This window comes from Actinoplanes sp. G11-F43 (assembly GCF_050589265.1).
Classification (GTDB): Bacteria; Actinomycetota; Actinomycetes; order Mycobacteriales; family Micromonosporaceae; genus Actinoplanes.
On sequence record NZ_JBNZCE010000023.1, the window covers coordinates 57,672 to 114,475 of the forward strand.

54 protein-coding genes (2 of these 54 cut by a window edge) are annotated in these 56,804 nt (G+C 71.2%); 26 read left to right on the forward strand and 28 right to left on the reverse strand.

The window, feature by feature from the left end; translation table 11 throughout:
- The 3 genes in view from ACQ0O7_RS25920 to ACQ0O7_RS25930 are tightly spaced (at most 50 nt apart) and all read left to right on the forward strand, a layout consistent with a single transcriptional unit that may run on beyond the window.
- Positions 1–732 carry the 3' portion of an alpha/beta hydrolase gene (locus ACQ0O7_RS25920; RefSeq protein ID WP_430785181.1) on the forward strand. Its footprint begins 846 nt before the window's first position, so 732 of the gene's 1,578 nt are visible here — the last part of the coding sequence; its start codon lies beyond the left edge, outside the window; the stop codon is at positions 730–732.
- On the forward strand, positions 729–1,472 hold the full coding sequence (locus ACQ0O7_RS25925; RefSeq protein ID WP_430785183.1) for a MerR family transcriptional regulator: 744 nt from the start codon (positions 729–731) through the stop codon (positions 1,470–1,472). Before ACQ0O7_RS25920 ends, ACQ0O7_RS25925 begins: the two co-directional genes overlap by 4 nt.
- 50 nt (positions 1,473–1,522) lie before the next feature.
- Positions 1,523–2,656 carry a cellulose binding domain-containing protein gene (locus ACQ0O7_RS25930; RefSeq protein WP_430785185.1) on the forward strand — a complete coding sequence of 378 codons (1,134 nt, stop codon included), beginning with the start codon at positions 1,523–1,525 and terminating at the stop codon, positions 2,654–2,656.
- Positions 2,657–2,715: 59 nt separating this feature from the next.
- Here the strand turns inward: ACQ0O7_RS25930 and ACQ0O7_RS25935 are convergent, their stop codons facing one another.
- Genes ACQ0O7_RS25935 through ACQ0O7_RS25945 form a run of 3 tightly spaced genes read right to left on the reverse strand, consistent with a single transcriptional unit; the run spans position 2,716 to position 5,263 of the window.
- Positions 2,716–3,816 (reverse strand): Gfo/Idh/MocA family protein, encoded by a 1,101-nt coding sequence (locus ACQ0O7_RS25935; protein WP_430785187.1) that lies wholly within the window; start codon positions 3,814–3,816, stop codon positions 2,716–2,718.
- A complete protein-coding gene (locus ACQ0O7_RS25940) occupies positions 3,786–4,490 on the reverse strand; it encodes a ThuA domain-containing protein (protein ID WP_430785189.1) in 705 nt (234 codons plus the stop codon). The genes ACQ0O7_RS25935 and ACQ0O7_RS25940 overlap by 31 nt, the downstream gene beginning before the upstream one ends.
- A gap of 2 nt (positions 4,491–4,492) precedes the next feature.
- Complete coding sequence (locus ACQ0O7_RS25945; RefSeq protein ID WP_430785191.1) at positions 4,493–5,263, reverse strand: fumarylacetoacetate hydrolase family protein; 771 nt, start codon at positions 5,261–5,263, stop codon at positions 4,493–4,495.
- Between the two features lie 92 nt (positions 5,264–5,355).
- Here ACQ0O7_RS25945 and ACQ0O7_RS25950 point away from each other — a divergent pair, with 92 nt between their 5' ends.
- From ACQ0O7_RS25950 to ACQ0O7_RS25960, 3 genes are all read left to right on the forward strand, one after another.
- A complete protein-coding gene (locus tag ACQ0O7_RS25950; RefSeq protein ID WP_430785193.1) occupies positions 5,356–6,126 on the forward strand; it encodes an IclR family transcriptional regulator in 771 nt (256 codons plus the stop codon).
- Between the two features lie 98 nt (positions 6,127–6,224).
- A complete protein-coding gene (locus tag ACQ0O7_RS25955; protein WP_430785195.1) occupies positions 6,225–7,637 on the forward strand; it encodes an extracellular solute-binding protein in 1,413 nt (470 codons plus the stop codon).
- Positions 7,634–9,475: an ABC transporter permease subunit gene (locus ACQ0O7_RS25960; protein WP_430785197.1), complete on the forward strand. Its 1,842-nt coding sequence runs from the start codon at positions 7,634–7,636 to the stop codon at positions 9,473–9,475. The genes ACQ0O7_RS25955 and ACQ0O7_RS25960 overlap by 4 nt, the downstream gene beginning before the upstream one ends.
- A 2-nt stretch (positions 9,476–9,477) precedes the next feature.
- Here ACQ0O7_RS25960 and ACQ0O7_RS25965 read toward each other — a convergent pair whose 3' ends face one another.
- On the reverse strand, positions 9,478–10,332 hold the full coding sequence (locus tag ACQ0O7_RS25965) for an SMP-30/gluconolactonase/LRE family protein (RefSeq protein ID WP_430785199.1): 855 nt from the start codon (positions 10,330–10,332) through the stop codon (positions 9,478–9,480).
- A 34-nt stretch (positions 10,333–10,366) separates the two neighbouring features.
- Between ACQ0O7_RS25965 and ACQ0O7_RS25970 the strand changes: the two genes are divergently transcribed.
- Entirely contained in the window at positions 10,367–12,076 is a 1,710-nt protein-coding gene (locus ACQ0O7_RS25970; RefSeq protein WP_430785201.1) for a dihydroxy-acid dehydratase, read from the forward strand.
- Positions 12,077–12,089: 13 nt separating this feature from the next.
- Here the strand turns inward: ACQ0O7_RS25970 and ACQ0O7_RS25975 are convergent, their stop codons facing one another.
- The 10 genes from ACQ0O7_RS25975 to ACQ0O7_RS26020 all read right to left on the reverse strand — a co-directional run bounded on the left by ACQ0O7_RS25975 (position 12,090) and on the right by ACQ0O7_RS26020 (position 22,375).
- Positions 12,090–13,046, reverse strand: a complete 957-nt coding sequence (locus tag ACQ0O7_RS25975) for an anti-sigma factor RsbA family regulatory protein (RefSeq protein WP_430785203.1) — start codon at positions 13,044–13,046, stop codon at positions 12,090–12,092.
- Positions 13,043–13,855, reverse strand: coding sequence for an MEDS domain-containing protein (locus ACQ0O7_RS25980; protein WP_430785205.1), 813 nt, complete (start codon positions 13,853–13,855; stop codon positions 13,043–13,045). Before ACQ0O7_RS25980 ends, ACQ0O7_RS25975 begins: the two co-directional genes overlap by 4 nt.
- A gap of 78 nt (positions 13,856–13,933) precedes the next feature.
- The gene (locus ACQ0O7_RS25985) at positions 13,934–15,436 is read right to left on the reverse strand and encodes a molybdopterin-dependent oxidoreductase (RefSeq protein WP_430785207.1); all 1,503 of its coding nucleotides are present in this window, start codon (positions 15,434–15,436) and stop codon (positions 13,934–13,936) included.
- Positions 15,436–16,083: a fasciclin domain-containing protein gene (locus ACQ0O7_RS25990; protein WP_430785209.1), complete on the reverse strand. Its 648-nt coding sequence runs from the start codon at positions 16,081–16,083 to the stop codon at positions 15,436–15,438. The genes ACQ0O7_RS25985 and ACQ0O7_RS25990 overlap by 1 nt, the downstream gene beginning before the upstream one ends.
- A gap of 66 nt (positions 16,084–16,149) precedes the next feature.
- Positions 16,150–16,878 carry an anti-sigma factor gene (locus ACQ0O7_RS25995; RefSeq protein ID WP_430785211.1) on the reverse strand — a complete coding sequence of 243 codons (729 nt, stop codon included), beginning with the start codon at positions 16,876–16,878 and terminating at the stop codon, positions 16,150–16,152.
- Positions 16,875–17,495, reverse strand: a complete 621-nt coding sequence (gene sigK / locus ACQ0O7_RS26000; protein ID WP_430785213.1) for an ECF RNA polymerase sigma factor SigK — start codon at positions 17,493–17,495, stop codon at positions 16,875–16,877. Before sigK ends, ACQ0O7_RS25995 begins: the two co-directional genes overlap by 4 nt.
- A gap of 149 nt (positions 17,496–17,644) precedes the next feature.
- The gene (locus tag ACQ0O7_RS26005; protein ID WP_430785215.1) at positions 17,645–18,802 is read right to left on the reverse strand and encodes a PAS domain-containing protein; all 1,158 of its coding nucleotides are present in this window, start codon (positions 18,800–18,802) and stop codon (positions 17,645–17,647) included.
- 84 nt (positions 18,803–18,886) lie between these two features.
- Positions 18,887–19,216, reverse strand: coding sequence for a YciI family protein (locus ACQ0O7_RS26010; RefSeq protein WP_430785217.1), 330 nt, complete (start codon positions 19,214–19,216; stop codon positions 18,887–18,889).
- Positions 19,217–19,429: 213 nt separating this feature from the next.
- On the reverse strand, positions 19,430–21,595 hold the full coding sequence (locus tag ACQ0O7_RS26015) for a discoidin domain-containing protein (protein ID WP_430785219.1): 2,166 nt from the start codon (positions 21,593–21,595) through the stop codon (positions 19,430–19,432).
- 174 nt (positions 21,596–21,769) lie between these two features.
- Entirely contained in the window at positions 21,770–22,375 is a 606-nt protein-coding gene (locus ACQ0O7_RS26020; RefSeq protein ID WP_430785221.1) for a TetR/AcrR family transcriptional regulator, read from the reverse strand.
- A 55-nt stretch (positions 22,376–22,430) separates the two neighbouring features.
- On the opposite strand from ACQ0O7_RS26020, the gene ACQ0O7_RS26025 reads away from it, so the two are divergent.
- On the forward strand, positions 22,431–23,210 hold the full coding sequence (locus ACQ0O7_RS26025) for an SDR family oxidoreductase (RefSeq protein WP_430785223.1): 780 nt from the start codon (positions 22,431–22,433) through the stop codon (positions 23,208–23,210).
- A gap of 306 nt (positions 23,211–23,516) precedes the next feature.
- Here ACQ0O7_RS26025 and ACQ0O7_RS26030 read toward each other — a convergent pair whose 3' ends face one another.
- Positions 23,517–23,723 carry a hypothetical protein gene (locus tag ACQ0O7_RS26030; RefSeq protein ID WP_430785225.1) on the reverse strand — a complete coding sequence of 69 codons (207 nt, stop codon included), beginning with the start codon at positions 23,721–23,723 and terminating at the stop codon, positions 23,517–23,519.
- Between the two features lie 288 nt (positions 23,724–24,011).
- Positions 24,012–24,233 carry a hypothetical protein gene (locus ACQ0O7_RS26035; protein ID WP_430785227.1) on the reverse strand — a complete coding sequence of 74 codons (222 nt, stop codon included), beginning with the start codon at positions 24,231–24,233 and terminating at the stop codon, positions 24,012–24,014.
- A 26-nt stretch (positions 24,234–24,259) separates the two neighbouring features.
- Between ACQ0O7_RS26035 and ACQ0O7_RS26040 the strand changes: the two genes are divergently transcribed.
- A complete protein-coding gene (locus ACQ0O7_RS26040; RefSeq protein WP_430785229.1) occupies positions 24,260–24,790 on the forward strand; it encodes a hypothetical protein in 531 nt (176 codons plus the stop codon).
- A 347-nt stretch (positions 24,791–25,137) separates the two neighbouring features.
- Complete coding sequence (locus tag ACQ0O7_RS26045) at positions 25,138–26,277, forward strand: sugar ABC transporter substrate-binding protein (protein ID WP_430785231.1); 1,140 nt, start codon at positions 25,138–25,140, stop codon at positions 26,275–26,277.
- 34 nt (positions 26,278–26,311) lie between these two features.
- Here the strand turns inward: ACQ0O7_RS26045 and ACQ0O7_RS26050 are convergent, their stop codons facing one another.
- Positions 26,312–26,629, reverse strand: a complete 318-nt coding sequence (locus ACQ0O7_RS26050; protein WP_430785233.1) for a MazG nucleotide pyrophosphohydrolase domain-containing protein — start codon at positions 26,627–26,629, stop codon at positions 26,312–26,314.
- A gap of 156 nt (positions 26,630–26,785) precedes the next feature.
- Positions 26,786–27,880, reverse strand: a complete 1,095-nt coding sequence (locus ACQ0O7_RS26055; RefSeq protein ID WP_430785235.1) for a hypothetical protein — start codon at positions 27,878–27,880, stop codon at positions 26,786–26,788.
- A gap of 87 nt (positions 27,881–27,967) precedes the next feature.
- Between ACQ0O7_RS26055 and ACQ0O7_RS26060 the strand changes: the two genes are divergently transcribed.
- Positions 27,968–28,306, forward strand: coding sequence for a YnfA family protein (locus ACQ0O7_RS26060; RefSeq protein ID WP_430785237.1), 339 nt, complete (start codon positions 27,968–27,970; stop codon positions 28,304–28,306).
- A 9-nt stretch (positions 28,307–28,315) separates the two neighbouring features.
- Here ACQ0O7_RS26060 and ACQ0O7_RS26065 read toward each other — a convergent pair whose 3' ends face one another.
- A complete protein-coding gene (locus ACQ0O7_RS26065; RefSeq protein WP_430785239.1) occupies positions 28,316–29,254 on the reverse strand; it encodes an MFS transporter in 939 nt (312 codons plus the stop codon).
- Entirely contained in the window at positions 29,227–30,360 is a 1,134-nt protein-coding gene (locus ACQ0O7_RS26070; protein ID WP_430785241.1) for an SMI1/KNR4 family protein, read from the reverse strand. Before ACQ0O7_RS26070 ends, ACQ0O7_RS26065 begins: the two co-directional genes overlap by 28 nt.
- Positions 30,361–30,704: 344 nt before the next feature.
- Between ACQ0O7_RS26070 and ACQ0O7_RS26075 the strand changes: the two genes are divergently transcribed.
- Genes ACQ0O7_RS26075 through ACQ0O7_RS26090 form a run of 4 tightly spaced genes read left to right on the forward strand, consistent with a single transcriptional unit; the run spans position 30,705 to position 34,201 of the window.
- Positions 30,705–31,310, forward strand: a complete 606-nt coding sequence (locus tag ACQ0O7_RS26075; RefSeq protein ID WP_430785243.1) for an ABC transporter permease — start codon at positions 30,705–30,707, stop codon at positions 31,308–31,310.
- The gene (locus ACQ0O7_RS26080; protein ID WP_430785245.1) at positions 31,307–32,473 is read left to right on the forward strand and encodes an ABC transporter ATP-binding protein; all 1,167 of its coding nucleotides are present in this window, start codon (positions 31,307–31,309) and stop codon (positions 32,471–32,473) included. The genes ACQ0O7_RS26075 and ACQ0O7_RS26080 overlap by 4 nt, the downstream gene beginning before the upstream one ends.
- On the forward strand, positions 32,473–33,243 hold the full coding sequence (locus ACQ0O7_RS26085; protein ID WP_430785247.1) for an ABC transporter permease: 771 nt from the start codon (positions 32,473–32,475) through the stop codon (positions 33,241–33,243). The genes ACQ0O7_RS26080 and ACQ0O7_RS26085 overlap by 1 nt, the downstream gene beginning before the upstream one ends.
- 19 nt (positions 33,244–33,262) lie before the next feature.
- Positions 33,263–34,201: a glycine betaine ABC transporter substrate-binding protein gene (locus ACQ0O7_RS26090; RefSeq protein ID WP_430785249.1), complete on the forward strand. Its 939-nt coding sequence runs from the start codon at positions 33,263–33,265 to the stop codon at positions 34,199–34,201.
- A 57-nt stretch (positions 34,202–34,258) separates the two neighbouring features.
- Here the strand turns inward: ACQ0O7_RS26090 and ACQ0O7_RS26095 are convergent, their stop codons facing one another.
- Positions 34,259–34,699 carry a hypothetical protein gene (locus tag ACQ0O7_RS26095; protein WP_430785251.1) on the reverse strand — a complete coding sequence of 147 codons (441 nt, stop codon included), beginning with the start codon at positions 34,697–34,699 and terminating at the stop codon, positions 34,259–34,261.
- Positions 34,696–35,271, reverse strand: coding sequence for an RNA polymerase sigma factor (locus ACQ0O7_RS26100; RefSeq protein ID WP_430785253.1), 576 nt, complete (start codon positions 35,269–35,271; stop codon positions 34,696–34,698). Before ACQ0O7_RS26100 ends, ACQ0O7_RS26095 begins: the two co-directional genes overlap by 4 nt.
- A gap of 137 nt (positions 35,272–35,408) precedes the next feature.
- Between ACQ0O7_RS26100 and ACQ0O7_RS26105 the strand changes: the two genes are divergently transcribed.
- From ACQ0O7_RS26105 to ACQ0O7_RS26130, 6 genes are read left to right on the forward strand one after another with little or no spacing between them, the layout of a single operon-like run.
- Complete coding sequence (locus tag ACQ0O7_RS26105; protein ID WP_430785255.1) at positions 35,409–35,891, forward strand: Asp23/Gls24 family envelope stress response protein; 483 nt, start codon at positions 35,409–35,411, stop codon at positions 35,889–35,891.
- The gene (locus ACQ0O7_RS26110) at positions 35,888–36,199 is read left to right on the forward strand and encodes a hypothetical protein (protein WP_430785257.1); all 312 of its coding nucleotides are present in this window, start codon (positions 35,888–35,890) and stop codon (positions 36,197–36,199) included. The genes ACQ0O7_RS26105 and ACQ0O7_RS26110 overlap by 4 nt, the downstream gene beginning before the upstream one ends.
- Positions 36,200–36,227: 28 nt before the next feature.
- Complete coding sequence (locus ACQ0O7_RS26115; protein ID WP_430785259.1) at positions 36,228–36,407, forward strand: hypothetical protein; 180 nt, start codon at positions 36,228–36,230, stop codon at positions 36,405–36,407.
- Positions 36,400–36,765, forward strand: a complete 366-nt coding sequence (locus tag ACQ0O7_RS26120; RefSeq protein ID WP_430785261.1) for an Asp23/Gls24 family envelope stress response protein — start codon at positions 36,400–36,402, stop codon at positions 36,763–36,765. Before ACQ0O7_RS26115 ends, ACQ0O7_RS26120 begins: the two co-directional genes overlap by 8 nt.
- On the forward strand, positions 36,762–37,352 hold the full coding sequence (locus ACQ0O7_RS26125) for a DUF6286 domain-containing protein (protein ID WP_430785263.1): 591 nt from the start codon (positions 36,762–36,764) through the stop codon (positions 37,350–37,352). Before ACQ0O7_RS26120 ends, ACQ0O7_RS26125 begins: the two co-directional genes overlap by 4 nt.
- The gene (locus tag ACQ0O7_RS26130; RefSeq protein ID WP_430785265.1) at positions 37,352–37,933 is read left to right on the forward strand and encodes a hypothetical protein; all 582 of its coding nucleotides are present in this window, start codon (positions 37,352–37,354) and stop codon (positions 37,931–37,933) included. Before ACQ0O7_RS26125 ends, ACQ0O7_RS26130 begins: the two co-directional genes overlap by 1 nt.
- Before the next feature lie 17 nt (positions 37,934–37,950).
- Here the strand turns inward: ACQ0O7_RS26130 and ACQ0O7_RS26135 are convergent, their stop codons facing one another.
- The 5 genes from ACQ0O7_RS26135 to ACQ0O7_RS26155 all read right to left on the reverse strand — a co-directional run bounded on the left by ACQ0O7_RS26135 (position 37,951) and on the right by ACQ0O7_RS26155 (position 42,124).
- The gene (locus tag ACQ0O7_RS26135) at positions 37,951–38,865 is read right to left on the reverse strand and encodes a hypothetical protein (RefSeq protein ID WP_430785267.1); all 915 of its coding nucleotides are present in this window, start codon (positions 38,863–38,865) and stop codon (positions 37,951–37,953) included.
- Positions 38,862–40,271 carry a hypothetical protein gene (locus ACQ0O7_RS26140; protein WP_430785269.1) on the reverse strand — a complete coding sequence of 470 codons (1,410 nt, stop codon included), beginning with the start codon at positions 40,269–40,271 and terminating at the stop codon, positions 38,862–38,864. The genes ACQ0O7_RS26135 and ACQ0O7_RS26140 overlap by 4 nt, the downstream gene beginning before the upstream one ends.
- Complete coding sequence (locus ACQ0O7_RS26145; protein ID WP_430785271.1) at positions 40,258–40,560, reverse strand: DUF6403 family protein; 303 nt, start codon at positions 40,558–40,560, stop codon at positions 40,258–40,260. Before ACQ0O7_RS26145 ends, ACQ0O7_RS26140 begins: the two co-directional genes overlap by 14 nt.
- A gap of 79 nt (positions 40,561–40,639) precedes the next feature.
- Complete coding sequence (locus tag ACQ0O7_RS26150; RefSeq protein WP_430785273.1) at positions 40,640–41,443, reverse strand: patatin-like phospholipase family protein; 804 nt, start codon at positions 41,441–41,443, stop codon at positions 40,640–40,642.
- Between the two features lie 15 nt (positions 41,444–41,458).
- On the reverse strand, positions 41,459–42,124 hold the full coding sequence (locus tag ACQ0O7_RS26155; protein WP_430785275.1) for a phosphatase PAP2 family protein: 666 nt from the start codon (positions 42,122–42,124) through the stop codon (positions 41,459–41,461).
- Positions 42,125–42,233: 109 nt separating this feature from the next.
- Between ACQ0O7_RS26155 and ACQ0O7_RS26160 the strand changes: the two genes are divergently transcribed.
- Together ACQ0O7_RS26160 and ACQ0O7_RS26165 are read left to right on the forward strand one after the other, a co-directional pair.
- Complete coding sequence (locus tag ACQ0O7_RS26160; protein ID WP_430785277.1) at positions 42,234–42,623, forward strand: hypothetical protein; 390 nt, start codon at positions 42,234–42,236, stop codon at positions 42,621–42,623.
- Positions 42,624–42,685: 62 nt separating this feature from the next.
- Positions 42,686–43,468: an alpha/beta fold hydrolase gene (locus ACQ0O7_RS26165; protein ID WP_430785279.1), complete on the forward strand. Its 783-nt coding sequence runs from the start codon at positions 42,686–42,688 to the stop codon at positions 43,466–43,468.
- 13 nt (positions 43,469–43,481) lie between these two features.
- On the opposite strand, the gene ACQ0O7_RS26170 is transcribed toward ACQ0O7_RS26165, so the two are convergent.
- On the reverse strand, positions 43,482–44,846 hold the full coding sequence (locus tag ACQ0O7_RS26170) for a condensation domain-containing protein (protein ID WP_430785281.1): 1,365 nt from the start codon (positions 44,844–44,846) through the stop codon (positions 43,482–43,484).
- A 175-nt stretch (positions 44,847–45,021) separates the two neighbouring features.
- Between ACQ0O7_RS26170 and ACQ0O7_RS26175 the strand changes: the two genes are divergently transcribed.
- The 3 genes in view from ACQ0O7_RS26175 to ACQ0O7_RS26185 are tightly spaced (at most 30 nt apart) and all read left to right on the forward strand, a layout consistent with a single transcriptional unit that may run on beyond the window.
- Entirely contained in the window at positions 45,022–46,752 is a 1,731-nt protein-coding gene (locus ACQ0O7_RS26175; protein ID WP_430785283.1) for a non-ribosomal peptide synthetase, read from the forward strand.
- Positions 46,753–46,782: 30 nt separating this feature from the next.
- Positions 46,783–53,634, forward strand: coding sequence for a condensation domain-containing protein (locus ACQ0O7_RS26180; RefSeq protein ID WP_430785285.1), 6,852 nt, complete (start codon positions 46,783–46,785; stop codon positions 53,632–53,634).
- On the forward strand, positions 53,631–56,804 hold the 5' portion of the coding sequence (locus ACQ0O7_RS26185; protein WP_430785287.1) for an SDR family NAD(P)-dependent oxidoreductase. 144 nt of this gene lie beyond the right edge of the window; 3,174 of the gene's 3,318 nt are visible here — the first part of the coding sequence; its start codon is at positions 53,631–53,633; its stop codon lies off the right edge, out of view. The genes ACQ0O7_RS26180 and ACQ0O7_RS26185 overlap by 4 nt, the downstream gene beginning before the upstream one ends.

Genomic DNA, 56,804 nt, shown 5'->3' on the forward strand with positions numbered 1-56,804 from the left:
TTCGCGGCCGGCGATCCGGCCGGCAACTTCGAGACCATCACCCGCAAGCTGAGGGCCGAGCCGGTCACGGTCCGGGACCGGACGATCGGGTATGCCGACTTCATCCGCGACGTGCACCTCGCCATGACCCTGCCGACCGCCGGCGACCTGGTCACCACCTACGCGGCCGAGGTGTGGGCGGCGATCCACGGCGACCCCACCGTCCAGCCCTGGCGGCCGGCGGCGTCCTCGGCCGAGGGGTACGACAACAGTGTCGAGTCGGTGATGGGGGTGATGTGCGCCGACGGCCGGTTCCCGGCACGTGCCGCGCGGTGGCCGGCCGCGGTGGCCGCCCGGGAGCGGCGTGCCCCGCACTTCGGTGCCGCCGCGGTGGTCTGGAAGGACAGCACGTGCGCGAGCGGCACCTGGACGGTTCGGGACGAGGACCGGTACACCGGGCCGTTCGATCGGCGTACCGTAACGCCCGTGCTGGTGGTGGGCAGTTACTGGGATCCGTCGACGAACTATGCCGGGGCGGTGTCGGTGAGCCGTCTGCTGCCCAACGCCCGGCTGGTCTCCAGCGACAACTGGGGGCATGGGGCGTACGCGCTGGGCGCCTGCGCCACCGCCACGATCGACGCCTATCTGGTGACCGGAGACGCACCGGCCCGGGACACCGTCTGCGCCGACGGGCTCCAGCCGTTCACCGGAGAGCGGCGCGCGTTCGCGCCTCGGCCGGCCGGGTTCCGGTGAGCGGCGGGTCCTGGAGCACCCGGGAACTCGCCGAACTCGCCGGCACCACCGTCAACACCGTCCGGCACTACCACCGGCTCGGGCTGCTCGACGAGTCGGAGCGGCGCCACAACGGCTACAAGCGGTACGGCGTACCCCATCTGGTCTGTCTGCTGCGGATCCGGCGGCTGGTGGAACTCGGGGTGCCGCTGTCCGAGGTCGGCGTGGCGCGGTCGGCCGGTGACGTACCGCCGGAGGTGCTGCGGCAGGTCGACGCGCAGCTCGCGGCCGAGATCGAGCGGTTGCAGCGGGCCCGTGACGACATCGCCGAGGTGTTGCGCGAGGGCGCCCCGGCCGACTCACCGGCCGGGTTCGCGTCGGTGGCGCCCCGGCTGTCGGCCGCCGACACCTCGCTGATCCACGTCTACACCCGGATCTACGACCAGGACGCGATGAAGGATCTGCGGCGGATGGCGGAGGAGGATCAGGACCATCCGGTCAACGCGGAGCTGGACGCCCTGCCGCCGGACGCCGACGAGGCCACCCGGCAGGGCATCGCGGAACGGCTGGCGCCGCTGATCGCCCAGAACCTCGCCGACTATCCGTGGCTGACCGACCCGGGCGCGCGCCTGACCGGAAATGAACATGCCGGCGCGCAGACGTTCATCAACGCGGTGGTCTCGCTCTACAACCCGGCACAGATCGACGTGCTCACCCGGGCGAGCAAGATGGCTTTTAAAATCAGGAAGGTTTACTTATAGACTGATGTCTATCTACTGATCGCCCGTCCCCGCGTGGAGAGGCAACAAGTATGAAGGACATCAGGCGCCTGAGCGCCGCCCTCGGCACCGCCGTCGCACTGGCCGTCACCGGCACCCCGGCCCTCGCCGCCGCCCCACCGCAGCCGGTCCCGCAACGGTTCGAATTCCCCGCCGAGGCCCGACGTCAGATCCCGATGGTCCAGGCGGCCGGCGCCATCCGGCGCGTCGTCGAGCAGGGCGCCGATTCCGGGTACGCCGGACTCGAACTCCAGGACCAGGGCGTCGTCCTCTGGTGGAAGGGCGCGGTGCCCGCCCCGATCCGGCGGGCCGTCGACACCGCGCGCCGGCAGGCCCCGGTCCGGATCGCCGCCGCCGACCACACCCTGAACGAGCTGCGGGCCGCCGGCGCACAGCTGCGCACCACCCTGACCAGCGGAGAACCGCGTATCAAGTACGCCGTCGACGGCAGCCGTGTCGTCGTCGACGTGGCCGGCGGCGCCGGGTTCACCACCGCCCGGATCCCCGGCGTCGGCGTGCCGGTCGAAGTGGTCGACCAGGGCGAGAAGGTCCTCACCAGCCGCCGCGACGACTGGCCGCAGTGGAAGGGCGGCGCCGACCAGATCAACGGCAACTCCCGCTGCACCACCGGCTTCGCGGTCCGCAACGCCGACGCCGAGTTCATCCTCACCGCCGGACACTGCGGCAGCAACGGCAACACCATCCGCGACGGCGTGGGCGAGTTCGTCGGCACCTTCACCGGCGACCGCGACGACCACGACATCGCCCTGATCCACACCCCGAGCGGATCCGACAACCTGATGTACGTGGGCGGCCTGGACAGCAACGTCGTCACCACAGTCGAGGGCTGGGACTGGGTGTTCCCCGGCGAATACCTGTGCCAGTCCGGCGGCTCCTCGGCCCGCGACACCGGCGGCCCGGTCTGCGGCCTGCGCGTCGAGAAGTTCAACACCGACTCCGGCGACGCCGTCGAGGCCCGCCAGGTCGACGGCCGCCCGGCAGTCCGCGGCGGCGACAGCGGCGGTCCCGTCTACGGCCCGTCGGCCAGCGGAAACGTCATCGCCAAGGGCATCAACAACTACACCTACGTCGGCAACAACACGATCCTGGGCTTCCAGGACTTCGGCACCGCCACCCGCGACTACGGCATCTGGATCACCGACTAGCTACCGGTGTGGTGATCTGCGGCCCGATTCGAGCCGCAGATCACCNCACCACACTCGCTTCAGCCAGGTCGAACTCGCCAGGTGCCGGCCGGGATCAGGGGCAGCGGTGTGGGACGTTCGACAGTGGTGGTCAGGGGGACACGGCGGCCCTCGGCGGCGGAGTGGAGCAAGGCCGTCATGGCGTCCAGCACGTGCAGGGCCATGGCGCCGGAAGCCCGCGGTGCCGGGGCGGTGAGCATGTCGAGCAGGCCGACGCCCCGGGCCGCGCCGGCATAGCCGGCTGACGGTGGCAACGGCTGCCAGCCGGCGCCGGCCAGGGGGAACAGGCGGACGTCACCGCCGAAAGCGTTGGGGTCGGGGACCGACAGGGTGCCGGTCTCGCCGTGGACCTCGATCGGGGCGGCCGTGGTGCGGACCGCGTCGAAGCTGGTGGTGATGGTGGACAGGGCGCCGTCCACATGGTGCAGCACACCTGTCACATGGGTGTCCACCTCGACCGGGATCCACTCGCCGGAGCGTGGCCCGGAGCCGATCCGGCGCCTGACGCGCTGCCGGGACGCGGCCCCGGTGACGGCGGCGATCGGGCCGAGCAGGTGGACCAGGGCGGTCAGGTAGTACGGGCCCATGTCCAGCAGCGGTCCACCACCGGGCCGGTAGTAGAAGTCGGGCTGATGATGCCAGCGCTCGTGGCCGGGTGTCGCCATCACCGCGACCGCCGACAGTGGGCGGCCGATCAGCCCGCCGTCGACGGCGGCGCGGGCGGTCTGCACGCCGGTGCCGAGCACCGTGTCAGGGGCGCAACCGACCGCCACCCCACGATCGGCGGCCTGGTCGAGGACGGCACGAGCGGACGGCATGTCGGCGGTGAGCGGCTTCTCGCCGTACACCGGATGGCCGTTCCTGATCGCCTCCACGGCGATCTCGGCGTGCGCGGCCGGGACGGTGAGGTTCAGGACCGTCGCGATCGAGTCGTCGCGCATCAGGTCACCGACGGGCAGTGCGCGACAGCCGGGAAGGCCGGCCGCGACCAATTCCGCCCGCGCGGTGTCCAGGTCGGCGATCGCCGCGACGGTCACCGCCGGATGGTCCCGCAGCGTCGCCAGATAGGCGCCGGAGATCCAGCCCGCGCCTACGATGCCGATGCGGTGCGGCTCGCCCACAGCATGCCCCTTTCGATCACGGTACGTACGGACGGGTTCGCGAGCACGTCGAGGCTGTGCCCGGGGGTGGTGACGACGATCCGGCCGGCGCCCCACTGCCGGGTCCAGACGGCGGGGGAGATGACCGGCCGGTGCCACGGATGCCACTGCCGGACCGGGTGGGTGGTGGTGGCGAGCACGTCGATCAGGTCGTCGTGCAGCACCCAGTACTGCTCGGTGACGAGTTCGAAATCGGTCAGCCCGGCGGTGATCGGGTGCTCCCGGCCGTACTCGGTGAGGTTGATGGTGTGGGTCAGGAAGTTGTCGGTCTCGTCGCCGGCCCGGCAGGACGGCTCCTTGCCGGGGTGGGTGGCGAACTGGCCGCCGACCAGCTGCAGGTAGTCCGATGAGGCGCGGAACGAGTCGGCGATGCCGCCGTGCCAGCCGGTGAATCCGGTGCCGGCGGCCACCGCGTCGCGCAGCCCGGTGAGCTCGGCGGTTTCGATCGACGACATGGTCACGCATTGCACGATCAGATCTGTTTCGGCCATGACCTTCGGATCGCTGTAGATGGCCGTGGACTCGGCGACGCGGACGGTGAAGCCTTCGCGGGCCAGGAACGGCAGGAACAGATCGGTGGCCTCGACCGGGCGGTGCCCGTCCCAGCCGCCGCGGACGATCAGAGCGTTACCCATCCTCAGACTGTGCCCACGGCGACGGCCTGGTTGGTCAGCGTCCCGAGTTCTGGACACCGGATCTCGATCGTGTCGCCGCGCCGGATCGTGAACCCGGCGTCCGGGACCATGCCGGTGCCGGTCAGCAGCACCACACCGGAGGGGAAGCTGAGCGCGCGGAACAGCCAGCCGGCCAGGTCGGTGAAGCTGCGGGTCATCGCCGCGGTGGAGGTGGTCGCGGCGTACACCGGATCGCCGTCGCGCAGCACCCGCAGTCCGATTTCGAACGGGCCGGGACCGGCCGTCCAGCTCGGTACGATGGCCGGCCCGATCGCGCACGACCGGTCGTAGATCTTGGCCTGGGGCAGGTAGAGCGGGTTCTCGCCCTCGATCGACCGGCTGCTCATGTCGTTGCCGAGGGTGTAGCCGAACACCTCGCCGGCCGCGTTGAGCACCAGGCCCAACTCGGCTTCGGGCACGTCCCAGCCGGAGTCGGCGCGGATCCCGACCGGGTCCCGGTCGCCGACGACCCGCCACGGGCTGGACTTGAAGAAGATCTCCGGCCGGTCGCCGGTGTAGACGTCGTCGTAGAGGGCGCCGTGCCCGGACTCCTCGCGCCGCCCGTCCCGGCTGCGCGGGTAGGTGACCCCGGCCGCCCAGACCTCCTGCCGGTCGAGAGGCGGCAGAGACGAACCCGGCGCGGCGGTACCGGGGTGGCGGCCTCGATCACGGCCCGAGCCTCCGGGAGCGGCAGGGCGAGCAGGTCGGCGAGAGTGCCGCCGACCTCGGCCCACGACCCGTCCTGGCAGACTGTCCAGCGTGACCCGGCGCCGGCCCGCAGGTGGTGAAGGGATGTCGGCATGTGACCTCCGAAAGGACTATCGACGTGGCCCGTGTGGTACCGGCTGTGATCCGCGCGCTGGACATCCTCGAACTGTTCCTGGACCGGCCGGAGCTGTCCGCCCGTGAGGTGACCGAGCGGCTCGACCTGCCCCGGACCACCGTGCACGAGTTGCTGGTCACGCTGGTGGAGCGGGCGTACCTGATCGTGGTTCCCGGCCAGCCGGTGCGGTATCGGCTGGGCATGCCGCTGTTCCAGCTGGGTTCGGCGTTCGCCGGCCGGCTCGATCTGGTCCGGGAGGCGCAGCCGGTGGCGCGTGAGGTGGCGTCGGCCTGCGACGAGGCGGTGCATGTGGCGGTGCTGGACGGCGCCGACGTGGTCTATCTGGTCAAGGTGGACAGCACGCACCCGGTCCGGATGGTGTCGGCGGTGGGGCGCCGGCTGCCCGCGAACTGCACGGCGGTCGGCAAGGTCCTGCTGGCCGGGCTGGACCGGGTGGGGCTGGACGCCGTACTGGCGAAGGGTCCGCTGCCGGGTATGACGCCGGCCAGCGTGACCGACCCGGACCGGCTGCGCGAGCTGCTGGAGCGGGTCCGCGCGGACGGTGTCGCCGAGGACGTCGGCGAGTCGGACACCGCGATGCGCTGTGTGGCCGCCGCGGTCCGGGACCATTCCGGCGCGGTCGTCGCGGCGATGAGCGTGTCGGCTCCGATCATCCGCTGGACCCCGCAGTCGCCGGGGGAATGGACCGCGCTGGTGCGCGAGGGCGCTGCCGCGCTCTCGGAACGAATGGGCTTCCGCGCCACAACGCGATAGAGACATTGACACCCCTCTCCGCTCTGCCCTAGCGTCGCGTCCACCTGGTTCGGTATATCGAACCACGTTCGAAATCTCGAACAAAGGGGTGAGCCGATATGGAGAGACGCAACTTCCTGGGAATGGGCGCCGGGATCCTCGGCGCGGCCGGACTGGCCGCCTGCGGCGGAGGCTCCGACACACCGCCCACGGCCGCGGCGGAGGTGCCGAAGGAACTCCTCGACGCCGCCACCGCCCTGAAGGGCTCCACCATGGGCCTGCTGTCACAGAAGCTCTACTCGACGGCGGCCAACGACGCACTCGACGCCTCGATCCGCAAATTCGCCCAGGCCACCGGCACCACCGTGGAGAACAGCCTGGTGCAGGCGGACGCCGGCGACGTGGTCGCGAAGATCCACGCCGAGGTGGAGGGCGGGGTGGCCCGGGACATGGCGTTCATGACCGACTCACGGTTCGTCGCCCAGTTCCACGCCCTCGGCGACCTGGAGGACGTGACCGAGGTGGTCACCGCACTGACCGCCGCGTACGGCGAACCCTGCGCCGAGGCCAAGAACTTCTGCGTCTTCGACGGTAGATGGTTCGCCATCCCGTACCACTTCATCGGCATCGGCTCGTTCCTGCGCAAGGACTGGATGCTGGAGTCGGGCATCACCCCGAAGGACGTCTACAGCTGGGAGGAGCTGCGCGACGTCTGCCTGGCGATCTCCGACCCGGGCAGACGCCGTTACGGCTGGGGCATGATGATCAACCGATCCGGCGACGGCAACGGCATGATCGAAGCGCTGATCAACGCGTACGGCGGGGCGATCGCCTCCAACGACGGCCGCAAGGTCACCTTCGACAGCCCGGAGACCGTGCAGGCCGTCACCTTCCTCGGCGACCTCTACACCAACCCCAGGTACCAACCGATGCTGCCGCCCGGTGTGGACAGCTGGACCGACACCAGCAACAACGAGAACTGGCTGGCCGGCGTGCTCGGCTACACCCGCAACAGCTTCAGCGTCTACGCCGACTCCAAGACCAAGAAGAATCCGGTGTACGCCAACACCCACGTCTTCTCCGACTGCGTCGGCCCGGCCACCGACAAGTCCCTGCTGCTCGGCCAGTCCCAGGGCTTCGTGGTGTTCAAGGGCGCCAGGAACGGCCAACTGGCCCGCCTGCTCGCCCAGTACCTGATCACCGCGCCCGCCCTGGTCGGCGTGGCCAAGGAGGCCCCCGGCCTGGCCATGCCCGCCTGGGAGAAGGTGTGGGACGCCGACCCGTTCTTCGCCGGCGGCGACCCGGCCTTCCCGATGCTGCGCACCATGTCCCAGCAGCCGCTGCCCCTGCGGACCAGGAACGGCCTGTCCTTCCCGCAGAAGGCCAGCGCCGGACAGCAGGCGGTCGTCGCCGCCTACGTGATGACCGACATGATGCAGCAGGTCGTGCAGGGTGCGGCACCCGCGCAGGCGGTCAAGGACGCGCACGCCAAGATGGTGCAGATCTTCACCCAGCAGGGGCTGCCCCAGTGAGACATCCGCGGCTGGGCCGGGACTGGCGGCTCGCGGCGCTGTTCCTGGCGCCCACCGCCCTGCTCGTCGGCGCCCTCGTGCTGGTGCCGATCGTCCAGTCGATGATCACCAGCACCACCGAGCGGCACGGCGCGGAGAGCGTCTTCGTCGGACTGGACAACTACCTCGCCCTGCCCGGGGACCAGCAGTTCCGGACCGGCGTGGTCAACTCGTTCGTCTTCACCGCGTACGCGGAGATCTTCAAGGTCGTCCTGGGTCTGGCCGCGGCCCTGCTCCTGCACCGGATCCGGCGCGGGCGCGCCCTGCTGACCGGCCTGCTGCTGGTGCCGTGGGTGGTGCCGACGGTGGTCACCGCGTTCAGCTGGCGCGCCCTGCTCGACCCGATCTTCGGCAGCGTCAACACCCTGCTGACCAGCTCCGGCATCGGCCCGCTGCTGGCGAGCCTGCACCTGGTGGACAGCTGGCCGGCCGGCTGGCTGTCCGATCCGGGCCTGGCCATGCCGTCGGTGATCCTGGTCAACGTGTGGAAGGGGGTGCCGTTCTTCACCGTCTGCTTCCTCGCCGGGCTCAAGGCCATCCCCACCGAGCTGTACGAGGCCGCCACCATCGACGGCGCCTCCACCTTCCAGCTGTTCCGGCACATCACCCTGCCCGGACTCCGGCACGTGATCACCGTGACGGTCACCCTGTCGTCGATCTGGACGTTCAACAACTTCGACCTGATCTGGCTGCTCACCCAGGGCGGCCCGGGCGACGTGACCGCGCCGTACGTGCTGGTCGCCTACTCCAAGGCCATCCTGCAACTGCAGTACGGCGCCGGCGCCGCGGTCACCCTGGTCATGCTGCCGATCATCGCCGGGCTGGTGTTCTTCCTGGTCCGGCTGCTGCGCCGGGAGGAGATCACGGTCAAGGGCCTGCCCCAGGCGGCCACCGTCGTGATCACCGGCCTGCTGCTGTGGGCGTCACCGGAGTTCTTCTGGAAGGCCGCGGTGGTGCTCGCGGTGATCCTGCTGCTGGCCGTCACGATCGGCCGGGTGACCTATCTGGCCCTGGCCGGCCTGCTCGCCTTCGTGCTCGGCCCGATGTACTGGATCGCGGTCACCGCGTTCAAATCCGACACCCAGGTGGTGATGCGCGACAACGACCTGTGGCCCACCCCGTGGACGCTGGAACAGTTCGGCGCCCTCTTCACCGACCAGCCGTTCGGCAGCTGGTACCTCAACACCGTCATGGTGTCGGCCGCGTCCACCACCGTCGCCCTGGTCTGCGCGGCCCTCGGCGGTTACGCCCTGGCCCGGCTGCGGTTCCGCGGCGCGCAGGGCTTCACCGTGACGATCCTGCTCACCTACGTGATGCCCGGGGCGCTGCTGTTCATCCCGCTCTACCAGCTGCTCATCCAGACCCGGCTCACCGACTCGCTGTGGTCGCTGGTGCTCACCTACCCGACGTTCACACTGCCGTTCGCGACCTGGCTGCTGACCGGCTACTTCGCGTCGATCCCGGTCGACCTGGAGGAGGCGGCGCTGGTCGACGGCGGCACCCGCTTCCAGGCGTTCCGCAAGGTGGTGCTGCCGCTGGCCAAACCGGGCCTGCTCGCGGTCGCCCTGTTCACCCTGACCAACGCCTGGAACGAGTTCCTGTTCGCCTTCGTGTTCATCACCAAGGACGAGTACAAGACCCTCCCGGTCGGCATGCAGTCGATGATCGCCGGCGACGTCGTGCCCCAGGGACAGCTCGCCGCCGCGTCACTGCTGGTCAGCCTGCCCGTCGTGATCATGTACGCGTTCGGCCAGCGCTACCTCACCGAAGGCCTCACCGCCGGGGCGGTCAAAGGATGAGATCAAAGACCCGGTTGCCAGTACGGGGCACGAAGCCCGGCCACCCCCACCCGCGCGGTGAACAGCCGGCCGGACGACGGGCGCTCGGCCAGCTCGGCCGGGGACATGTCCTGGGTGGCCGTGGTGATCACCAGCAGGTCCAGCTCCGGCCCGGCGAACGTGACACTGGACGTGTGCGGGGCGTCCACCCCGACCGTCGTGAGCAGCACTCCTTCGGGGCTGCGGCACTCGACACGGCCCCCGCCCCAGACCGCCACCCACAGGTTTCCGGCGGCGTCCACACAGAGGCCGTCCGGGTAGCCGTCGTCGACGGTGCACAACACGCTGCGTTCGCCGGCCGGATAGTCCCGTACGAAAATCGTCCGGGTCATGGTGTCCACGCTGTAGAAACGGTCACCGGACGGACTCCAGGCCAGCCCGTTGGACAGCGTCAGGTCGTCATCGATCGTGACGCAGCCGCCGCCCTCGAACCGGACCAGCACCTCCCGGTCGTTGCCCAGGCTGCCGATCAGGAACCGGCCGGACGGGTCGACCGCCCCGTCGTTCAACCGACCCGGCGAGCCCGCCGGCAGAATCCGGGCCAGATGTGTCCGGCTTCCGTCGGTGGCCACCCGGGTCAGCGTCTCCTTCTCGGCCACCAGCAGATCGCCGTCCTCGGCCACCGCGACGGCACCCACGCTCTGCTCGAACGACCAGGTCCCGACCGGCTCGATCCGGTCCCCGGCCAGCCGGCCCTCGTGCACGTCGCCGGCCATGATGTCGACCCACAGCAGCCGCTGCCGGGCGGCGTCCCAGAGGGGGCCCTCGCCGAGGTGGTAAGTGCCTTCAGTCGCCGGACGGCTTGTCAACTCATTCACACTTACGAAATTGTAGTGATACCGGAGGTGGACGATGCGACGCAGTGCGCAGTGGTACGCCGGTGACGACCGGAACAGCTACATCCATCGGGCCTGGATGCGGCGCGGGCTGCCCGCCGACGCCTTCGACGGGCGGCCGCACATCGCCATCGCCAACACCGCCTCCGACCTCACCCCGTGCAACGCCCACCTCGACGAGGTCGCCCGCAGCGTCGCCGACGGCGTGCACCGGGCCGGCGGCATCCCCCTGAACCTGCCCGTCGTGTCCCTCGGCGAGACTCAAGTGCGGCCCACCGCGATGCTGTGGCGCAACATGGCCGCGATGGCCATCGAGGAGATGCTGCGCGCCAACCCGATCGACGGCGTCGTCCTGCTCGGCGGCTGCGACAAGACCATCCCCGCCCTGCTGATGGGCGCCGCCTCGGTCGACCTGCCGGCCGTGGTGATGCCCGGCGGCCCGATGCTCACCGGCACCTTCCGGGGCGTGCCCCTCGGCTGCGGCACCGACGTGTGGAAACTGTCCGAGGAAGTACGCGCCGGCACCCTCACCAACACCGAATTCCAGCGCTCCGAAGGTTCGATGATCCGCAGCCGGGGCCACTGCAACACGATGGGCACCGCCTCCACCATGGGCCTGCTCGCCGAAGTCCTCGGCATGACCCTGCCCGGAGTGGCCGGCACCCCCGCCCCCGACAGCCGCCTGCTCGAATCCGCGCACGCCACCGGCATCCTCGCCGTCGAACTGGTCGACGCCGACCGCCGCCCCAGCCAGGTGATGACCCGAGGCTCGTTCCTCAACGCCATCGTCGCCCTGGCGGCTCTGGGCGGTTCCACCAACGCGGTCGTGCACCTGCTCGCCATCGCCGGGCGGCTCGGCGTCCCTCTCTCCCAGGACGACTTCGACCGTACGGGTGCGGCCGTGCCCCTGCTCGTCGACCTGCTCCCGGCCGGCCGCTTCCTGATGGACGACCTGTTCCGGGCCGGCGGCCTGCACGCCGTCCTCGCCGAAGTGCGCGACCTGCTCGACCCGGCCGCGATCACGGTCACCGGCCGCCCCCTGACCGATCATCTCGGCGACGCGCGCGTCTACGACCGGGAGGTGATCCGCCCCCGCGCCGAACCGCTACGGCCGCACGCCGGGATCGCCGTCCTCTACGGCAACCTGGCGCCGGACGGGGCGGTCGTCAAACCCGCCGCGGCCTCCCCGCACCTGCTGCGGCACCGTGGCCCGGCGGTGGTGTTCGACTCGGTCGAGGACCTGAACGCCCGCCTCGACCACCCGGATCTCGACGTCACGGCCGACTCGGTGCTGATCCTGCGCGGTTGCGGGCCCAAGGGCTATCCGGGCATGCCGGAGGTCGCCAACATGCCACTGCCGGCGAAACTGCTGGAACTCGGCGTCCGCGACATGGTCCGGATCTGCGACGGGCGGATGTCCGGCACGGCGTACGGCACGGTGGTCCTGCACGTCGCCCCGGAGTCCGCGGCCGGTGGCCCGCTGGCCAAGGTCCGCACCGGAGACATGATCCTCCTGGACGTCCCGGCCCGCCGCCTGGACGCCGACGTCCCCGCCGACGAGTGGGCCGCCCGAGAGCCGTCCCCCGAGGCGGCGAAGGCCTACGCCACACCACCGCGCGGCTGGGAACGCCTCTACGTCGACACGGTCACCCAGGCCGACACCGGAGCCGACTGCGACTTCCTCCAGGGCGCCGGCGGCCCGCACGTCTCCCGTGAATCCCACTGACCCCGGCCGGTGGTCAGTGGTGGGCGTTGCCGGCGGTCAGCCGGATCGTGAAACCGTCGGCGCTCCGGTCCAGGGTGACGTGGTCGCAGGACTGGTGAGCGATCCACAGGCCGAGGCCGCCGTTGGTGCCGTCACCGGCGGGCAGCAGACCGGCGAACGGATCCTTCGGGCCGGTCCCGGCGTCGGTGACCGTCGCGACGAGCCGATCGGCGCCACCCCACAGCCGCAGCCGGACCGGGCCGACCCCGTGCCGCTGGGCGTTGGCGACCGCCTCGCTGACCGCCACGACGAAATCGTCCACCTGCTCGACCGGTATCTGGCCACGGTCGGCCGCGCGCACCGCCCCACGGGCCTCGGACAGGGTCGGGTCGACCAGTTCGGCGGACGGCTCACCGCTCTGGACCGGGTCCGGGGACGCCGGACGCTGCCGGCTCAGGAAGACGTGCGGATCGGTGAATCCGGCGTTGAGCAGGTGCCGCCCGCCCTGGACCGCCGTGCGCGGATGCGTGCGCATGACGTCGGCCAGGGCACCGGGCGGAGTCACGCGCGTGTCATAGGCGCAGATGCTCCAGAGCGGATACTCGTCGTACGCGAGATTGATGGCTGATTCGTACCGGGCCCACCAGTCCCAGGTCACGTTCTGGGTGACCGTGGTCAGCTCGCCGAAGATGCGGATCTGCGACGCGCCGGCGGCCAGGTGGCCGGCCAGGAGTTTCTGGTACGACCGGATCGCCGCGGCGGGCCGGCCGTAGACCGCGTCGTCCGGCAGGTAGGTGACGAGGGCTCCGGCCGGCAACGCGGACCGCACCAGTTCGGTGTTGCGTTCGTTGAGCGCGACCACACTGGGTTCGCCGCTGGCCACCCCGCCCAGCAGGAACGGTACGGCCAGGCCGAGAAGCTCGTCATCCGAGCCGAAGCACCCGGCGGTGTGGAAGTAGCCGATGTGCCCGGCTGCGGCGCCCGTTCTCATGCTGCCAGCTCCACACGTACGTTCGGTAGTTCGAGCAGTTCGGCCTGACGGGCCGCCGAACCCAGGCCGGTGCGGACCACGGCCGTCATCCGCCGTGCCTGGGCGTACCGCTGCAGGACGATCAGGGATCGATGGTCGATGAACCGCAGGCCGCGGGCGTCCACTGTCACCTCGCCGCCGACCGGTTCGAGATCGGTCCGCCGCAGGGCGTCGCTGAGAAGGTCCTCGCCGGCCATGTCCAGCTCGCCGTCCAGCGTCGTCGCGTCGCTGGTCGGACCGGCGTGCAGGTGGAAGGTCACCGCACTCGCGGGACTGGTCCGGTGCAGGCACGCGAGTTCGTCGACCACCCGATCGCCGAGCTCCCGCCGGTCGTAGGTGCACAGCGCCCGCATCGGCGCGATGCGCATGTACCGGCCGATGGCGTACTCGTAGCGGGCGAAGGCGTCCCGCTGCTCGGGAGTGCCGACCAGGGCCGTGACGTCGGCGACCACCCGGAAGCCGGAGAAGCCGTCGGCGAGCGCGGCCTCCGTGACGGCCGTGTACCTGGCGATCTGCTCGGCCGGGTCGATCACCTGCCCGGCCGCGTAGGCGCCCTGCCACGGAAGGATCCGGACCGGGTGGGGACGTGCCGACTCCCGGCCGAGGCCGCCGAGCCACTCGGCGATGGTGCTGCCGGGCCGAGAACCCGGGACATACCAGAGCCGTTCGCCCGCGGCGTGCCCCGCGAGCAGGAACTCTCTGGCGTACTCGTCCAGGGCGCCGTGATCGTCATACGACCAGCACGCATGGATCGCCGCAGCGGTCGTCATGGCGCCACTGTAGTGGTCCCGGAGTTCCCTGCGAAACACTGTCCGGCTTCGGTCGCGGCCTCCGGCTCGGTGGCCGGGTCAGGCCACGGTGACGCTGATCGTGTGCCGGCCGGTCGCTCCGTCCGGGAAGGGGGTGGCCCGGGCCCCGGTCTGGACCGCGCCGGTCCGGTCGGTGGCGCGTACGGCGAGGGAGTGCGGTCCGCTGGTCGCGGGCCAGCTGAGACGCCACTGGGTCCAGGTGTCGATCGAGGCGGTGGGCAGCAGCTCGGCCGTCCGCCACGGGCCGCCGTCGACGCTGACCTCGACGGTGGCGATGCCGCGGCGCTGTGCCCAGGCGACTCCGGCGACGGTCACCGGTCCGGCGGTGAGCCGGGCGAACGGTTTCGGTCTGTCGATGCGTGACGCGGTCTTCACGATGCCCTGGGCGCCCCAGCCGCGTTCGACCCAGTAAGCATCGAACTGATCGAAAGTGGTCAGCTCCAGTTCGGTGACCCATTTGCAGGCGCCCGCGTAGCCGTACAGGCCGGGGGTCAGCATCCGGACCGGGAAACCGTGGTCGAGGGGGAGTGGTTCGCCGTTCATGCCGACCGCGAGCATGGTGTCGCGGCCGTCGAGGGCTGTCGCGACCGGCGTGCCGATCGTCATCCCCTCGGCCGAGCGGGCGACGATCTGGTCCGCTCCGGCCCGGATGCCGGCCTCCGTCAACAGAGCCCCGAGCGGTACGCCGAGCCATCGCGCGGTCCCGATGTAGGGGCCGCCGACCTCGTTTGACACGCAGTTGAGGGTGATGTCACGTTCGATCAGCGGTCGCTTCAGCAGCTCCGCGAACGTCAGTTCGATCTCCCGGTCGACCATCCCGTGAATGCGCAGCCGCCACACCGACGGATCGATGCGAGGCACGGTCAGCGCGGTGTCGACACGGTAGAAGCCGGCGTTCGGGGTGGTGAAGTCCGCGGCGATCCCGCTGGGCAGTGGGGCGGCCGGGTCGGCTGCGGCCGGGAGCCGGATCGCTCCCCGGGACCTTCCGGCCGCATTCTCTCGCTGTCCAGAAACGGCCAGACCGGTCACCTGCGCCGCCCCGGCGCCGGCCGCGAGCAGCGACAGGCGCAGAACCAGGCGACGATCGACCCCGGTTTCCGGTACGCCGGTGGCCGTCACGTGTCGTTCGAGCGGCAGCCACCAGAGGGCCAGCCCGGCCAGTGCCGCCCCGAACACGGCCGGGACCGCGTCGGCCACGGTCCCGGCCGGCCGGGTCAGTGCGGCGGCCGCCCCCACCGCACCGAGCACTCCGGCGCCCACCGCGATCGCGGCCCGCCACCTTGTCGCCGCGATCCCGGTGCCGGCCGCCAGCAGGATCAGCACCACGCCGATCGCGCCCAGCAGCACCGGTTTGTCGGCGGTGCCCAGCTCACGTACCGCGAATTCCTTGACCGGAGTCGGCGTGGCGTCGATGACGGACCCGCCCACCACGACCAGGGGGCCGGCCCCGGGCCGGATCACGGCCGCGAGAAGTTCCGCGGCCGCGATCCCGGAGCCCGCCGCGACGATCCCGCAGATCGCCCCGCGCAGACGGAGATTCATCAGCTCGTCGGCATCAGGACGGAGTCGATGATGTAGACGTTGGCGTTGGCCGTCTGCACGTTGCCGCACACCACCGACGCCTTGTCGGCGCCGACCTCGAAGTCCTCACCACTGCCGGTGACCGTCACCTCGTCACCCTGCAGCGTCTTGTGGGTGCCGGCCAGGTCCGCCGGGGTCAGCTTCCCGGGCACCACGTGGTAGGTCAGGATGCTCGTCAGCGTCTTCTTGTCAGCGAGCACCTTGTCCAGATCGGCCTTCGGGATCTTGCCGAAGGCATCGTTGGTGGGCGCGAACACGGTCACCCCGTCAGCGGAGTTCAGCGAGTCCACCAGGCCGGCCTTCTTCACCGCCGTGACCAGGGTGGACAGCAGCGGGTTGCCGGAGGCGGCGGTGGCCACCGGGACCTTGCCCATCGACTCAAAACTGCCCGCGTCCGACGGATCGGTCGGCACCGCGGAACACCCCGGACCGAAATTGACCATGTCGGCCTCCATCGTGGGGGCCGCGCTGGGCGCCGCCGAGGTCGTCGTCGGCGCCGCGGCCGGGGTCCCGCTGCCCATGCCGTCGTCGGCGTCGCTTCCGCACGCCGCGATCGAGAACGCGAAGACGGTGGTGGCGGCCAGGGCGGTGAACTTCGTTGCACGCATTTTTTCTCCTTTATCGGCTCTTACACCGATGATTCGGAGCGGCCCGCGTGCCGGATTGGTGGGATCTCAGATCGTTTTCACATCGGCCACCATCCGTGTCGGCTCCGCCGATCCATTGGCGGGTTCCACCGACACACCGACCACCGACGCCGACGACATGCCGTGCAGAACCTTCACCACCGTCGTCTCCCCTACCGCGAGGACCCCCTCCGACACCGGGACATCAGCGCGAACCGTCCACAACTGGAACACCCGGCCGCCGGTCGGCGCGGCATCCGCGGACATCATGAGCACACCGGAGTCCCGCAGCCGCGAATACGCCACGGTCACCTTGCCGCCGTCGGCCAGCACCTGATCACGCAGCACCACGTCGGGAGCCGCCAGCACCCCCCGCACCTCGGCCTCCTGGTCACGAGCCGCCTCCGCGACGGTTCGCTCATCGCGTACCCGCTGCTCCTGAACGACGAAGACCGCCGTGCCGGCCCCGGCCGCCGCGACCACCGCGGCGGCAGCCGCCACCCACCGCGACCGATGGGGCCGCCGCGCTTTCTGCCGGGCCACCACCACCGGCGCCTGACGGGTCGTCGCCACCGCGGCGAGCACACTGTCGCGCAGCCCCGGCGGCGGCACCGACCACGCGCCGTCGGCCAGCCGGGACGCGGTCTCCCGCCACTCGCCGACCTCCACCCGGCACTCGTCACACTCCCGCAGATGCCGCTCGACGGCGGCCCGTTCCAGGTCGTCGACGGCGTCCAGCACGTACGCCCCGACCAGCGAGTGAATGTCCGCGGTCATGCCGTCACCCCCACACCCAGGCAGTCACGCAACCGGATCAGCCCGTCCCGCATCCGTGTCTTCACCGTGCCCAGCGGCGTCTTCAGCAACTCCGCCACCTGCGGATACGAGTGCCCCTGGTAGTAGGCCATGGTGATGACCTGACGCTGCAGCTCGGTCAGGTCGTCCAGACAGTGCCGGACCTGCTGGCGCTCCAGCCGCCCGGACACCTCGTCAGCGACCGCGTCGTACGGGGTGTCGAGCGCCGCCGCACCGGCCCGGACCGTCCGCGCGGCCGCCGCCTGCTCGGCCCGCACCCGGTCGACCGCCCGCCGATGGGCGATGGTGAACACCCACGCCGTCGCCGACCCGGCCACCGGATCGAACCGGGCCGCCGTCCGCCACACCTCCACCAGCACCTCCTGCGCGACCTCCTCAGCCTGCGCCGCGTCCCGCAGCACCCGCCGGATCAGCCCGTACACCCGAGGCGCGACCAGGTCGTAGAGCCGGGCGAACGCCTGCTCGTCACCCCGGCCGACCGCCCGTAACAGCGCGTTCGCGTCCACCTGCTCCACCGGATCCGGCGGGGGCACCGAGGCCAGATGCTCCGCCTTCCTGCTCGTACCGCGCTCCGCCATCGACAACCATCCTCCGTCGCGTTGATGCTCCCGCAACGATTCGGAGCCGTGGCCTCACCGGATGGGCCGACATGCTCGGTGAAACAGTTCGGCCGGAGGAAGCGGGAGAACCCGGCGCTTCCTCCGGCCGTACCGGAAACGGTGTTCGGTTATGCCGGGACGCTCAACTTCTGTTCCAGGCGGACCTGTTCGGTGACGTCGTAGGCGTACTTGACCACCTTCACCGGCTTGCCGGACAGGTCCAGGATCGGGTTGTAACTCGACTGGATCCACACGTCCCGGCCGTTCTTGCCGTGCCGGTGGAAGCGGCCGGAGCGGAACTCGCCGCCGCGCAGCGCCGCCCAGAACTCCCGGTACTCGGCCGAGTCGGCGTACTCGGGAGTGCAGAACATGCTGTGATGACGGCCGGCGATCTCCGGCAGCTGGTAGCCGACCGTACGCAGGAAATTGTCGTTCGCGGTCAGGATCCGGCCGTCCAGATCGAACTCGATCACCGCCTGGGACCTGTTGATCGCCGCGACCTTGCCCTCGAACTCGGCGTTGGCCAGCTTCGCGGCGGTCACGTCGACGGCGAACTTGACGACCTTCCACGGTTTGCCGTCGACACCCAGGATCGGGTTGTAGACCGCCTGCAGCCACACCTCACGCCCGCCCCGGCCGATCCGGCGGAACTCACCGGAGAAGAACTCGCCGGCCCCCAGCGACTGCCAGAATCCGCGGTACGCCGGGGACTCCGCGTCGTGGGCGGAGACGAACATCCGGTGGTGCTTGCCGACGACCTCCTCGCGGGTGTAGCCGACCAGCCGCAGGAAGTTGTCGTTGGCGTCCAGGATGGTGCCGTCCAGACCGAACTCGATCACCGCCTGGGACCGCGAGATCGCCTGGATCTTGCCGGCCGCGTCGGCGGCGGCCCGCTTGCCCTCGGTCACGTCGAGGGCGTGCTCGATCACCTTGACGACCTGGCCGGCCGCATTCCTCACCGGCACCCAGCTGGAACGGATCCAGCGGTCCCGGCTGCCCTGCCAGAGCAGGCGGTACTCGTTGGTGAGGTCACTGCCGGAACGCAACTGCTCCCACAGGGTGGCGTATTCGGCGGTCCCCGCCGTCTCCGGCGAGATCAGCGTGCTGTGCTCGGCGCCGGCGATCGTCGCCGGGCCGGCGCCCACCAGTTCGGCGAACGCGTCGTTGGCCCGCAGTACCGTGCCGTCCGGGCGGTACTCGGCGGTGGCCGCGCCCCGCCCGTACGCCTCGATCTGGCTCCTGAGCTCGGCCAGGAGCTCGTCCGTGGTGACCGTCTGATCCGACAAGTCGGTGTCCTCCCGCTCGCAGCAGTGTGCCCGTTCCGGCGCAGAGCCAGATCGGCCGGCGGACCCGCGACCTGAGAAGGATCGTCAGTCCAGCGGCCACACCTCGACCACACCTTGCGCGACCGCACACGGGGCGCCGGACACCAGACGCACCGCTTCGTCGATGTCAGCGGCCTCGATGACGGCGAACCCGGCCACCGGAAGCTCCGACCGCAGAAAAGGGCCGTCCGTCGTGCGTACCCCGGTGCCGTCGTGGTTGCGCACCTGCACGGGTGTCCCGGCGATCCCGGCCAGCGGCATCGCCCCGCTGTCCGCCATCCGCCGGTCGTGGGCGTGCGCGGCATCACGAACCTCGGCGGCGGTGCGGTCGTAACCGTCGCGGTCCCCGTACCCGATGGTGATGAATCTCGGCATCTCGGAATCCTTCCCTCAAGGTCCGCGGTCATCTCCGGGTTCTTGTCTAACCCGAATCCTCGGGTGGTACGCGCGTGGCGGCGCCCTACCGTCCGGCCTGTCGCGGTTCCTGCCGGATCGGGTGCCGGACCGGATGCCCGGTTCGGGCCTGCGCCGCCACTACCCGGGACCGGCGTGAGGGCCACCGGTCACCGGTGGCCCTCAGCGGATGGCTCAGGGGTAGGAGACGACCTGGCGGGGGACGGTGTTGCCGGCCGGGTTGGGCACGGCGCCGCCGAAGTCGTTGACCACGTTGGCGATGGTGCCGACGTCACCGAGTGACACGGTCAGGATGCTGCGCAGCCGCACCCCGGAGCGGACCGGCACCTCGAAGGCCCGATCCACCCGTACCGAGGGATTGACGTTGAAGTAGGAGTAGGACCCACCGCCCCACAGCTCGTGGTCGGTGACGCTGTCGGCCACCTTGTAAGCGGCGTACCCGTTGCCACGGGGGCCGATCCAAGCCGCCTGATTCGGTACGTCGTACGGCTTCTCGTTCTGGAAGAAGATCGTCTTTCCGCGGTTGCCGTTCCAGATCACCTCGTACTTCTGGTAGTGCTCGACGAACAATCCGGTGGCGAGCACGTCGTCACCGTTGACGATCAGGCCGGTGTCGCCGGTGTTGACCGTCCAGCCGGTGGGGGCGCCGCCGTGGTCGGCCCGCCACGCCCAGATGTGGTCGACGATGGTGTCGTCGCTGTGCACCACCAGCGTGGTGGTGGCCTTGCCCTGCACGCTGCTGCCGATCCGGAAGAAGACGTCCTGCAGGCTGATCGGGTTGGCGGCGTGGTCGGTGTGCACGCCGGCCCGGCCGACGGTCATCAGCGTCGGGCTGTTGGTGGTGCCGGCGTCGAAGGTCAGGCCGCTGACCTTGACCCCGTCCACGTCGGCGATGTTGAACGCCTCGACCCCGCCGGTCGGGATCAGGGTGGGGAAGCCGATGCCGGTGACCACGGTGTCGGCCCGGGTGACCCGGATGGTGTCGTTGAGCGAGTAGGTGCCCGGGGTGAAGAACAGGTTCAGGCCCTGGGCGAGTGCCTGGTTGATCCGGGCGGCGCTGTCACCGGGTCTGGCGACGTAGAACTCCCGCATCGGGATCGAGGTGCCGGCCGTGTTCGGCCAGGTGGCGCCGGCCGAGTTGCGGCGCAGGGCGGGCACGAAGACCCGGTAGAGGCCGGCGCCGTCGACGTACAGGTAAGGCTTCTCCCGGGTGACCGGCGTGGTGGCCAGGGTGGTGTGCGGCGGGTTCGGGAACGCGTTCGCCGGGGCGCCCTGCACACCGGAGTACACCATGTTCCACACGCCGCCGTCCCAGCGCCCGATCCGGCTGTCGCGGGTGTACCACTGCTGCTGGGAGCCGGAGGACACGACCCCGTCGACGACCGAGTCGGCCAGGTAGCCGCCGCTGGAGTAGCCCTGCCCGTGATCCTGGTTCGACGGGGCGAGGGTCAGGTTGCCCTTGATGTGCACGCGGCGCATCGGGGCGGCCTGCGAGACGGCCCAGCGGTTGGTGCCGCCCTCGGGCACGATCGACAGGTTCTCCATGCTGCGCCAGAAGTTCTGGGTGGCGTTGGACTCGTCACCGTAGTTCCAGCCGGAGTCCACGTTCACCGCACCGTTGATCGTCACGTCGTCGGGGTTGAGGCCCAGACCGGCGATCGTGGTGTAGAAGCCGACGTTGGCCCAGACCCGGCCGTACGTCCCCGGCTTGAACAGGAACACGTGGCGCTGACCGCCGAACTGGGCGGTCGGGCTGCGCAGTTGCGCGTTGAACGCCGAGTCGACGGCCGACTGGATGGTCGACGCCGGGGTGCCCGGTTCGAAGATCCGCACGTTGGAGCCGAAGTCCGGGGTGTCCGAGGTGGGCAGCGCCGGGGTGGTGCCGGTGCCGAAGACCTGGAATTCCCAGAGCGAATAGCCGTACGGGGTGGCCCGGGTGGTGCCGTTCATCCGCACGTACCGGCCGCTGCCGGTGACGGTGAGGGTCTGCACGCCGTTCTGGCCGGCGGTGACCGGGCTGATGCTGGTCCAGCTGGTGCCGTTGGTGGAGGTCTGGATGGTGAAGGCGGAGGCGTACGCGGCCTCCCAGTTCAGCACGACCTGGCTGATCGACTGGGTGCTGCCCAGGTCGACCTGCAGCCACTGCGGGTCGGCGAACGTGCTGGACCAGCGGGTGCCGGCGTCGCCGTCGACGGCCGCGGAGGCGGGGAAGGCGGCGCTCTCGACGGAGGAGGCGGTGGCCGGTTTTCCTTGCGAGACCGGGATCTCGGCGGCGCTGGCGGAGGAGGCGACCGAGACGACGGTGCCACCCAGGACGGCGGCGAGAACGGCGCTCAGCATGACCTTGCCACGGCTGTTGTGTCGGTGCGGAGGTGTCATGTTCCTGCCTGTCAGACGGGAGGGAGTGGTGGAGAGCGCTCTCGATTCAGGATTGTTTCCGCCGTGTTGCCACACGTCAATATGTTGACAGTTCCGGAACTGAATGGCCCCGAATAAAAATTGCGCAGAAAACTGTTATTGATCAGATCGGCGCTGGTCAGCCGCGATCGAGATGCTGTCGATCGCGGCGTCGGCTATACGGTTTCTGGTCACCGCGCCGACCCCCGCCTTGCCGAGCGCCTCGAGTCCACGATGGGTCGCCACGATCAATCCACCGAGCGCCTCGGCGTCCGCCGCCGGATCGACGTGCCCGGCCCGCTGCGCCTGCTCGACAAGCAGCCGGCAACTGTCCAGCAGGGTGGTGTGGGCGGCCAGTGAGCGGGCGGCCACCGCCTCGTTCTCCCGGGCCAGCTCGGCGGTGCCCTTGGCGAGCAGGCAGCCGGTCCGATCGCCGCAGTCCTCCTCCGGAGCGCGCAGCCAGTCGCGGAGCCGGTCGAGCGCCTGCTCCTCCGGGCCGGCCAGCCGGGCCGCGGCGCTGACGTCGGAGTCCGCGCAGTACTCGTCGAACACCCGCCGGAACAGGGCGTCCTTGTCGCCGAACGCGCTGTAGAGGCTGCCCTTGCTGAGCCCGGTGGCGCGGGACAGGTCGTCGACCGAGGTGCCGTGGTAGCCGGTGGCGCTGAACTGCCGGTACGCGGCCGCCATCACATCACGTTCGTCGAACTTCCGCGGTCGCCCCATGCCTCTACGGTACTAGTTCTGGACGATCGGTCCAGTACTCGTTATTTTGGACCGCATGTTCAAAACTCTTGCTCCCGCAGACCCCACCGAACTCGCCGGCAAGCGCGCCATCGTCACCGGCGGCAGCCGCGGCATCGGCGCGGCCATCACCCAGCGCCTCCTCGACGCCGGCGCGACGGTCGTCACCACCGCCCGCGGCATCACCGACGAGACCCCGAAGGGCGCCACCTTCATCCCCGGCGACATCAGCACCCTCGACGGAGTGCGGGCGTTCACCGAGGCGGCCCTGGCCGAACTCGGCGGCGTCGACATCGTCGTCAACAACGCCGCAGCCGCCCGCGTCCACCTCGGCGGCATCGCGACCATCCCCGACGACGAATGGGTCGACGCGCTCAACCTCAACTACCTTTCCGCCGTACGCGTCAACAACGCCCTGCTGCCCGCCCTCCACGAGTCCGGCGCCGGAAGTGTGATCGTCAACATCTCCTCCGGGGTGGCAGTCACGCCCGGCCCACAGCTGTCCCACTACGGGGCGGCGAAGGCGGCCCTGAACAACTACACGAAGTCACTCGCGGCGGAACTCGCTCCGGCCGGCATCCGGGTGACCGCGATCATGCCCGGCAACGTGCTGACCCCCGGCGCCGACGTGATCCGCCAGAACTTCGCCGACGCGGCCGGCGTAGCCCTGGCCGACATCACCGCGGGCATCCCGCTGGGCCGCCCCGGAGACCCGAGAGACATCGCCGAGGCCGTGGCCTTCCTGGTCTCCGACCGAGCCCAGTGGATCACCGGAACAGCCCTGACCGTCGACGGCGGCGAGATCCCGGTCCTGTAGTCAGGCGCCCGTTCCGCTGCGACCGTTCTCCCGCGACCGTCCTCCGGCGGTAGTGCGTTGCGGTCGTTTGCGGCGGTCGTCTGTCGCGGTCGTGCGCTGAGGTCGTCTGTCGCGGTCGTGCGCTGCGGTCGTTTGCTGCGGTCGCTGTGGTCGTTCGCCGCGGTCATTTTTGCAAATAAGCGGCTTTTGTCTAACTTTGTCGACTCGGTTCACGGTGGGTATTCCGCACACAAACCCCGCCCGCGGCCGATCTTGGCAGTTTTCCACCGAATAGAGCCTTCTTCTCGGCCGCTGGCCCGCTCGCGGTCAATTCCCGCGTGAGTGTCCGCCTTCCAGCTCCACCTTGGCCGATCTTGGCGGATTTGCCACCGTTTCCGGTGGTAAATCCGCCAAGATCTCGGCTGGACGGCTCGCCCGCGCGAGGGATTGACCGCAAGTGATCAGGCGGCCGAGGGCAAGGATCAATTTGGTGAGAAAACCACCAAGATCGCTGCTTTTGTTGATCGTCTGCACGTGGGGGCAAGCGCTATCCGGAAACCTTTTTAAAGGCATTTAGGTGAATAATAGTGACGAAATCTGCTGATTCTGGGTAGCTGCCATGGGCCGTCCCGCCGGTAAACGCCCGGCGGCGTCGGTTCCTACCGCCCGCGACCGCCTGACAGCCTCGACCCACACCAACCGCGACCGGCGCCGACGACACCGGGACCGCACCGGCCGCCATGGCTACCAACCGCAACCACCGCCGGTCCGAGCCGAAGGACCCCACCGCTACTCACCGAACGCCCGCCCAGGTGCAGGCCGTCATGTGGAGGAGACCGTGACGCCGTACCGGGCGGCCTCGGAAGGATCATTCCGGCTCAGGAAGATCGGGAACAGCCCGCCGCCGCGCCGTACCGTGGGCGGGAAACGCCCGCTGTGCGGGCCGCCGACGGTGTCCACCACCAGGTCGACGTCACGAACGGTGTCTTGCGGCTTCGTCACCGTGCAGTCGATGAACTCGTCGGCGCCCAGATCACGCAGCACCTTCTGGTGCCGGCCGGATCGCCACCGTGATCACCCGGGCGCCCGTCCACTTCACCAACGGGGTGCGCCTGCTGGAGCGGACCCCACACGGCGATCACCTCACCACCGCCGGCCGCGCGTTCCTGCCCGAGGACGGCCCTTGCTGGGTGCGGCCCGCCGCGCTCACCGCCCGCCCCCACGCACCTCAGGGGCGGATCATCATCGGGCACGTCGACGGCCTCATCATCACCCCGGCGGTCCCGGAGCTGCGCCGGCGCCGGCCGGACGCGGTGGCCGAGACCCGTCATCCGACTCGTGCCGAGCCGGCCCCCCGTTCGAAGGCGGGAGGGCCGACGTACCGGCGGCGCGCTCGCCGCTGTTCCCGGCCGGGGACGTGTGGACGAAGGTGCTCTGCCGGCCGGGAACCGCCGCGCCCTGCCGCATCCCGGATCACTCCGGTCCCGCCGGAGGGCGCCCCGGACACTGACGTCGTGCTGGCCGGCCGGATCGGTGACCCCGATCCGCTGATCGACGAATTCCGGACGATCGCCGCCGAACACCTCACCGGCCCCGTTTAGGCGATCTTTAAGTCGATCCGACAAAAGTCCCGGGAGATATTGCAGCGAGTGAAAAACCAGTCAAACCTCCCGGGCGATACGAAAGGTAACAGCCCAGGTCATACGCTACCCGCGTAGAGATCAACATTGACGTTCATCACCGGAACCAATGACCGATGGGCCCATATCCGATCAGCCCAACGGCTGGTTCCGCAGGTGGGTAGGCGGCCGTGATCATTATGCGTCGCGTTCACCAACGGATCGCTGTCGGATAACCACTTGACGATCGACGACCGCCTGTGTGTCGCGCCGGGCGGGGGCGGCCGGTTCACGCAGCTCGGGAACACCCTGAGAGGACATTCATCGCTATGCGTAAGTCACTGTTCGCCCTGGTCGCCGCGGGTCTGCTGACCTCGGCCACGCTCACGGCTTGCGACAGCGAGGGATCCGACGGCGCCACCGGCGCGGGCACCGCCACCCAGGGCACCGGCACCGGCAGCGGCAAGGTGACCGGCACCGACGGCATCGCCGTCATCCTGCCGGACACCGCCAGCTCCACCCGGTGGACCAACGACGACCCGAAATACCTGCAGGCCGCCTTCGACGCGGCCAAGGTGCCGGCGCAGATCTTCAACGCCGAAGGCGACGAGGAGGAGTTCAAGCGGATCGCCCGGACCGCCCTGGACCGCGGCTTCAAGGTCCTGGTCATCGTGAACCTCTCCGCCGCCAGCGGCAAAGCCGTCATCCAGGACGCGCACGCCCGCGGCGTGAAGGTGATCGACTACGACCGGCTCACCCTCAACGGCGCCGCCGACTACTACGTCAGCTTCGACAACGAGAAGGTCGGCCAGCTCCAGGCCGAAGGGCTGATCAACTGCCTGAAGCAGAAGAACGCCAGCAACCCGGTCATCGCCGAACTCAACGGCTCACCCGCCGACAACAACGCCTACCTGTTCAAGTCGGGCTACGACGCGGTCCTGAACCGGCAGTTCGACAACGCCGAGGCGCGCAAGGGCCCGGACCAGTTCGTGCCCGCCTGGGACGAGGACAACGCCCGCGAGATCTTCGAGCTGATGATCAAGCAGTACCCGAACATCGGCGGCGTGCTGGCCGCCAACGACGGCCTCGGCAACGCGGCCATCGAGGTGCTCAAGAAGCAGGGCCGCAACGGCAAGGTCCCGGTCACCGGCCAGGACGCCACCGTCAAGGGCCTGCAGAACATCCTCACCGGCGACCAGTGCATGACGGTCTACAAGGACACCAAGGCCGAGGCCGACGCGGCCGCCGCCCTGGCGATCGGCCTCTACAAGAAGGACGAGAAGGCGACCAAGGTCGTCGACAAGCTGAAGGACCCGGAGTCCGGCCTGTACATCCCGTTCGTCAAGCTGGAGCCGAAGGCCATCAACCGCTCCAACATCAAGTCGATCGTCGACGCCGAGTACGTGAACGTGCAGGAACTCTGCGCCGGCGAGTACCGCAAGGCCTGCCGCAACGCCGGCATCCTCTGAGTCCGATCGCCTGCTCCCGGCCCCGGGAGCGGGCTCAGGACCAGACACGCCGCTCGTTGTGCTCCTCTTTGCGGCGCAGGGCCTCGGTCAGGTCGATGCCGTAGCGGTTGGCGACCGCGCACACGAAGATCAGGATGTCGGCCAGCTCCTCGTCGACGGTGCCGACGATCGAGGTGGAGCCCACCGGCAGGTGCTCCGACTTGCGGACGGCCTTGAACAGCTCACCGACCTCCTCACCGAGCAGCAGGCACTGGTCGACGACCCCGCGGCCGGCGAACCCGCGTTCGGTCTCCATCTCGGCGACATAGTGCTGGATGTCGGCCAGGGTCGCGGCGGGGGACAGCGGAAGCATGGACCGCCCTCGGGTGGACGTCAGAGTCGCCGCGGACGGTAGCAGGTCCCGGTCGCCGAGGGCCGCGGTCTCATCCGTCAGGGCGTTCAGAAGCGGCCAGAGGTCTTCACGTACGCGTGACGCCTCCCGCACCGCCTCGGTGGGCCGCGCCTCCAGTCAAGCGCAGCCGCAGACTCCCAGGCGTGAGATCACCCGGCCGCAGCCGTGACAGGTGCTCCGGTTCGGGCGTTCCCGGATGTCCAGGGTGTGCGGCGGGGGAGCGGGCGCCGGGGTGGGAGCGGGGGCCGTGCGTGCCACCGGGTTCGGCGCCGGAGTCCGCATCCGCGCGAGGATCTCCTGCACACGTGCCGTCGTCATGCGGGACCAGCCCAGCTCACGGAGGCGGACGGCGATCGCCGGCCCGGTGAGGTCGGGGGCCGCGGCCCGCATCGCCCGGATCGCCGCGGTGAGGGTGGCGTGATGACAGTCGACGGCGGCGAGCACGGCCGGCCGGGTGGCGGCGGCCTCGGCGGCGAACACCGCGGCGAGTCGACGGGTGTGCGAGCGATCGAGACCGGTCCAACCACAGCGGTGCAGCAGACGGTGCAGCCGGGCGGTGTCGGTGAGCGACGCCACCTGGTCGAAGACCATCATCGCGACGTGCAGCCGCAGCGGGTCGGGGCGGATCCCGCGGACCCCGGTGATGATCGCCCAGACACGCGCCTCACGCTCGTCCTTCGACCGCCGCCGGGCCGGGATCCGCGGTGCTGCCGATCGGGGGGTGTTCGTCTTCGGCGGCGGTGGCGGGGCCGCCCGCCCGCCGGTCGGCTCGGCGGGATCGGCGGTGCCGGAGAGCGCCTTCCGGATGTCGGACTTGGTGGCTTGCGGCCAGCCGTATTCCCGGATCTTCCTGGTCAGCGCCGAGACGGTCCACCCGGGAGCCGAGGCGTCGAGGGCCCGGACCCGGCGTGCCATCGCGGACATCGACATGGCGGGCTTCGACGTGGGCACGGCCGCTGTCCGGCGTTCGGCGTCCAGCCGATCAGCCGCCGAGGGGCCGGAACGCGTCACCCGGCGCCGGCCCGGGGCGGGTGCCGTGGTGCCGGCGGCTCGTGGTGGGTCGCGGTGCGCCGGAGCCGGCGGGGTGTGCAGATCGTCGAGCCAGGCGTCCCGGCCGCGGTCGACCGGGTCGTCGTTCTCCGGGTCGTGGCCCGTCCCGCCGTCCCGCCGTCCCGCCCTGTTGTCGAACCAGTCACCGATCGAAGCCACCATGATCTCCCGCCCCCGCGTGTCCGGCGATGGTAGAACGGGCGCTCCCCGGCCCTGCACCCGGTGATCATCGGCGGGTAGGTTGCCGGCATGACCGTCGTACGATCGCTGCTGCTCTTCGCCCTCGCCGCGCTCGCCGAGATCGGTGGGGCCTGGCTGATCTGGCAAGGGTGGCGGGAGAATCGCGGTCTGTGGTGGATCGCGGCCGGCGTCGTCGCCCTCGGTGCGTACGGGTTCGTGGCCACCCTGCAGCCGGACGCCAACTTCGGCCGGATCCTCGCCGCCTACGGTGGGGTCTTCGTCGCCGGGTCGCTGGCGTGGGGCATGGTCGTCGACAGGTTCCGCCCCGACCGCTGGGATGTCATCGGCGCCGCGATCTGCCTGATCGGTGTGGCCGTCATCATGTACGCCCCGCGCACCACCGCCTGAGCCGGCTGCTTACGACACCTCTCCGGCCCGGGCCAGTTCGCGGCGCACCCGCAGTGCCGCCAGGGCGACGACGACACCGGCCACGCAGACGACCGACAGCGCCGGACGGAAACCGGCGGTGTCGGCGAGCGCGCCGACGGCCAGCGGGGCGATCAGGAAACCGGCCCGGGAGATCAGTGAGACGACGGCGATGCCCGCCCCGGTGGCCGCCTCCGACAACCGCACGACCAGGCTGAACGCCACCGGGAAGATCGGGCTGGCGCCCAGCCCGACCAGGGCGAACCCGATGATTGCCGCGATCGGCGAGGAGAACAGCAGGCTGAGCCCGAAGGCCGCCGCGGTGAGCAGCGCCCCGCACACCAGCACCCGCACCGGCCCGAACCGGTCGACCAGGCGGTCACCGGCGAACCGGCCGGCGGCCATGCACACCGAGAACGCCACGAACGCCAGCCCGGCCTGGCCCGGGCCGGTGCCCAGCTCGGTCAGGTACACCGCGCTCCAGGACAGCGGCACGTCCTCGATGAACGCCGCGGCCAGCACCAGCAGGCCCAGCAGCAGCAGTCCGGTGGTGGGCCGGGCCAGGCCGGGCGCGGTGGCTGTCCCGGGCGCCGACGGCTCGCGCGGCAGCAGGCCCCGGCACAGCCACAGCGTGACCGCGCACAGCACCCCGCCGACCAGGCAGACACCGAACCCGGCGACCGCGACCGGCAGCACCCGGTGGCTGCCGAACCGGTCGACCATCATGCCGGAGAACAACGTGAAGATCAGCCCGCCCAGCCCACCGCCGCCCAGCGCGAGACCGAGGGTGCCGGCGTCCAGGCCCAGGTCCGCCTGCACGGTGGGGATGCGGGGCGCCCAGGTGGCGAAGCCGGCCCCGTTGGTGAAGAACACCATCAGGACCGCCCAGCGGGCCCGGCTGATCACTGAGCGGTACGGCGTACGACGCAAGCGGCTCTTTCGGGGTTGATCAGACGGCGCAGATCCGGGTCGGTGAGCAGAACCGTCGGTGCGATCCGGTTCGGTGACAGCGGGCGCCAGGAGGGGAGCGCCGCGTGCAGGACCGTCCAGGCCTGATCCGGGTCGCCGTTGCGGACGAGCGTACGGGCGAGGTCGATCGCGGTCTGGAATCGCGCGACCTCGGGCAGGACCGGGGGAGTGAAGGCGCTGAGGTCCTCGACCTCGGCGGCGGTGAGGACGCCGGCGAACAGATTGCGGTACGGGCCCGGCGCGGAACCCTTGAGGAACAGCGGCACCGCCTCCGCCCGGATCTGTTCGAGCCCGATCTCGTCCAGCACGTGCCGCCGCGACAGCACGTCGTTGCGAATCGTGTGATGTGCGGTGGCCGGTTCGGTGAACGCCTCCAGCATCGCCGCCAGGTACGCCCCGGCCCCGGACCCCTTCTCCTGAGCGGCCCGGAACACCTCGATCGCGCCGTCCACCTCGCCGCGCAGCGCCCGCGCCCGGCCCTCGTCCACCAGCTCGTCCGCGCCGTCCGGGTGGACCGCCCGGCCGTCCCGGCCGCTCAGGCTCTCGAAAGAGGCGCGCTGGTCGTCGACGAGAGCGGCGAACGAGTCGTGCCGCTCACCGAGACCGGGATACCAGCTGGCCCAGACGTACGCCGCCCACTCCCCGTCCGCGGACACGTCACCCGGGTCGAGCAGCCAGTACTGGGCGTCGCCGTCGCCGGAGACCAGCAGGGCCCGCTCGCCGAGCCCCTCCACCTCGTCCTCCTCCAGCAGCTCGGCCATCTCGGCGTCGACATCCCGCAGCCAGCCGGCGGTCTCGGTGGTGGCCATGGTCCACATGAACGCGCTGAGGTTCAGCCAGCCGTCCGACACCGCCAGGAACGCCCGGTAACTCGGCGGCAGCGCGACCCCGAGCCGCTGCTCCAGGGCGTCGAGCCGGTCGGCGGGCGCCCCGTCGAACCCGAGCCAGAGGGTGTCCCGCTGCCGGTCACTGACCTCGGTGAGGTCGTCGTCCTCGGCGGTGCGCAGCACGTCGGCCGAGTATTCGGCCAGGTAGCGCTGCCACTGCTCGGCGTCTCGTGTGGACATGGGACCACCATACGATCACGGGCGACGGCGCGTGGCCACACCCGCGGATATCGAGGACGGCCAACGTCGACCAATCGATTCGTGATCTTATCGCAATGCTGTAAATGCAACGCGCGCATTTATTGTCGCGACTGTCACATCTGCTCGGCGAATGTCATGGAACTGTCATGTCGAGCCCCTGGACATTGCTCTACGGTTACTTGGGTTGAATGATCAACTGTGGATCCGGCAGCCCTGACGTGCCGGATCATCGGCGCACGGCTCCGGTCGTGCGCTTTTAAATGTCCCCGGCCGGAAGAAAGCCTATGGATTTCTACGAATACCTTAACGATAACGCGGAGTATTTGTTCAGTGATGCCGTCGACCACATCGTGGTGGTCGCGCTCTCCATCGGAATCGCCCTGGTGCTGGGTTGCGCCCTCGGCGTCCTGGCCCACCGATCGGCCCGCCTGCGGCCGGTGATCCTCGCCGTGACCTCCACGTTGCTGACGATCCCGTCGCTCGCGCTGTTCGCGATCTTCATCCCGCTGCTCGGCCTCGGCACCCCGCCGGCCGTCACCGCGCTGGTGCTCTACGCCCTGCTGCCCATCGTCCGTAACACCGTCGTCGGCCTCGGTTCGGTCGATCGCAACGTGCTGCGGGCGGCGCGTGGCATGGGTATGGGGCCGTGGCGCCGGTTCGCCCGGATCGAACTGCCACTGGCCTGGCCGGTCGTGCTCACCGGCGTCCGGGTCTCCACCCAGGTCGTGGTCGGCATCGCCGCCATCGCCGCCCTGGTCAACGGCCCCGGGCTGGGCAACGAGATCTTTCGCGGGCTGCGCTCGCTGGGCAGCCCGTTCGCCCTGAACTTCGTGCTCGGCGGCACGCTCGCCATCGTCGTCGTCGCGCTGCTCTTCGACTCCGTCTTCATCCTGCTCCGCCGTCTCACCACCGCCAGGGGGATCCGATGACCACTCCGATGATCCGTCTGGAAGAGCTCACCAAGAGCTACCGGGGACAGAAGAAACCGGCGGTCGACCGGGTCACGATGGACATGCCCCGCGGCGAGATCATCGTGCTGGTCGGCCCGTCCGGATGCGGCAAGACCACCACCATGGAGCTGATCAACCGGCTGATCGAGCCGACGTCGGGGCGCATCCACCTGGACGGCGAGGACGTCACCACCGCCGACCCGGACACGCTGCGCCGCCGGATCGGCTACGTGATCCAGCAGATCGGGCTGTTCCCGCACTTCACCGTCGCGGAGAACATCGCCGTGGTGCCGAAATTGCTGGGCTGGGACAAGAACCGGATCGGCGACCGGGTGGAGGAACTGCTCGACCTGGTCGGCCTCGACCCGGCGGTGTTCGCCCGGCGCTACCCGAAGGAACTGTCCGGTGGGCAGCGCCAGCGCATCGGGGTGGCCCGCGCGCTGGCCGCCGACCCGCCGGTGATGCTGATGGACGAGCCGTTCGGCGCCATCGACCCGATCACCCGCGAGCGGCTGCAGAACGAGTTCCTGCGGCTGCAGCAGCAGGTGAAGAAGACCATCGTGTTCGTCACCCACGACATCGACGAGGCGATCAAACTGGGTGACCGGATCGCGATCCTGGGCGAGCAGTCGCGGATCGCGCAGTACGACACCCCGGCGAACATCCTCAGCAACCCGGCCAGCACGTACGTCGAGGACTTCATCGGCTCCGGCGCCTCGCTCAAGCGCCTCAACCTGAGCCTGGTCGCCGACGTCGCCCTGGACACCGGAGCGGCCACCGCGCGGGTCGACGGCACCGCGGCCGAGGCGCGCGACAGGCTGGAGTCGTCCGGCCGGTCGGCACTGCTGCTGCTGGACGGTCAGGGCCGCCCGCAGCGCTGGGTGGACGCCCGCGATCTGGACCGGGCCGGCGGGGACCTGCGGCGGGCGGGGGAGCCGGTCAGCGCCCTGGTGGAGTCCGATTCCACCCTGTCGTACGCGCTCAACGCCATGCTCACCTCGAACGCCGGTGTCGCGCTGGTCGTCGACGGCAGTGGCGCTTTCCAGGGCCTGCTCGACTTCGAGACGGTCATGGTGGCCACCCGGTCGGTGCAGCGTGACAGCAGCGAGTTCTACCGGGCCGCGAAGACGGTGGGCGTCTGATGGTCGCGACCACCTCACCCGTACCGCAAAGGGTTGATCTCGCCGTCCGGCGGACTCCGCTGCGCTGGCTCGGGATGCCGATCCTGCTCACCGTGGTGGGCCTGGCCCTGTGGGCGTGGGTGTCCAGCCAGGAACTCGACAGCATCGAACAGCGCACGCTGAACTCCGGCGAGCTGGCCAAGCGGGTGATCGAGCACCTGCAACTGGCCGCCGTCTCCACCCTGATCGTGATCGCGGTGGCGGTGCCGCTGGGCGTCCTGGCCACCCGGCGGGCCGCCCGGTTCGTCGCCCCGGTCGTGCTGATGCTGGGCAATCTCGGTCAGGCGATCCCGTCGCTCGGCCTGATCACCCTGGTCGTGCTGGCCGCCGGGGTGGGCTTCAAGTCGGTGGTGTTCGGCCTGGTCGCCTACTCGGCCCTGCCGATCCTGCGCAACACCATGGTGGGCCTGCGACAGGTCGACCAGACCCTGGTCAAATCGGCCCGCGGCATGGGCATGTCGCCGATGCAGACCCTGCTGCGGGTGGAGTTGCCGCTGGCCGTGCCGGTGGTGCTGGCCGGCATCCGCACCGCGCTGATCCTCAACATCGGCACCGCCACCCTGGCCACCTTCTTCGGCGTCCAGGCCCTCGGCTACGTCATCTTCCAGGGCATTCAGCTCGACCGTACCCCGGTCCTGATCGTGGGCGCGGTTCTGGCGTCCGGCCTGGCACTGCTCGTCGACTACCTCGCCGGCGTGGTGGAGCACCTGCTCACCCCGCGTGGACTGTAAGAGAGAGGCACGTACCACAATGAACGTCTTCACCAGGACCACCGCTGTCGCCGCCGGTCTCGGCCTGCTGCTGTCGGCCGCCGCGTGCGGCTCCGGCGAGGAGGGCGGCGGCGGCACCGGCCCGCTGGCCGGGACCACTGTCACGGTCGGTTCGAAGGACTTCGACGAGCAACTGGTGCTCGGCCAGATCACCAAGCTGGCCCTGGAGAACGCCGGCGCGAGCGTGAAGGACGAGACCAACCTGGGTGGTACGAACGCCGCCCGGGCCGCGCTCACCTCCGGCCAGATCGACGTGTACTGGGAGTACACCGGCACCGCGTGGATCAGCTTCTTCCAGCAGACCGAGCCGATCGCCGACCCGGCCGAGCAGTGGACGAAGGTGGCCGAGAAGGATCTGGCCGACAACAAGCTGGTGTGGATGAACCCGGCCGGCTTCAACAACACCTACGGTCTGGCCTACAGCCAGGCCGCCGCGGAGAGGCTGGGCAACCCCACGAAGATCTCCGACTTGGGTACGAACCCCGCGGCGGTGACCCTGTGCGTGGAGAGCGAGTTCTCCACCCGTGACGACGGTCTGCCCGGCCTGCAGAAGAAGTACGGCTTCGAGATCCCGGCGGCCAACGTGACGGTGCTGGACACCGGCATCGTCTACACGTCGACGGACAAGCAGGACCCGTGCGACTTCGGTGAGGTGTTCACCACCGACGGCCGGATCAAGGCGCTGAACCTGGTGGTGCTGGCGGACGACAAGTCGTTCTTCCCGCTCTACAACGCGGCGCCGGTGTTCCGTTCGGAGTACTACGACGCCAACACGGCCGCGCTGAAGGAGATCTTCGACCCGATCGCGACGGCCCTGACCCAGGACGTGATGACCGAACTGAACAAGCAGGTGTCGGTGGACGGCGCCCGCCCGGAGCAGGTCGCCAAGCAGTGGCTGCAGGAGAAGAGCCTGCTCTGACCTCTGCTCTCCGCTCGTACGCCCGGGTGCCCGCACCCGGGCGTACGTGTCTTCTCCTCAGTCGTTGATGTCGTAGACGTGGACGTGGGAGTGCACGGCGTCGGCTCCGGGCGCGAGGTCGCCGAGGATCCCGGTGACCACGGCGTGGGTGGCGTCGTGCACGGCGGTCGCGAGGGTCGGCAGGTGGCTGCCGTAGTCCGCGGCGATCTCCACGGTCACCTCGACCAGTCGTTCCCGGTCGCCGGTCACGCAGGTGATGTCCGCGGCGGCGGCGCCGGGCAGCGCGTCGACGGCCCGGCGGATCTGCTCGGTGACCACGTCGCAGCGGACGAAGTAGTCGCCGTGCCGGTGCCGGCCCCGGATCGGGTCGGAGGGGCGGAAGACCCGCATCATCCGGTCCAGGATGCCGGGGCTCAGCACCGTCCACCCTTCGTCGGTGTGGTCACGGAGAAGTCTGGTGGCGCGCGTCAGGGCGTCGACGTCGTCAGGGTTGCTCACCGCCACTCCTTCAGGCTAGTCGCCAGGGCCGCTCGGGCACGTTCCAACAGTCCGCGTACGACGGTCGAGGTCTCTCCGAGAACGGTCGCGATCTCCTCGTAGCTGAGATCCTCGATCTCCCGCAGCAGCCAAGCCGATCTCTGCCGGGTCGGCAACCGGCGTAACGCGGTGTCCAGGGCGCCCAGCAGCCCGGCGCCCAGCTGGATGTGCACCGGATCGGCGAGCGGGTCGGCCAGCCGGTCGCGCAGCTCCGCCACGTCGACCGGGGGCCTGGCCGGCCGGCCCCGCAGCGCGCGGGACACCCGGTGCCTGGTCAGCGTGAACAGCCAGGTCCGCAGTGAGGACTCGCCGCGGAACGAGGGGAGCCCCCGCCAGGCGTCGATGAAGGTCTCCTGGAGGACGTCCTCGACGCTGCCCGGTTCGTCGAGCAGGCGGTAAGCGTACCGGTAGAGGGCCGGGCCGTGCCGGGAGACGATGGCCGCGAAGGCGCGTTTGTCCCCGAGCCGGGCCCGTCTTACCAGTTCGGAGTCGGGACCCTGCCCGTCCTCGGTTTGCAATGCCGTCAGGCGCACGAGCCGCTCTTTCTCCGCAAGTCACCCACTGCTCCCATCTTTGTGACATGCATCACATTGCTTCGACCGTGAGGATCGCCCGGCCGGTGGCCTCGAACTCAGTGAAAGCCGGCGCCATCCAACAAAGGGAGATCGTCATGACCGACTCGGTCACCACCACCCAGGCCAAGACCGCACCGGCCACCTCGGCCGGGCTGGCCGTCCGGGACAACGACCTGCGCAGCCCGCAAGGTACGACCTCGATCGCCGACACCGTGGTCAGCAAGATCGCCGGGATCGCCGCCCGGGACGTGGTGGGCGTGCACTCGCTGGGCAGCGGAACCTCGCGCACCGTCAACGCGCTGCGCGAGCGGATCCCCGGCGCCCGGACCAACCACGCCCAGGGCGTCTCGGTGGAGGTCGGGGAGACCCAGACCGCCGTCGACATCGACCTGATCGCCGAATACGGCGTGGCGATCAGCGACCTGGCCGCCGGCGTACGCCGCAACGTGATCACCTCGGTCGAGCGGATGACCGGGCTGCAGGTGGTCGAGGTGAACATCGCCGTCGCCGACATCCACCTGCCCGAGGACGACAGCGCCCCGTCCGGTGAGGCGGAGCGTTCCACCCGGGTCCAGTGAACGAGCTTCCGGACGAGGCCGCCGGCCGGGTGATCGACCCGGTCGGGCAGACCGCCGAGGACGTGGCCATCCTGGTCCGCGGCGTGCCCGGCGTCCAAGGCCTGCACAGCGGCCTGTTCGGCGAGGTCGCCACCTATCTGGCCGGCCACCGGGTGGCCGGTGTCCGGGTCGGCCCGGGCCGCATCGAGGTGCACGTGGTGCTCGACGGCAACGTCCCGATCCGGATGACCGCCGAACGCATCCACGCCGTCGTCCACGCGGCCACCCGTCTACCCGTCCACGTTGTCGTCGAGGATGTCGCGGCGTGACCGCGGCATCCGCCGCTGAGGAGTGAGCATGAGCGCATCAACCGCCGGCCTGCTGGCCGGTCTCCTACTGGCACTGGTCGGTGCCACCGGTGGCCTCGGCTGGTGTGTCGTGGCAGTACTACTGGGGGCCGTCGGATACCTGGTCGGAGCACAACTCGACGGCCGGATCGACCTGACCGACCTCGTGCCGGGCCGGCGCCGTGGGTGACGGTCCGGGCCGTGACACGGCCGTCCCGGCCGGCGACCGTGGTCACCTCCACATCGCCGACCGGGCCGTGGAACGCATCGTGCTGGCCGCGGCCGGTCAGGTCCCCGGAGCGGTCCGCGTCACCGGCGCCCTGGCCCGGTCCTACCCGCGCGCCGACGTGGTCGTCGCCGGGAACCGGGTACGCGCCGCGGTCGCGGTCGCCGGACGGTGGCCGGTCTCGGCCACCCGGCTGGCCACCGAGGTCCGGTCCACGGTCGCCGAACAGCTACGGCGGCTCGCCGGGATGCGGGTCGACGCCGTCGACGTCACGGTCGCCTCGATGGTGCGCGACGACCGCCGGCAGAGGAGGGTGCAATGAGCACGGTGCAGCAACGCGGACCGGCCCCGGCCGCGGTCCCGATGGCGGCGGCGCCCGCACCCACCGGCGCCGGCCCGGTCGGCGTCGTCGGCCCGGTCCTGGCCGTACTGCTCCTCGGCGCCGGTGCCGTCACGATCCGCGAGGCCCTCACCGGCTTCGGGATCATCGGCGGAGCGCCACTGCTGCCGGGGATCGCCCGGACCGCCGACAACGCCCTCACCGGCGCCTGGCCGATCCCGCTCGGCGCCGCTCTGCTGCTGACCGGCCTCGGGCTGATCGGGACCGCCCTGCGGCCACGAGTGCGCCGCACCTTCACCCTGACCGGCCGGACCGGCATCTTCGTCACCCGCCGTGACGTCGCCCGGATCGCCTCGGACGCCGCCGCCGAGGTCGACGGCGTGCTGGCCGCCCGCTCGACGGTCTCCCGCCGCCGGGTGGTCACCACGATCCACACTCTCGGCGCCGAACCCGCGCCGGCCGCCGCGGTCCGCGAGGCGATCGGCGCACGACTACAGCGCCTGGCCGAACCACCGGCGGTACAGGTACGGACCCGGGTCTCCCGGCCCGTCGACGGAAGGATCGCCTGATGCGCCGCACCGTACTGGGCCTGGACCGGGTCGTCTCGCTCCTGCTCGGCATCGCCCTGGCCGGGCTCGGAGCGGCCCTGCTCTCCTGGCGGGCGGACTGGCCCGGCGGTCTCTGGCGGGACCGCCGGCCCTACCCGGGCACCGGGTCCGTCCAGGCCGCCACCGGCCAGCCGTGGTGGCCGTGGGCCTGCGCCGCGGCCGGCACGGTGCTCGTGCTGGCCGCGGTGTGGTGGCTGATCGCCCACGTGCCCCGCCGCCCGGTCGGCGCCCTGCTGCTGCCCGGCTCCGACCGGGACGGCCGGCTGCTGCTGGACCCGGGTGGGCCGGCCGGCATCGCCGCCACCGTCCTCGCCGACACCCCGGGGGTACGGTCGGCGCACGGCCGGGTGGTCCGGGAACGCGGCCGGATCGTCGTCGTGCTCACCGCCGTCGCCGAACCCCACGCCGATCTGGACGACATCGCCGGGGCCGCCGACGCGGTCACCGCCGATCTGCGGACCGTCCTGGACCGGGACGACGTGGTGGCCCGGGTGACCGTCACGGTGGCGGCCCGGCGGCGATCCATCAGCCGGGTCGACTGAGCACGTCACCGGGCGGGTCAGTGCAGGCGGGACAGGTAGCGGACCCGTTCCAGCAGCCGTTCGACACGTCTGGCGGCGGTTCCGTCGTCCGGCTTCCGCAGGTCGTCCAGGAGCTCGGCGTATTCGGCGGCCAGAGCGGCGTACCGGCGCTGGAACTCCTGGGTCCCCTTGCGGTAGCGGGAGTCCAGGTCGATCAGTTGCTGGGCGATCACCGCCGCCGAGGCGCTCACCGCCACCCGGGCGTCGCCGGCCGACTCCAGGCGCTCCCTGCGGTCGACAGCCGAGCGGGCGGTACGCCGGCCGGCCGTCCAGATCAGCAGGGAGCCGAGCAGCACGGACAGCACCGCCGCGCCGGCCATCAGATAGCGCGGCAGGTACGGGTCGATCGTGCGGGGGCCGTCGGTGAGCAGGCCGGTGCGGACCAGCCGGTCGTAGTTGACCGCCGCCACCTTGACCACCGCGAGCGGGTCGCCGGGGAACTGCTGGATGCCCCGGCTGATGCCGCCCTCGATCTGCATGAGCTCGTAGCCGCCGTCGAACATCGCGCACGCGTAGCTGTTCCAGCCGTCCGGCTTGGGGCGCAGCAGCATCACCAGGGTGCCGTCGGCGGCCCGTTCCAGGTCGTCGCAGATCGGGCCGGGTTCCGGGGTGCTCGCGTCCAGGAAGATCAGGATGAGGCGCCGGTTGCCGACGGCCCGCTCGGCGGCGGCCACGTCCAGGCCGGTGCCGGGAACGGTGTAGATCGAGGAGGTGCGCACCTGCCGGGCGATCGGGCCCTCGAACACCCCGCCGGTCCACAGCGACCAGCCGGCCAGCACCAGACACGCCGTCGTCGCCACGCTGAACGGTGTCACCAGTCTCCGCAGCACCCGGCCGATCCGCCGCCGGACCGGCACCCGGTGCTCCACGACCTCCCGCTGTCTCCGGCTCATGACAGCTGCCGTTCGAAGTATTCGGCCGGACGGTATCCCCGGTACGGCAGCAGGCGGGCGGCCACGTCGAGTTCCTTCTCCGCGGTGCGCAGCAGGGAACGTACATGCTGATCGGGAAGTTTCGTCCGCAGAGCGTCCCGGGCAGCGGTCAGGGTGATCAGCGCGCGGGCCAGCGGAGCCTCACTGCGCCGGCCGGTCAGCGCGGACATCTCCACCGCCAGGGTGGTCAGCGCGGCGAGCTGTGCCGGAGCGCTGCCCGCGGCCCGGCGGACACCCGCGTCGGCGGGCGTACCGACGATCGGGCGCAACGACAGGCCGACGAACACCAGCACACAGATTACGAAGATCCACGGCAGGGCGGGCAGCGCGACGTCGAGCGGGTCCGGTGGGGCGTACGGCAGCGGGCGGTCGGCGAGCCCGGCATACCGCACGTCGGTGACCTGGTCCAGGTAGACGGTGAGGGCCGCCTGCTGCGGGTACGCCGCCCGCTGCAGCAGCAACTCGGCCCGGTCGTAGAAGATGGCACCGGCGGTCTCGGCGAAGTCGGCGGCGTGCGGTCCGGAGTACTCGATCCAGTTGCCGTACATCACCACGATCGGGGTGTCCGGGAACAGTCTCGCCAGGGCCGGGCCGTACTCCGGAGTCGGTTCGCCGAACGGCTGCTGGGGCAGCGCCACGTACAGCGCCCGGCCGTCCGGGAACGCCGGGGAGTTCTCCGGCGCCGCCTCCAGGGTGGCCCCGGCAGCCCGGTGGAAGCCACCCGCGCGCAGATCCCGCGCCACCACCTCGGTCTCGGCAGCGGTCGGCTCCCGCCAGCGGAACGGGTCCACGGTCTCCGGTTTCGGCTGTCCGCGCAGCTCGGCGATGATCACCTGAAGGTCACTGGTCACGTCACCGACGGCGAACTTGCCCCGCCAGTCGTCCAGATGCGAGCTGCCGATGGCGATGGTGCCGGTGCCGACGTACGTCCCGATGATCCGGATGTCCGCGTCGTCGAGCTCCCCCAGCCGCTCGTGCGAGGCCTCGTCGATGCCCGGCGGGGTGACCAGGATTCGCAGGCCGCTGTCGCCGATCGCGGCCGCCACCACCTCGGTGTCCCAGTGCGCGACCGAACCCGGCAGGCGGACCACCGGATCGTCCCGGAGCATGGCGGTGATCTCGGCGACGGACGGGATCGTCGCGTCGCCGGCACCGATCGTCGGGGGAGTGGTGCTGGTGTCCACCGGTGACTGTGCGTAGCTGATCTGGATGTTCTCGTGCTGACTGCCCAGAAACACGATCATGCACAGGGCGGCGATCGCCAGCGCACCCCAGCGCAGCACCTCGTCGATGAAGGCCGCACCCCAGGCGGTCAGGTCGGAGATCTTCCGGGCGACGGAGAGCAGGATCAGATCAATGACGGCCACGGCCACCCCAGATCCGGTCGGCGCGCCGGGCCAGGCCGGCGGCCTCGCGGGCGGCGTCCGGCCCACCCCGGGCGGCCGCGATCATCTCGGCCCGGTGCAGCATCTCGGTGGCCTCCGGGTCGTCGGTGCGGGCGGCGTCCCGGCTGATCATGGCGGTGGCGATCGCGGTGTGCGCCTCCGACCAGGCCACCCGCCGCTGGACGGCGCGCTCCCGCAGCCGGGGCACCGCGATCATCGCAAAGCCGGAACCGAACAAGACGACCGTGCCGGCCGCCCAGATCCACCACACCGGGTACGTGTCTCCTGTCCGGTCCGAAAACGGGTCCGAATATGACAGCCGATCGTCCGTACCGCGTCAATGAGGACCGTCACAGTGAACGCAACCAGTCACGGCGCGCCTCCGCGGCCGCGACCAGGGCACGCAACACCGGCAGCGCCTTCTCCGCGGCGGCCCGCCCGGACTCCTCGAACGCCGGAATCCTGGACAGCTCCCAGAACGCGTACGCGTCCACCTCCGGATTCAGCACCAGATCGGCGTCCTCCTCCAGCGGATCGCCACCACCCGGCTGCAACGTGCTGACCGCGACCATCACGTGCACCAGCGTCGTCGGCGGGCGGCGCGGCAGCGGCCCGGACACGTCGACGGCCACCACGATGTCGGCGCCCATCTCCCGGGCCAGCCGGGCCGGAACCATGGTGACCAGCCCGCCGTCGACAAGCAGATGACCGTCCCGGTCCACCGGCGGGAACACCCCCGGAATGGCGGCGCTGGCCAGCACCGCGCTCGCCACCGGCCCGTCCCGCATCACCACCTCCCGCCCGGTGGCCAGATCACAGGCCACCGCGGCGAACGGCCGGGCCAGATCCTTGAAATCCGCCCCGTCCAGGGTGTGCTCCAGGAACGCGGCCAGCTTCGACGTCTCGAACAGCGCCTTACGGGTCATCCCCGGCCGCACCAGCCGCGACCAGCGCAACGTCTGCGCCACCTCGGCGATCTCGGCGGCCGTCATGCCCTTCGCGTACAACGCGCCGACCAGGGCGCCCACACTCGTCCCGGTGACGATCGACGGCTCCAGGCCGGCCTCGTCCAGCACCTCCAGCACACCGATGTGGGCGGCGCCGCGCACCGCGCCGCCGCCGAGCGCCAGACCGATCCGGATCTTCTCCCGCATGTGCCCAGGTTAGAGCTACCGTCGTGCGGCTCCGACGACGGTGAGCTGCTGTGTCGGAACCTCTCCCCGGGCCGGGAGACCGGGGCCGAGCGCCCACTTCAGCGCCGGCTGCGACCGGCCCCACCCGACCAGGCGGGCGCCGTGGCGGGCCAGCAGCAGCGTCAGCACGGCGGTCACCGTCGCACCGAGCAGATAGCCGACGAGCACGTCATGCGGGTAGTGCACACCGACGAACACCCGGGAGAACGCGGCGATCGTGGCCACCGGCAGCGCCACCAGACCCCACCGCCACGACACCAGGAACGCGGCGATGAACAAGGCCCCGGCGATCGTCGAATGATTGCTGGGGAACGACCAGTCACCGACCGGCGGACACTCAGCCGCCACGATCGGCAGGCCGACCGCGCGACAGGGCCGCTCCTCGGTCAGGACGGTCTTGCTGACCTCACTGGTCAGATAGGCGAACACGCCCGCGGCCGGCGCCATCACACTGATCGCCATCAGCGTGTCGCTCGCGTGGCGGGCCCGCCACCACAGCCACACCACGATGCCCATCAGAATGATGATCGAGAACTCGGTGAAGTGCTCCATGAACCACTGCACGCTCTCCGGCGATCGATCGGCCACGCCGACGACGACACGGTAGAGCTCGGTGGAGAACGCCGGTGGCTGCAGACCCATATGCACGGATCCTAGTGATTGTTCACCTGAAAGACACCTGTGAGGGCCGGGGTGTTCAACTTCCGTCCACAGTCCGGCTCCGACCCGCGCGCTGACCTCGAGGACCGGCGTGTACGGGATGATCATCCGGGTGACGTACTACTGGGATGATCAGATGGGTCCGTTCCGTGCGGCGCCGGCCGGAATCGAGCGGCGTGACGGGCCGGCCCTGGCGATCCGGGCGATCGGCGGGACGCTTCAGCGGATGGGTCCGATCGAGACCGTCCCGGCCCGGAACTGGATCGCCGCGGCACTGGACTCCGGACGCCAGGCGGTGGCGGCCGGGCGGGACCGGCCGGGGCTGTCGGGCGAACTGGTGTACGGCATCCTCGACTTCTGTCATCAGGCCGTCCGCGATCGTGAGGATCTGCCTGAGTGGACCCCGGAAGCCGAATCCCGGAACGCGGCCTGTGTGGAAGCGATCGCCTTCGCCCAGCGATGTGTCCGCGGCGACGAATGAGTTCCGGTGGAGAGCCTCGCTAAGCTTAGGGCGTTCAAGGCTCTAGGAATGGTGACACCCACATGACGTACCTCCGGATCGGGGAAGTCGAGCTCTATTCGGAGATCGCCGGGGACGGGGAGCCGGTGCTGCTGCTGCACGGGGGTTTCTGTTCGCTGGAGTCGATGCGGGCGCAGGCCGACTCACTCGTACACGATCATCGGGTTCATGCCTTTGAACGGCCCGGGCACGGGCGCTCGGCGGACATCGTCGGGGAGTACGGGTATGAGCGTGGGGTCGCGGACACCCTCGCCTATCTGGACGCCGTCGGGCTGGAGTCGGCGCATGTCGTCGGGTACAGCGACGGGGCGATCATCGGGCTGCTGCTCGCGCTGGATCATCCGGAGCGGGTGCGGTCGCTGACGGCGATCAGCGCCAATCTCGACCCGTCCGGTTTCGATCCCTCGGTGGCGGGGCTCGACGACCTCGTCGGTGAGGCCGAGGAGAAGCCGGACGTCGAGCGGATGCACTACGAGCGGCTCTCCCCGGACGGGCCCGAACACGCCGACGTGGTGCTGGCCAAACTGTTCCGGCTGTGGACGAACGAGCCGCACATCGACCCGGCCGATCTGGCCCGGATCGACGTGCCGGTGCTGGTCATGTCGGGCGACCGGGACACCATCCGGCCGGGGCACAGCCTGCGGATCGCCGCGGGGATCCCCGGCGCGCAGCTGTGCGTGGTGCCGGGGACCTCACATCACCTCGTCGCCGAGCGGCCGGAACTGATCAGCATGCTGATCGGAGATTTCGTGCGGGCCGCCGCGGTGGCCGTCCGGCAGACCGCCCCGGCGGCAGCGCCGTCGTGATCGGCCCCGCGGGTCATGCGGGAACGTGGCTCTCCCGCCCGCGCAGACGGCGGCGGACCTGGCCGGGACCGGCGCCGTCGGTGGACATCGCCACGGCGGCGCGTTCCAGATCACGCAGGAAGGCCGGGGCGCCGTCGAATCTCGGGTCGGAGCAGAGCCGGAGGATCGCGGTGCTGTCCAGCTCGTACACGAAGAGGAAGAACTTGGCGTCCTTCTGCCTGCCGTCGTCGGCCAGCGGTCGCAGGACCGTGCGGTCCAGGTCCGGCGAAGGTGGGGCGGCGCCGGCGGCCGGCGTGACCCGGGCGGCGTCGGGGCGTACGTCGTTGTAGAAACAGAACCCGCCCGCCTCGATGCCACGGTCCCGGGCGGTGGCGGTGACCAGGTCCTCCATCTCGTCCGGCTCGCATTCGGTGGTGGCCAGGGCGACCAGCGCGGCGGTGCGGGCCCGCCGGAAGAACGCCGCCTGATCCTCGTCCGTGACGGTCAGCCGTAACAGGGCGTTCTGGTTGAACGCGGCGACCAGCTGGGCGAATTCGGGCTGGGACCGGGTGGCCACGATGCAGCGCAGCCCGGTCTCCGTCTCGTCCTGCCGGATGGCGAGGACCAGGCTGACCAGGGACTGAAGCGTCATCCCGGTGGTGAGCCGGTGGATCGCGGACAGGTGCCGCACCGCCGCGGCGAGCGCGGGGGAGTCCAGTTCCGCCCACCGCCCCGTGATGGTGTCGTCGCGGTCCAGGCCGGTCATCCAGATCGGCGGGAGTTCGGCGGCGCCCCGTCGCCAGTGTTCGAAGGCCCGTTGCTGGCGGCGCCGGGCGATCGGGCCGTCCTCCCACCGCGCCCGGGACAGCGGCTGGGCGGAGCGGGCCGGGAGCCGGCGGCCGGCCAGCAGATCGGTCAGGTCGGCGCCGAGGATCCGCATGCTCCAGCCGTCGGCGGCGAAGTGGCTGACGGCGAGGACCACCTCCCGTGGCCGCCCGTGTTCCAGCCGGACGGCCACGCGGACCAGCAGATCGCGGCCGTGGTCGAACGGCGCCGCGGCGAGCCGTCGCTCGATCTGCGGAAGGTCCGCGGCGTCCGCTTCGATGACCTCGATGGTGATCGAGCCCCGGCCGCGCACCACCTGGCGGGGGCCGGTGGGTTCCCGGCGCACCGTGGTCCGCAGGGAGGCGTGGCGTTCCACGACGGTCCGCACCGCCGCGGCGACGTCGGTCAGCTCACGGCCGGGTGCTATCGGGCAGACCTCGACCAGGTTCAGTGAGGCGTCGTCCGGGGGCAGCCAGGCGAACACCGCCCAGATGGCTCGCTGGCCCCAGGTGAGCGGCCCCTCGCCGGAGTCGCCCTGGAATTCCACGCGGATGTCGTGGACCGGCTGACTCATGTCGAAGACCTCCTCAGTCGGGAGGATCGCCCCCACGATTGTCCGATATCCACGTCGGACCCTAGATATCGAAACAAGATGATGCAACCTTAGAGCGGAACGTTGCAAAAACTCGACTTTGCGGTTTAGGTGGTCGCATCGACACGTTGCGCAACTGACGAGACGGGGGTCCGGTTTGCCGACGAACGACAGCCGCGACGGTGCTGTGCTGGCCGCGATGACCACGGCCGCGGCCGGCGGACCCGGAGGCCTGCGCTACGGCGAGGACTGGTATCCGTACTCGACGATCGGCGCCTGGGCCGACCGGATCGCCGACGATCTGCGCCGTCGCGGGGCCGGCCCGCACACGGTGATCGCCGTGCGCCTCCCCGCCGGCCCCCTGCACCTGGCCACCGTCTGGGCGGTCGCCCGGGCCGGCGGCGTGCAGCTCTACCTCGACCCGCGGTGGCCCCGCGCCCACGCCGAGCAGATCCTGCGCCGATCCGGGGCCCACCTGGTGGTGACCACCGGCGGAGCCGCCGACACGCCGCCATGCACGCTGGAATTCCTGGCCCGCCCGGCCGCCGGCACACCGGATCCGGACCATCTCGACAGCGCGGGTTCACCACTCGCCTGCCTGGTCAGCACCTCGGGCACCACCGGAGGCGCCCGGCTGGTGGCGCTCACCCACGCCGGTATCGCGCACCTGGTCCGCGACAGCGACCTCACCGGGCTGCACGCCGGTGACCGGTTGCTGGCCCTCGCGCATCCGGGCTTCGGCGCGTCGCTGTGGGAACTGTGGGCCGCCACCGACGCCGGCGCCACCCTCATCGTGCCCCGCGACCGCACGATGTCCCTGGACGATCTGCTCGACCAGGTGACCGGTACCCGTACCTCGGTGGTGCATCTGCCGGCCGGCGTCTTCCGGCAGATCGAGGCGGACCGGTTCGCCCGCCTCGACGGTGTGCGCCTGCTGATGACCGGCGGCGATACCGTACCGGCCGCACACTTCCACGCCGTGGCCGCCCGGTTCCCCGGCACCCTCGTGGCCTGCTACGGATGCACCGAGAACAGCGTCTTCACCTCGCAGTACCGGGCCGGGGACAGCCCTGCCGACGATCGTCCGCTGCCGCTGGGCACACCGCTGCGCGGCACCCGGCTGCGGGTGCTGGCCGGCCCCGGCGGAACCGGTGAGATCCAGGTAGCCGGGATCGGGGTGGCCGCCGGCTACCTCAACGACGCCCCGGCGACCGCGGACCGGTTCACCGCCGACGAGACGGGCGCCCGGGCGTACCGGACCGGTGATTTCGCCGCCCGGCACCCGGACGGTACGGACCGGCTGACCGGCCGCCGCGACCGTCAGGTACAGGTCCGCGGCTTCCGGGTCGAACTGGCCGAGGTCGAGGGCGTCCTGTGCGGACTGCCCGGCGTCCGTGACGCCCACGTCCTCCGATGGGACCCCACCGGCGATGATCCGCAACTCGTCGCGGTGCTGACCGGCGACCACCAGGCCGACGCCGGCGCGGTGCTCGCCGCGGCCCGCGAATCCCTGCCGGATTTCATGGTGCCCGACCGTGCCGTCGTGACGAGCGGCCTGCCGCTCACCGAACGCGGCAAGGTGGACGCCGCCGCGGTGCGCCGGCTCCTCACCGGGCCCGCGGCACCCACCGGCCCGGCGGCCCCGGCCGGCGACGACATCACCGCCCGGGTGCACCGGATCTGGCGGCACGTGCTGCACCGGGACGACGTCGGCCTCGACACCCACTTCGCCGACTGCGGCGGCCACTCCCTGCGGGCCACCCAGATCATCGCCCGGATCCGGGACGACCTCGGCATCCGCCTCAGCATGCGGCAGTTCTTCGACGCCCCGACAGTCCGCGAGCTGTCGGCACAGGTGCGCCACCTGCACCAGACCCGCTCACGCTGACCCGACTCCTACGCTCCGGGAGCCCTCGCCGTGCCCGAACCGCTGTCCACCCTGCCCGCCACCACGCACCAGACCCAGATGTTCTTCCTCCAGCAGATGCAGCCGGACAGCCCGTTCTACAACGTGGCCGTCCGCGTCGACCTCGACGGTGAACTGGACGCCGACCGGCTGGCCGACTGCCTGCGCCTGCTCGTCCACCGGCACCGGAGCCTGCGCACCGGGTTCCGGCTGGACCCGGACGGCACGGTACGGCCGGTGACCGCCACCGCCACCTCCTGGGATGTCGGCCGCCGCGAGACCGGTGACGGCGCCGACGACCTGCTGCGGGAACTCGCCACCCGCCCGTTCGACATCACCGAGCCCCCGCTGATCGCCGCGCACCTGATCCGGACCGGACCGCGACACCATGTGCTCGCGCTGATCGTGCACCACGCCGTCATCGACGCCTGGTCGGTCGGTGTGCTCTTCGACGAGCTCGCCACGCTGTACAACGCTCCCGGCCGGCCCTCGGCGGCGGTACTGCCACCACCGGCGGCGTACCCCGCCGCGGAACGGACCGAAGCCGCCGACGCCGACCTCGGGTACTGGCGGAGACGGTTCGCCGACCTGCCCGCCGGCCAGGACCGGCCCGACCGGATGCACCGCGACACCGTGGCCGGAGGACTGCACCACTTCCGCATCGACGCCGGCACCACCGAGGCCCTGAACCGGGCCGCCCGTGGATACCGTTGCACCCCGTTCGTGCTCATGCTGACCGCGCTGCGACTCGCGATGGGCCGCATCCGTGGCGTCCACGACCTCACCATCGGCTGCCCGGTGGCGGACCGCTCCGACCCCGGCGTCGAACACACCGTCGGCTACCTGGTCGGCACCCTGCCGATCCGCACCGTCGTGACCGACCTCGACGACATCACCACCGCCGTGGAGACCGTGCGCGAGGCGCTGCTCGACGGCTTCGACCATCGCGGCGTGTCCCTGGACCGCATCGTCGCGCAGGTAGCCCCGGCCCGCGACGCCGTCGACGGCCCACTGTTCGACATCACCTGCCAGCTGCAGAACGTCGGCGACGAGCGACTGCGACTGCACGGCGTACGCAGCACCTTCACCCACATCGACAAGGGCACCGCCCAGTTCCCGCTCAGCCTCGACATCATCGCCGCCGACGGTGGGCTGAACTGCATGCTGGAGTATTCGACCGAACTGTTCGAGCCGGCCGGCATCACCGAAGTCGCCACCGCGATCGAGACCGCCATGCGCCGGATCGCCGGCCACCCGCCCGAACCGGGCCACCCCGCGGGCGCCACCCCGGACATCGCCGGCCGGCTCGCCACCCGGATCACCACCGCCCTGCGCGACGCCCCGCCGGACCACCCGGCCCTGGTCACCGAGGAACGTGTCTGGACCTACGGTCATCTGCGCACCGCTGTCGAGGAGGCCGCGACCGGCCTGCGTGCGGCCGGGTTACGGCCCGGCCACCGGCTGGCGGTCGCCGCCCCGCGCGGTGCCGACGCGATCGTCCTGATGCTCGCCGCCTGGTCCGCCGGCACCGCCTACTGCCCACTCGACGAACGGATGGGACGAGAGCAGACCGCCACCGTGGTCCGGCGGCTGCGGCCCGCACTCCTGGTCGGACCGGCCGCCGAGGACCACCGGGCGGAGACGACCGGAGTGACACCCGCGCGGGACACGCCACCACTCGGGTACGTCGTGCACACCTCCGGCTCCACCGGCGAGCCCAAGCAGGTGCCGGTGGGCGTCGAGGCGCTGTCGGCGTACCTGGACGCGGTGGCGTCCCCGCTCGGTCTCCGGCCCGGCGACCGGGTCCTGCACTTCGCGGCCCCCGGCTTCGACGTCACGATCGAGGAGGTGCTGCCCACCCTGCTGGCCGGGGCCACCGTGGTGGTGGCGCCACCGTCGCTCGGCGGCACCCCGGAGGCGTTCCTGACGGCCGTCGCCGAGCACCACGTCACGATCGCCAACCTGCCCTCGTCGTACTTCCATCGGGTCGCCTCCGGCCTGACGGCGTCCGGGCGTCCGGCCGTGACGCCGCTACGGATGCTCATCGTCGGCAGCGAGACCCTCCGGGCGGACGCGGTGCGCGCCTGGCGGGCGGCGGGTTTCGGGCCGGTACGCCTGATCAACGCCTACGGTGTGTCGGAGTGCACGGTGACCGTGGCGATGTGCGACCTCACCGGACGGCCACTGCCCGGCGACGGCCGGTTCCCGATCGGGCACCCCCTGGACCACGCCCGTCTGCGGATCGCCGGCCCGGACGGGGCCGAACCGCCGGTGGGGGTGGCCGGGCGGGTCGTCATCGAGGGCCCGTGTGCCGGGCCGGGCGGCACCCACGCCACCGGGGACGCCGGCCGGCGGCTGGAGTCCGGCGAGATCGAACTGCTCGGGCGGGTCGACAGACGGTTCAAACGGCGTGGCGTACTGGTCGATCCGGAGGGAATCGAACAGCTGCTGACCGGCGACGGCGACGCCCTGGTCGCGTCCCGCCCGGACGGCGCCCTGGTCATGATGCTCGAGGTGCCGCCGGCCGGAGAACCGCCGGACGACGGCGGCGAACGGGTCTCCGAGTGGACCGACGTGCACGACGACGAGGCGCACAACGAGCACAGCGAACGCGACGACCCGACCTTCAACATCAGCGGGTGGGTCAGCGCGATCAGCCGTGAACCGCTGTCACCGAGGGTGATGAGCACCTGGTTGACCGACACGGTCGAGGCCATCCTGCGGTTCCGGCCCCGGCGCGTCCTGGAGATCGGCTGCGGCACCGGCATGCTCCTGTTCCGCCTCGCCGCGACCTGCGAACGCTACGTCGGCCTGGACGTCTCCGCCGCGGCGCTGGACCACGTACGGGCCACCATCCGGACGGTGCGCCCCGACCTCGCCCATGTGGAACTGCGGCAGGGCGCCGCCGACGCGCTCGGCGCCCTGGGCGTCGACGGGCCGTTCGACGCCGTCGTCATCCACTCGGTCGCCCAGTACTTCCCGGGCCGGGACTATCTCACCGAGGTACTGCGCCAGGTGTGTGCGGTGCTCGACTCCCGGGCCGTGATCCACCTCGGTGACCTGCGTGGCTTCGAGTCGCGCCGGGCGCTCTACCGCGAGCAGGTGCTGGCCCGGACCCCGGAACTGGACCGGGCCGCTCTGGTGGCCGCGATCGAACGGTACGCCGACGGTGAGAACGAACTGCTGCTCTCGCCACGGCTCTGGACCGGCCTGGAACTGCCCCGTCCGGTGTCCGCGGTCGAGACCTTCGCCCGCCGGCCGTGGATCGACTCGGAACTGAGCCGATACCGCTACGACGCCCGCCTCTTCCTCGGTGACTGGGCCGTCGCCGAGCCGGCCCGGGTCGAGGCCGCGGACGTGACCACGGCTCTGCGGGCCGGCGTGCCGTCCTTCACCGTCGGCGACCGGCCCCGTCCGCACTCCGGCGAGGCCCTGCTGGCCACCGACCGCGTCTACCGTGACCTCGGCCTGGGCGCGCTGCTGGATCTGCCCGCCGAACCGGCCACCGAGACGGTCGAGCGGTGGCGCGACTGGTACCTCACGGCAGCCGCGCACGGGTACTCCGTGATGCTGCCGTTCGGCACCGGGCCGGCGCGTGTGGACCTGACGTTCGTGCGCCGCGACGGTGGACACCCCCTCGCCCGGACCGTCTTCCCGTCCCGGCTCACCGGCGACCGGGACGCCCACAACGATCCGATGCGCCGCGACCGGCTCGCCGCCGCGGTGCGCGCCGCCGCCGCAACGGTCGCCGCCCGGCTCACACCCGAGTCGGTGCCCACCCACGTCATGGTGCTGGAACGTTTCCCCCGGGCCAGCGACGGCCAGCTCATCCGGCCGGCACTGCACGCCCTGCTGCCGTACGCCCGGGAGGTCTCCCCGGCCGGTGACGCCGCTCCCGCGGACACCCCGCGGGAACCGGTCGCCCGGATCTGGTGCTCGGTGCTCGACCGTGCCACCGCCCGCGACGACGACAACTTCTTCGCCAGCGGCGGTGACTCCATCCTGGCCCTGCGACTGGTGGCCCGGCTGAGAACAGCCGGCTTCCCGGTCCGGCCCGACCTGATCTTCCGGTACCAGACACTCGCCGAGCTGCGGCGGGCCCTCACCGGCGCCGTCACCGGCACCGGGCCGGACCGGCCCGCCGTGACCGATACCGCACCGGCACACACACCGATGGCCCACTGGTTCGCCGAGCAGCGGTTCGCCGACCCGGACTGGTACCACCAGTCGATCGAGCTGACCCTGACCGGGCCGGCGGCACACCGATTCACCGCCGCGCTGCGCGCGGTCACCCGGCTGCACCCGGCACTCGGCCCGCACGAGCCGGTCATCGTCGACGCCGACGGCGACCTCGACACGGCCGTCGCCGCACACCGGCACACCGTCCGCGCCCAAGGCCCGGCGGTGCTCGCGGTACGCCACGGTGCCCGGGTACGGCTCCTGATCCACCATCTGCGCGTGGACGCGGTGTCCTGGCACCTCATCCTCGACGACCTCGACGCGGCACTCGGCGGCGACGACCCGACCGGCCGCCCGGCGACCGCGCTCACCGGATGGGCCGGCCGGCTGACCGTGGCGGTGCGCGCGGACGACCACGAGAACCGGTACTGGCGCGACCGGCTCCACGACGCGCCGGCCCTGTTCGCCCCGGCCGGCCGGGGACAGCTGAGCTGGCACCGGCTCCGGGTGCCCGGCAGCTCCGACACCCGGCCCGCCGAACCCGCCGAGGCGGCACTGCTCGGTGCGATCGCCACCGCCGTCGGCTGGTGGCGCGAGGTCCCGGAAGTGGTCCTCGACCGGGAGATCCACGGCCGTGACCCGTCCGATCCGGACGCCGGCACACTGGTCGGCTGGCTCGCCACCAGCCACCCGCTGCGGGTCCGGGCCGACGGTGACCCGGCGGCGGCGGCCGGCCGAGTCCAGCGGGCCCTGGCCGAACTGCCGCACCACGGCCGCCGGTTCCTGGCACACCGCTTCCTGCGCGCCGACGCCGAACCCCTGCCGGCCAGCCCGGCCCAGGTGTGCTGCACCTACCTCGGCGCCCACCCCGTCGCCGCGGGCGGCCACCACAACTTCGGCACCGCACCGACCACACCGGCCGACGACACGGCGCCGCGGAACACGTCCTGCTACGCCCTCGACATCGTCGCGCACGGCGACACCACCCGAGGCTGGGAGATCAGCTTCGCCGTCGACACCGCCCGCGTCAGCGAACCCGAGGCCGGCCGCTTCGCCGGCCTGCTGACCGCGGCCCTGACCGGCCGGACACCGGACCGGGACCTGCCGCTGACCCCGATGCAGACCTCGATGGTGCTGCACACCATCGCCCGGCCGGACTCCCTGGTGGGCATCGAACAGACCCTGCTGACCATCGCCGGAACCCTGACCGCGACTGCGTTCCAGACCGCGGTCGACGCCGAGATCGCCCGCCACGACCTGCTGCGATCCACGTTCCACCTGGACACGACACAGCCGTACCGGCGGGTCCGGGCCGGCGTCTCCTGCCCGGTTCGGGTGCACGACCTCACCGGCCTGGACGCCCGCGACCAGCTGCGGGCCATCGAACGGCACGCCGCCGACGACCGGGCGCGGGGCCTGGACCTGACAACGGCCCCGCCGATGCGCTGGCACCTGTTCCGCCGGGGCCCGGCGCTCACCACCCTGATCTGGACCCACCATCACGCCGTCCTCGACGGTGCCGGCTCATGGCGGTTCCTCGACGCGGTCCTGCGGCGCTGTCACGGCGACGTACCGGCCGGAACCGAACCCGAACCGCCGGCACACCACTACACCGACTGGCTGAACCGGCAGGACCGGGCCGAGGCACGCGACCACTGGCGGCAGCGGCTGGCCGGGCTGACCGGCCCGCTCCTGATCTTCGGCGACGCGCCGCTGCCCAGCGCCGGCGGCCACGAACTCGACGTGTCGCGCCGCACCCTGCCCACGACGTCGAGGGACGGTCTGCACGACCTGGCCGCCGCCAGCGGTGCCACTCCCGCCACCATCGTGACCTGCGCGTGGCTGGTGCTGCTCGCCGAGATCTCCGGACGTGACGACCCGGTCTGCGGCGCCAGCGTCACCCGCCGGCCGGAGGACGACGAGCAGGCGATCGGCCTGCACGTGAACAACGTGCCACTGCTCGCCGTCGCGTTCGGCGGCCTCCCGGTCATCGAGTGGGTGCGGCGTACCCAGACGCAGATCGCCGGAGACCTCTACTACTCCTACCTGGACCCGGTGGAGATCGGCAGGTCCGGCGGCCTGCCCGGGCGGTTGTACGACACCCACGTGGTGTACCAGAACTACGCCCGGCCCCAGCCGCCCGCGGACCCGGACGCGCCCCGGGTCGTCTCCACCACGACGGTCACCCGCACCGGGAACCCGCTGACCCTCATCGTGGACGAGGATCCCACCGGGGCGGCGACGGTCGAACTGGTCACCGACCGAACGGTGCTGGACCGGCCGGCGGCGGCCCGCCTGCTCGGGCGCTTCCTGGCGATCCTCGGGCGGATGGCCGGCGAGCCGGACCTGCCGGTCGAGCGGCTGCGCCACGCCGATCCGGTGATCCGGCCGCTCGCGGGCACCACCCGGACGGTGGCACCGGCGGACGCTCCACGCAGCGACACGGAGAAGGTGGTCCGCGACGTCCTGGCCGGACTCCTCGGCCGGCCCGACGTCGCCCCGGACACCACCTTCTTCGACCTCGGCGCGCGGTCCCTGCTGCTGTTGCGGCTGCGTTCCGAACTGTCCGGCCGCCTCGGTGTCGAGGTGCCGGTGACGCACCTGTTCGAACATCCCACCCCGCGGCGGCTCGCCCGGGCGTTGCAGCCGGAATCCGGCATCGACGGAACAGAGGAGCACGCGTGAACGACGAGATCGCCGTCATCGGCATGGCCTGCCGGGCACCCGGCGCCGACGACGTGGAACAACTGTGGTCCAACCTGCTGCACGGCCATGTCGCGGCCCACCAGGTCAGCCGGGACGAGGCGCTGCGGGCCGGCGCCCGCCCGGAACACCTGGACCGCCCCGGCCACGTCCGCCGGGTGCACGGGCTGGCCGGGGCGTACCGAGACTTCGACTCAGCGGCCTTCGGGCTGACCGGACGCGAAGCCGACCTGATGGACCCGCAGCACCGGCTCTTCGCCGAAGTGCTCTGGCACGCCATCGACGATGCCGCCGTGGCCGGTGCCGGCCACGGCCGGATGGGCGTGTACGCCGCCGCCGGGATGAACCAGTACCTGCCGATGCTGTTGCGGGCGTACGGCTACACCTCCGCCGATGAGGACCCCCAGATCTGGCTGCTGAACGACCCGGACTTCCTCGCCACCCGGATGTCGTATGCGCTGGATCTGCACGGCCCCAGCATGTCCGTGCAGTCGGCCTGCTCCAGTTCGCTGGTCGCGGTGCACCTGGCCGCCCGCGCGCTGCTCGCCGACGACTGCGACATCGCCGTGGCCGGCGGCGCCGCCGTCGACCTGCTGGCCGAACGCGGCTACCTCTACCAGGCCGGTGGGATCAGCTCCGCCGACGGCTACTGCCGCCCGTTCGACGCCGCGACCACCGGATCGGCACGCGGCAGCGGTGCCGCCGCCGTCGTCCTGAAACGGCTCAGCGCCGCCCGCGCCGACCAGGACCGGATCGTGGCCGTCATCCGCGGCACCGCCGTCAACAACGACGGGCGGCGCAAGGCCGGATTCACCGCGCCGAGCGTGTCCGGGCACGCCGACGCGATCCGTGCCGCGCTCAGCCGTGCCGGGCTGACACCCGGCGAGGTGAGCTACGTCGAGGCACATGGCACCGGCACCGTGCTCGGCGACCCGATCGAGATCCGTGCGCTGGAGACGGTGTTCTCCGACGGCCACCGCCCGCACGGCCCGTGCCGGATCGGCTCGATCAAGGCCAATGTCGGCCATCTCGACGCCGCCGCCGGTGTGCTCGGCCTGATCAAGGCCGCGCTGGTGGTCTCCCACCGGGCCGTGCCACCCCAGCCCGGCTTCGGCGACCCCTGCCCGGGGCTGGCCGGCAGCACCGTGCTGCGGGTGCCGACCGCGACGGTCACGACACCCGGCGACACACCCGTGTACGCCGGTGTCTCCTCGCTCGGCTTCGGCGGCACCAACGCGCACGCCGTGCTGGCCTCACCACCGCGGGTGAACGCGTCGCCGGCATCCGCCCCGGACAGCCCGGTCCTGCTGCTGCTGTCCGCCGCCACCGCGTGGTCACTGCAACGCTGGAGCGAGAGCCTGGCAGACCTGCTCGACGCCGAACCCGGTGACGAGCGGCTGGCCGACATCGCCTACACGCTGCGTACCGGCCGGCGGCATCTCGGCCATCGGCGAGCGGTGGTGGGCCGGACGGCCGAGGAGTGCGCCGCCGCGCTGCGTGAACCGGTCACCACCGCCGGCGGCCCACCGGTGGTGACCGCCGACGGTGGCCACGCCGAACGGTATGCCCGCCTGGGGATTCCCGTCACCGCCACCGGGCCGGTGGACGAGGCCGCGTTCCTCACCGCCGCCGGCCGGTTCTGGACCGCCGGCGGGGAGGTGGACTGGCGGCGGCTCGACGACGCCCCGCGCCGCCGGCTGTCCCTGCCGGCATACCCCTTCGACCGCCGCCGGCACTGGCCCCTGGCCGGCGAGGCCACGCCGGGCGACGCCCGGGTCCACCGGCGACGGTGGGATCCGGTCCCGCCTGCCCCGGTATCCGGGCACACCACGGACAGCGACATCCACATCGTCGGGCCGGCCGGCGACCTGCGCACCGCGCTGGCGGACGCGCTGGGGGCCACCGGCCGCGCCGTCACCGTGGCCACGGCGGCCGACCCGCTGCCCGGTGGGGACAGCCCACTCGCCGTCATCGACCTCACCGGGTTCACCGCGGACCCGCTCGACACCGGCGGCTACGCCCGTCTGGTCCGGCGTGCCGCCGCACTGCGGTATCGCACCGCCCGGTTGACGTACGTCGCGGCGGGTGTGTTCGCGGTCTCCGGCACCGACGTCGTGTCCCCGTCGCACGCACTCGCCCTGGGTCCGGTGACCGCCCTGTCCCGCGAGTCCACCGGGGCCCGGGGCGCCCTGCTGGATCTGGACCGGCGGCTGCTCGGCCGGCCCGCCGCGGCGGCGCAAGCGGTGGCGACGGCACTGGCCCGGGACGAACCCGTGCTGGCCGTCCGCGACGGTTCCTGGCTGGTTCCCGGCTTCGAACCGGTCACCGTCGCGGCGGCCGGCCCCGGCGGGCGGCGCCGCTGGCTGATCACCGGTGGATCGGGGGGCATCGCCGGCGCCCTGGCCGAGCGGCTGCGCCACCGGCACGCCGCGGACACCGTGATCCTGGTGAGCCGTTCGCCCATCGTCGGCGTCCGGCGGCTCGGGGACACCGGCCCCGACGATGAGCCCGGCATCCGGACCGTCCAAGCCGACCTCACCGACCCGCAAGCCGTCCACGACCTGCACCGGCGGTGCGAAACGGTGCTCGGTGGCATCGACGTGGTGTTGCATCTGGCCGGCGACGGCGGCGGACAGACCCTGACGGACTGGGATCCGGATCTGTCCACCGGGATCCTGACCCCGAAGGTGACCGTGACCGACCGGCTGCTGGCCGCGTTCACCGGTGCCACAGTGGTCGGCTTCTCGTCGCTGACCTCGGTCAAGCCGGTGGCCGGCGCATCCGACTACATCGCCGCCAACAGCTATCTGAACGCCCTGGCCGACACCGGGCGGCCCGGCCGGCTGACCATCGCCTGGCCGGCGTGGCGCGGACTGGGCATGGCCCGCCGGTCGCCCACCGGCATCGACGCCGACACCGGGCTCGACCTGGTCCTGCGGTTGCTCGGTACCGGCGCGGGCACCTACTTCGTCGACGCCGACGGGGACCGCCTCACCGAACCGCGTCCGGTGCTGGCCACCGCACCCGGTCCCGGGGACGTGACCGCCGCGATCGTGGACATGTGGGCCGAACTGCTCGGCTTCCGGATCGAGGATCCGCGGACCGACGTCTTCGACGCCGGCGCGGACTCCTTCACCATGCTGCGCATCCTC

Bases quoted from the DNA above. Each gene is read 5' to 3' on its own strand.
- ACQ0O7_RS25975 (WP_430785203.1), bottom strand. From the start codon at position 13,046: ATGAGAACGGGCGCCGCAGCCGGGCACATCGGCTACTTCCACACCGCC.
- ACQ0O7_RS26125 (WP_430785263.1), top strand. From the start codon at position 36,762: ATGAGCACGGTGCAGCAACGCGGACCGGCCCCGGCCGCGGTCCCGATG.
- ACQ0O7_RS25990 (WP_430785209.1), bottom strand. From the start codon at position 16,083: ATGCGTGCAACGAAGTTCACCGCCCTGGCCGCCACCACCGTCTTCGCG.
- ACQ0O7_RS26165 (WP_430785279.1), top strand. From the start codon at position 42,686: ATGACGTACCTCCGGATCGGGGAAGTCGAGCTCTATTCGGAGATCGCC.
- ACQ0O7_RS26045 (WP_430785231.1), top strand. From the start codon at position 25,138: ATGCGTAAGTCACTGTTCGCCCTGGTCGCCGCGGGTCTGCTGACCTCG.
- ACQ0O7_RS26010 (WP_430785217.1), bottom strand. From the start codon at position 19,216: ATGCCGAGATTCATCACCATCGGGTACGGGGACCGCGACGGTTACGAC.
- ACQ0O7_RS26155 (WP_430785275.1), bottom strand. From the start codon at position 42,124: ATGGGTCTGCAGCCACCGGCGTTCTCCACCGAGCTCTACCGTGTCGTC.
- ACQ0O7_RS25970 (WP_430785201.1), top strand. From the start codon at position 10,367: ATGCGACGCAGTGCGCAGTGGTACGCCGGTGACGACCGGAACAGCTAC.
- ACQ0O7_RS25940 (WP_430785189.1), bottom strand. From the start codon at position 4,490: ATGGGTAACGCTCTGATCGTCCGCGGCGGCTGGGACGGGCACCGCCCG.
- ACQ0O7_RS26050 (WP_430785233.1), bottom strand. From the start codon at position 26,629: ATGCTTCCGCTGTCCCCCGCCGCGACCCTGGCCGACATCCAGCACTAT.
- ACQ0O7_RS26085 (WP_430785247.1), top strand. From the start codon at position 32,473: ATGGTCGCGACCACCTCACCCGTACCGCAAAGGGTTGATCTCGCCGTC.
- ACQ0O7_RS25955 (WP_430785195.1), top strand. From the start codon at position 6,225: ATGGAGAGACGCAACTTCCTGGGAATGGGCGCCGGGATCCTCGGCGCG.
- ACQ0O7_RS26150 (WP_430785273.1), bottom strand. From the start codon at position 41,443: ATGCGGGAGAAGATCCGGATCGGTCTGGCGCTCGGCGGCGGCGCGGTG.
- ACQ0O7_RS26090 (WP_430785249.1), top strand. From the start codon at position 33,263: ATGAACGTCTTCACCAGGACCACCGCTGTCGCCGCCGGTCTCGGCCTG.
- ACQ0O7_RS25930 (WP_430785185.1), top strand. From the start codon at position 1,523: ATGAAGGACATCAGGCGCCTGAGCGCCGCCCTCGGCACCGCCGTCGCA.
- ACQ0O7_RS26170 (WP_430785281.1), bottom strand. From the start codon at position 44,846: ATGAGTCAGCCGGTCCACGACATCCGCGTGGAATTCCAGGGCGACTCC.
- ACQ0O7_RS26055 (WP_430785235.1), bottom strand. From the start codon at position 27,880: ATGGTGGCTTCGATCGGTGACTGGTTCGACAACAGGGCGGGACGGCGG.
- ACQ0O7_RS26135 (WP_430785267.1), bottom strand. From the start codon at position 38,865: ATGAGCCGGAGACAGCGGGAGGTCGTGGAGCACCGGGTGCCGGTCCGG.
- ACQ0O7_RS26105 (WP_430785255.1), top strand. From the start codon at position 35,409: ATGACCGACTCGGTCACCACCACCCAGGCCAAGACCGCACCGGCCACC.
- ACQ0O7_RS25985 (WP_430785207.1), bottom strand. From the start codon at position 15,436: ATGAATCTCCGTCTGCGCGGGGCGATCTGCGGGATCGTCGCGGCGGGC.
- ACQ0O7_RS25980 (WP_430785205.1), bottom strand. From the start codon at position 13,855: ATGACGACCGCTGCGGCGATCCATGCGTGCTGGTCGTATGACGATCAC.
- ACQ0O7_RS26025 (WP_430785223.1), top strand. From the start codon at position 22,431: ATGTTCAAAACTCTTGCTCCCGCAGACCCCACCGAACTCGCCGGCAAG.
- sigK (WP_430785213.1), bottom strand. From the start codon at position 17,495: ATGGCGGAGCGCGGTACGAGCAGGAAGGCGGAGCATCTGGCCTCGGTG.
- ACQ0O7_RS26130 (WP_430785265.1), top strand. From the start codon at position 37,352: ATGCGCCGCACCGTACTGGGCCTGGACCGGGTCGTCTCGCTCCTGCTC.
- ACQ0O7_RS26080 (WP_430785245.1), top strand. From the start codon at position 31,307: ATGACCACTCCGATGATCCGTCTGGAAGAGCTCACCAAGAGCTACCGG.
- ACQ0O7_RS26015 (WP_430785219.1), bottom strand. From the start codon at position 21,595: ATGCTGAGCGCCGTTCTCGCCGCCGTCCTGGGTGGCACCGTCGTCTCG.
- ACQ0O7_RS26070 (WP_430785241.1), bottom strand. From the start codon at position 30,360: ATGTCCACACGAGACGCCGAGCAGTGGCAGCGCTACCTGGCCGAATAC.
- ACQ0O7_RS25995 (WP_430785211.1), bottom strand. From the start codon at position 16,878: ATGACCGCGGACATTCACTCGCTGGTCGGGGCGTACGTGCTGGACGCC.
- ACQ0O7_RS26020 (WP_430785221.1), bottom strand. From the start codon at position 22,375: ATGGGGCGACCGCGGAAGTTCGACGAACGTGATGTGATGGCGGCCGCG.
- ACQ0O7_RS26115 (WP_430785259.1), top strand. From the start codon at position 36,228: ATGAGCGCATCAACCGCCGGCCTGCTGGCCGGTCTCCTACTGGCACTG.
- ACQ0O7_RS26060 (WP_430785237.1), top strand. From the start codon at position 27,968: ATGACCGTCGTACGATCGCTGCTGCTCTTCGCCCTCGCCGCGCTCGCC.